We start from the raw sequence: 57671 nt of genomic DNA on the forward strand, positions 1-57671 counted from the left end.
ATGCGCGAGCGCATCGCGCAGTTTCACCCCGCGTGCGTGGTGGACGTGGTCGACGACTTCGTCACACCGGACAACTGGCCTGGTCTGCTGGATGCCTTGCGCGACACGGCCGGCCAGTTGCCTTCGGCACTCATCGATGCGTGTGACCAGGTGCGCGCCAAGACGGCGTTGGCCGCGTGGGCGACGGCGCAAGGTGTTCCATTTGTCACCGTGGGTGCGGCGGGTGGCAAGCGCATGGCCCAGGCAGTTGAAGTGGCGGATCTGTCGGAGACGACACACGACCCACTGCTCGCGCAACTCCGTTATCGCCTGCGCAAACACCACGCCGGCGCGCGCAACGGCCGTCTGGGAGTGGCCTGCGTCTTCAGCCGGGAAGCCGTTGCGCCACCCGATGCGTCCTGTGGAATTGACGCAGGCGACGGCACGCTCAATTGCCACGGCTACGGCTCAGTCGTGAGCGTGACGGCGACCTTCGGCCTGTGTGCGGCTGGTTGGGTGATGAACACGCTGGCCGCTGGCGCCGGAAAAAAGAAGGATGCTCTTCAAAGCCCTGACACAATGACGCTATAATTTGAGGCTTCGCGCAGCAGTCCAAAAGACTCGAGGCCGAACCCGAGCGGGTCGGTTTTCACGCAGATCCCCTCGGGGGCGTTAGCTCAGTTGGTAGAGCAGCGGACTCTTAATCCGTAGGTCGAGTGTTCGAGTCACTCACGCCCCACCACCTTTTTCGGGTTGCCATCAGGCAGCCACCCCGTTTTGATGGGACGTTAGCTCAGTTGGTAGAGCAGCGGACTTTTAATCCGTTGGTCGGCAGTTCGAGCCTGCCACGTCCTACCATCAAGCAAGAGGGGTCCGACCGCAAGGTCGGACCCCTTCTTCGTTCATGGGGCCGCCCAAAGCGGCTTATCGGGTGCCGCTGAAAATCAGGCCTTCCGTCAGGCCGGGATTCATCACGATCGAATGCAGCACGTTGCCGTTGAGGTAAGCGTGACCCGTGAAGACAGTTCCCGGCGGGAGAGAAGGAATGCATCCCGCTCCGACAGTGATGGTGACGTCGTAGACATTGCCGGATGCGTGCAGAGTGGTGGTGCCGGACAGATTGCAGCCATTGTCGGATAGCGCGGTAACCGTGCCGTCAGGCGCAACAACAACGTCGGCACCTTCGCTACCTGTACCGGTAATCCCGACGTCACCGGCGTAGGTGCCTGCAAGCGCCGCCAGCGAGGGCGCATTTTCGTAGGCGGGTGAGTACGTGCCCGTGAAGGCCACGGAAGGCACGCTTCCGCTCACCGTGCCGCTGATGGAGGATCGGGGTGTGAAAGAGGCGGACAGCGATCCGATGGTCACGGACGCAGGCGCTTCAAAATTGAAGTCGCGGGTGGGCGACGCGGTAAAGGTGTTGCCGGTGGTGACCCCATTCCCGACCACCGCGCCGGCAATGCCGGTGGCGGGGCCGCCCGCAGGACCGGAATACAAGGAATACACGCGACCATTGTCCAGAATCAAGGTGGAAACGTCGCGAAGCGTCGGTCCTGCGCCCATGGTGCCGACGTAGAAACCAGCCGGGCTGGCCGGTGGGTTGGGGGCGGGCGGAGCACCACCATCACCACCGCACGATGCCAGCACGGAAACAGATGCCAGCGCACACAATTTCAAGAGGGTTTTATCCACGGGATGGCCTTTGTAACGAATGGTGACCGACTATAAGCCCCCGCTCTCGTGGATCAACGACGGCGAAGCTGCACAGGAGGAAATGGATCACGCAAACCGGACTTTTGCGCATCCAGCGTTCATGCCTCCGGTGCTATCGCACGCGGTCAGATCATTTCTTTTTCACAAAACCGTAGATCACCAGCAGGATAATGGCGCCGATCACCGAAGCAATGAAGCCCACAGGCTCGCCCTGCTGGTAAAAGCCCAGTGCCACGCCCAGGTAGCCGGCCAGGAAGGCGCCGGCCACGCCGAGGATGGCGGTCATGATCCAGCCCATGCCGTCGTCGCCTGGCTTGATGGCCCGGGCGATGAAGCCCGCGATGAGACCAATAAAGAGGGTTCCAAGAATGGACATCATGGTGAAGGCCTTCCGTTGAAGTGAGGGGATTGAACAGGATACCTCAGGCTCCCACCGCGTCGATGGCCTCTTGCAATTCCAGCCATCGGGCTTCCAGGGTCTCGTTTTCGTCGTTCACGGCTTTGAGGCGTTTGCCGGCATCGGCGATGTCGGCCGGGCTGAGCGGCTGGCCCATGGCGGCTTCCAGACGCTCTTTCTCCAGTGCGAGAGCGGCCATTCTTTTCTCGGTCTGCTCCAGTTCCTTCTTCAGGGGCTTGGTTTTTTCCGCAAGTAGCTGCCGGCGCTGTTTCTGCTCGGCCGCTGGCGCCACGACGGGAGCGCGTTGCTGCTCACGCTGTTCCTGGCGTTGGGCTTCGCGCGATTGTTTGGCCATGTCCAGCAGGTAGCGCTGGTAGTCGTCAAGATCGCCATCGAAGGGTTCGATGCCGCCGCGCGAGACCAGCCAGAACTCGTCGCACACCGCGCGCAACAAGGCGCGGTCGTGACTGACCAGCATCACGGTGCCTTCGAACTCGTTGAGCGCGACCGACAGTGCTTCGCGTGTGGCGAGATCCAGGTGGTTGGTGGGTTCGTCCAGCAGCAGCAGGTTGGGGCGCTGCCACACGATCATGCAGAGCACGAGGCGAGCCTTCTCGCCGCCGCTCATGCTGCCCACGGTCTGCTTCACCTGATCGCCGGTGAAGTTGAAGTTGCCCAGGAAGCTGCGCAGGTCCTGCTCGCGCGTGGGCTGGCCGCTCAGGCGGCCTTCGGCGGTGCATTCGCGCACCAGCCGGATCATGTGCTCCAGCGGCGTGTCGGCGGGGCGCAGCACGTCGAGTTCCTGCTGAGCGAAGTAACCGATGTTCAGGCCTTTGCCTTCGGTGATCTGCCCGGCCAGCGGCTGCAGGTCGCGCGCGATGGTCTTGACGACGGTGGACTTGCCCTGGCCGTTGGCGCCCAGGATGCCGATGCGCTGGCCAGCCAGCACCGAGCGGCTGATGTGGCGGACGATGACGGTGGGCTCGCTGCCTTCGTCGGGCGGCGGGTAACCAAAGCTGGCATCCGCCATGGCCAGCATGGGGTTGGGCAGGTTCTGCGGCTCGGCGAATTCAAACGTGAACTCCGCATCGGCCAGCACCGGGCCGATCTTCTCCATGCGCTCCAGCGCCTTCACGCGGCTCTGCGCCTGTTTGGCCTTGCTCGCCTTGGCCTTGAAGCGATCGATGAACTTCTGCAGGTGCGCCATCTTGTCCTGCTGGCGCGCGTAGGCCGATTGCTGCAGCGCCAGCTGTTCGGCTCGCATGTCCTCGAAGCGGCTGTAGTTGCCGCCGTAGCGGGTGAGCTGCGCGGCGTGGATGTGGATGGTGACGTCGGTGACGGCGTCGAGGAACTCGCGGTCGTGGCTGATCACGAGCATGGTGCCCTCATAGCGCTTGAGCCAGGCTTCCAGCCAGACCAGGGCGTCCAGGTCCAGGTGGTTGGTGGGCTCGTCGAGCAGCAGCAGGTCGCTCGGGCACATGAGCGCGCGCGCCAGTTGCAGACGCATGCGCCAGCCGCCCGAGAAGCTGTCCACCGGACGCTCGAGTTCGTCGGTGCGGAAGCCCAGGCCGAGAATGAGGGCCTGCGCGCGCGCGGCGGCGTCGTGCTCGCCGGCATCGTGCAGCGCCATGTAGGCGTGGGCCATGCGCTCACCGTCGCCGCTGTCCTCGGCGGCACTTACTTCTTCACGGGCCAGCTGCAGCGTCACGTCGCCTTCGATGACGAACTGCGTGGCCGGCATGTCGGTCTCTGGCATGTCCTGCGCCACCTGCGCCATGCGCCATTGCGGTGGCACGTAGAAGTCACCCTTGTCTTCGTGCAGGGTGTGGTTGAGCAGGCCGAACAGGCTCGATTTGCCCGCACCATTGCGGCCGACCAGGCCGACTTTTTCGCCGGGGTTGATGGTGCAGGACGCGCCATCGAGCAGCACCTTCGCCCCGCGGCGAAGGACCAGATTTTTCAGGGTGATCATGGGGAGGGCGCCTGCGAAAGGGGCAGCGCCAGAAGCGATTCGTGGGTGAGCAGAAGAACCTGGTCGTCGCCGGCGCTGGTGGCCAGCCAGAGCGCTTCCAGGTCAGGAAAGGCGGCCTCGAAGTGCTCGCGTTCGTTGCCGATCTCGAGCACGAGCACGCCGTGGGGTTTGAGGTGTGACGGCGCATCGCGCAACAGGGTGCGAACGAAGTCCATGCCGTCGGTGCCGCCCGCGAGCGCGAGGCCTGGCTCGGCACGGTACTCCGGCGGAAGCTCGGCCATGCTCTGCGCATTCACGTAAGGTGGGTTGCACAGGATCAGGTCCCAGGGACCGGGGCAGGCAGCCAGGCCGTCTGACATCAGCAGCCGGATACGGTCCTGCAGTCCATGGCGTTCCACGTTGATGCGGGCCACAGCCAATGCGTCAGTGGAAATGTCGGCACCCGTGACGCGCACGTCCGGGTAGGCCATGGCTGCAAGCACGGCCAGGCTCCCGTTGCCGGTGCACAGATCCAGCACCTCGCGACTGGCTTCGTCGAGCCAGGGGTCGATCGACCCCTCGGCCAGCAGCTCGGCGATGAAGCTTCTCGGCACGATGGCACGTCGATCGACGTAGAAGGGAACGCCCTGCAACCAGGCCTCCTGGGTCAGGTAGGCGGCGGGTTCGCGCGTATCGATGCGGCGCTGGATGAGGGCCGCCACGCTCGCCTGTTCCTCGACCGTGACGAGTCGCCCGGCGAGGACATCCACGTCGCTGTCCAGAGGCAGGCCGAGCTGCCACAGCACCAGCCAGATGGCTTCATCGCGGGCGTTGGTGGTGCCATGGCCGTAGGCCAGTTGTGCCGATTCAAGGCGCAGGCGCGACTGGTCGAGGAGTTCAGCGAGGTTCACGCCCACCACCTCACGCACCGCCGCCAGCCAGGCGCGACAGGTGCTCCAGCGTGCGCCGGTAGACGTTTTTCACGGGCTCGATGTCGGCGAGTGCCACGTGTTCGTCGATCTTGTGAATGGTGGCGTTGGGTGGACCGAATTCGATGACCTGTTCGCAAACCTGTGCGATGAAGCGCCCGTCGCTCGTGCCGCCCGTGGTCGAGAGCGTGGTCTGCACGCCCAGTTCGTCCACGATGGCCTGGCGCACCGCGTCCACCAGCGTGCCGGGTGGCGTGAGGAACGGCCTCCCGCCCAGCGTCCAGGCCAGGTCGTAGTCGGCGCCTTCGGCCATGCCGTGGCGTTGCAGGATCTCACGCACGCGCTGCTGCAGCCCTTCGGGCGTGGACTCGGTGGAAAAGCGGAAATTGAAGTCGATCACCACGGTGCCAGGGATCACGTTGCTCGCGCCGGTGCCGCCGTGGATGTTGCTGATCTGCCAACTGGTGGGGGGGAAAAAAGCATTGCCTTCGTCCCACGTGGTCGCCACCAGCTCGGCCAGCGCGGGCGAGACCAGGTGAATGGGATTCTTCGCGAGGTGCGGGTAGGCGATGTGCCCCTGCACACCCTTGACGGTGAGTTTGCCGCTCATCGTGCCGCGCCGGCCGTTCTTGATCATGTCGCCGGTGCGCTCGACCGAGGTGGGCTCGCCAACGATACACCAGTCCAACCGCTCGCCACGTTGCTTGAGCGTTTGACAGACGACCACGGTGCCGTCCACCGCAGGGCCTTCCTCGTCGCTGGTGAGCAGGAAGGCGATGTCGATGGCGGGCCGCGGGTGGGCTGCCAGGAATTCTTCGCAAGCCACCACCATGGCCGCCAGCGAGGTCTTCATGTCGGCGGCACCACGGCCGTACAACTTGCCATCGCGGTGGCTGGGCACGAAAGGGTCGCTGGCCCAGGCATCGAGCGGGCCGGTAGGTACCACGTCGGTGTGGCCGGCGAACACGAGGGTCGGGCGCTGGCCCGTGCCAAGGCGAGCCCAGAAGTTGGTAACGCGGAAGTCCGCCGGGCCGCTTTCCAGCGTTTCGCAATTGAAACCCAGGGGGGCGAGCCGCGCAGCGATCAGCGCCTGGCAGCCTTCGTCGTTGGGCGTGACGGAGGCACGTGCAATCAGTTGCTCGGTGAGTCTCAGGGTGGCGGACATGGAGGAAGGCGTCAGAACTTCACGTCCAGCGTGAACTCGGTGAAGGTCGCCATGTCGGTGTTCTCTTCTTCGCCCGGCGCAGCGGCGTCGGCGGCCTTGGAAGAGTTGAAGTCGTTCTGCAGGCGCCAGAGCAGGTTGTTGGGCGAGTCGGCGTGGGCCAGACCTTCGTTGCGGGATACCAGGCCATCGCTGATGAGGCGGGAAAGATCTTGCTCGAAGGTCTGCGAGCCCTCGGCCAGAGATTTCTCCATGGCCTCGCGCACGCCGGAAAAGTCGGCCTTCTGGATCAGGTCGGCAATCAGCGACGTGTTCAGCATCACCTCCATGGCCGGCACGCGTCCGCCGGTGTGGGTGCGCAGCAGGCGCTGCGAGACGATGGCGCGCAGTGCGGCGGCCAGGTCGCCCAGCATGGTGGGGCGCACCTCCACCGGGTAGAAGCTCAGGATGCGGTTGAGCGCCTGGTAGCTGTTGTTGGCATGCAGCGTGGCCAGGCAGAGGTGGCCCGACTGTGCATAGGCGATGGCCGCCGACATGGTTTCTCGGTCGCGGATCTCGCCGATCAGGATCACGTCGGGCGCCTGGCGCAGCGCGTTCTTCAACGCGATCTGGAGCGACGCCGTGTCGGGCCCGATCTCGCGCTGGTTCACCACCGACTTCTTGTTGCGGTAGACGTACTCGATCGGATCTTCGACCGTGAGCACATGACCGGTGGTGCGTTCGTTGCGGTGGTCGATCATGGCCGCGAGGGTGGTGCTCTTGCCTGCACCCGTGGCACCCACCATCAGGACCAGGCCACGCTTCTCCATGATCAACTCGGCGAGCACCGGCGCCACGTTGAGCGTGTCCAGTGCCGGGATGTCGCCCGGCACGAATCGGATCACCACCGCAATGTGACCACGCTGCCGGAACGCGCTCACGCGAAAGTTGCCCAGGCCGTCCAGCGGTACGGCCATGTTCAGCTCGCCGGTCTCGTGCAGTTCCTCCATGCGGGTGGCTGCCACGATTTCGGAGAGCAGGTTGCGGGGTGCCTCGGGCGGCAGCACCTGGCTGTTGATCGGGATGGTCTGCCCGTTGATCTTGATCATGGCCGGCGCATGCGCCGTCAGGTACACGTCCGAGGCCTTCTTGTCGGCCATCAGGCGCAGGATGCGTTCCATGGTTCCGCTGCTCATGCCGTGTTCCTTTTGTTCAATCAAGATTGCAGACGCACCTTGCCTCAGTCTCGGAGCAGGTCGTTCAGGCTGGTTTTCGAACGCGTCTGTGCATCCACGCGCTTGACGATGATGGCCGCGTACAGGCTGTATTTGCCGCCGTCCTTGGGCAGGCTGCCGCTGATCACCACCGAGCCCGAGGGCACGCGGCCATAGCTCACCTCGCCCGTGGCGCGGTCGTAGATGGGGGTGCTCTGGCCGATGTACACGCCCATGGAGATGACCGAGTTCTCTTCGATCACCACACCCTCGACCACTTCGGAGCGCGCGCCGATGAAGCAGTTGTCTTCGATGATGGTCGGGCCGGCCTGCAGGGGTTCGAGCACGCCGCCGATGCCGACGCCGCCGGAGAGGTGCACGTTCTTGCCGATCTGGGCGCATGAGCCCACGGTGGCCCAGGTATCGACCATGGTGTTTTCGTCCACATAGGCGCCGATGTTGACGTAGCTGGGCATGAGGATCGCACCCTTGGCGATGTAGCTGCCGCGCCGCGCGACGGCCGGCGGCACCACGCGCACGCCAGTGGCTTTCATCTCGCTTTCGCTCAAATGAGCGAACTTGGTCTTGACCTTGTCGAAGAAGGCCAGGTCGCCGCTGCGCATGACTTCGTTGTCCTTCAGGCGGAACGAGAGCAGCACGGCCTTCTTGATCCATTGGTGCACCGTCCACTGGCCCACGCCCTCGCGCGTGGCCACGCGCAGCTTGCCGCTGTTGAGTTCGGAAATCACGTGCTCGACAGCTTCCAGCACCTCCTTGGGGGCGGAGGTGGGGGAGAGGTCGGCGCGGTTGTCCCAGGCGTTGTCGATGAGGGTTTGCAATTGTTGGGTCATGGAACTCGAGGCAGAAGTGAACAAGGGGAGCGTGCGCTTCAGGTGCGACGCGAAACGAACTCGGCGATGCGGGTGGCGGCTTCGAAACACTCGGCGGGCTCCGCCACCAGTGCCATGCGAATCCGGCCGGCACCGGGGTTGACACCGCCGGTCTCGCGGGCGAGGTAGCTGCCGGGCAAGACCGTCACATTGTATTGAGCCAGCAGTTCACGCGCGAAGGCTTCATCGGCGCTCAGGCCCGGGCTGGCCTGGGCAAAGGCAGCGGGCACGCCGGCCCAGAGGTAGAAAGCCGCATCGGGCAGTGCCACATCGAGCACGCCCGCCAGCAGGGGTGTGACCTGGGCAAACTTCTCGCGGTACTGCCGCCGGTTGTCCACCACATGGGCCTCGTCGTTCCAGGCGGCGGTACTGGCCGCCTGCACCGCCGGGCTCATGGCGCCGCCGTGGTAGGTGCGGTAGAGCAGGAAGGCCTTGATCAGCGCTGCGTCGCCTGCCACAAAACCGCTGCGCAGGCCTGGCACGTTGCTGCGTTTGGAGAGGCTGGTGAAACTGATGAGCCGCGGAAAGCCTGCGCGACCCAGGCGCTGGGCAGCTTCCAGCCCGCCCAGAGGCGGTTCGTCGCGGAAATAGATCTCGCTGTAGCACTCGTCCGAGGCGATGACGAACCCGTGGCGGTCGCTCAGTTCGAACAGGCGGCGCCATTCCTCCAGCGGCATCACCGCGCCTGTGGGATTGCCTGGCGAGCACACATAGACCAATTGGGTGCGAGCCCACACCGCTTCGGGCACGCTGTCCCATTCGGTGGCGAAATTGCGCGCCGGGTCGCTGGCCACGTAGTGCGGCTCGGCGCCGCCGAGCAGGGCGGCGCCTTCGTAGATTTGATAGAACGGGTTGGGCATCACCACTGTGGCACCCTCACGCGTGGGGTCGATCACTGTCTGCGCGAAGGCAAACAGGGCTTCGCGCGAACCGTTGATGGGCAGCACCTGGGTGGCCGGGTCCAGCGCAATGCCGTAGCGCCTTTGCACCCAGCCGGCGCAGGCTTGCCGCATGGCGGGCTCGCCGGCGGTGGCCGGGTAGCCGGCCAGGCCGGTGTCCAGCGACGCGGCCAGTGCCTGCTTCAGAAAATCGGGGGTGGCATGGCGGGGCTCGCCAATGCCCAGGCTGATCGGGCGCAGGGCCGGGTTGGGGGTCACGTCGGCAAAAAGCCGTCGCAGCCGCTCGAAAGGGTAGGGCTGCAGGCGTGCTAGCAAAGGATTCATGGCTGGGGATTATCGGGGCTGGCGCCCACGGTATCATCGACCACCGCGGCAGCGCAGCCGCTGCGGTGAAAATGCCTTTGAATTCAATCACTTGGCTTTGCCACGGGGCCTTCCAGCGTGCGTCTCAACTCGATCAAGCTCTCCGGCTTCAAGTCCTTCGCCGAACCGACCAACTTCATGCTGCCCGGGCAACTGGTGGGTGTGGTCGGGCCCAACGGCTGCGGCAAGTCCAACATCATGGACGCGGTGCGCTGGGTGCTGGGCGAGTCCAAGGCCTCGGAACTGCGCGGCGAGTCCATGCAGGACGTGATCTTCAACGGCACCAACACGCGCAAGCCTGCCAGCCGCTCCAGCGTGGAGCTGGTGTTCGACAACAGCGACCACCGTGCCGGCGGCCAGTGGGGCCAGTTCGGTGAAATTGCCGTCAAGCGCGTGCTCACGCGCGACGGCACCAGCAGCTACTACATCAACAACCAGCCCGTGCGCCGCCGCGACGTGCAGGACGTGTTCCTGGGCACCGGCCTGGGTCCACGCGCTTACGCCATCATCGGCCAGGGCACCATCAGCCGCATCATCGAGAGCAAGCCCGAAGAGCTGCGCCTGTTCCTCGAGGAAGCCGCTGGTGTCTCCAAGTACAAGGAACGTCGCCGCGAGACCGCGCACCGCCTGGCCGACACGCGCGAAAACCTCACGCGGGTAGAAGACATCCTGCGCGAACTCAACGCCAACCTGGACAAGCTGGAGAAACAGGCTGAGGTGGCTGCGCGCTACAACGCCTTGCAGACGGGCGCCACGCTCAAGCAGCACCAGTTGTGGTTCCTCAAACGCAGCGAGGCCGAGTCCGACCAGGTGAAGGTAAAGACCGACGCCGCGCAAGCGGTGAATGACCTGGAGTCGCGCACCGCCGACCTGCGCCGCATCGAATCCGAACTGGAAACCATCCGCCAGGCTCACTACGCCGCGGGTGACCAGGTCAACCAGGCGCAAGGCCGGCTGTACGAGGCCAGCGCCGAGGTGGGCAAGCTCGAGGCCGAGATCCGCTTCGTGGTGGAAGGCCGCCAGCGTGTGGAGCAGCGCCTGCAGCAGTTGAAGGAACAGATGGGCTCCTGGGCCACGCGCAGCCAGGACGCGGGCGTGGAGCTGGAGCAGATTGCCGAGTCGCTCGTGCAGGCCGAGGACCAGTCGGTGGTGCTGGCCGCGCAGGGTGAAGAGCAATCCGTGGCGCTGCCCGCGCTCGAAGACAACCTGCGCCAGGCGCAGGCGCGCGCCAACGAGCAGCGCACCAGTGTGACGCAGGTGCAGCAGCAGATTCAGGTGCTGGCCGCCGAACAGCGCAACGTGGAGGAGCAGAGCCGCGCGCTCAACCAGCGCCGCGAGCGTCTGGTGACCGACCGCAATGCCCTGGCCGCGCCGGACGAAGCGCGTCTGCTGAACGCGCAGACGCAACTGGCCAGCGCGCAGGAAACCGCCGAAATGGCCGACGCCGTGTTGCACGAGCTGCAGGACAGCGTGCCCCAACTCGACGAGGCGCGCCGTGCGGCTCAGCAGGCGGTGAACCAGGAATCAGCGCGGCAGGCCGACCTGTCGGCGCGCATGGAAGCGCTCAAGGCGCTGCAGGACAAGGTCAAGACCGACGGCAAACTCACGCCTTGGCTGGCCAAGCACGGGCTCGATGGCCTGCAAGGCCTGTGGAGCCGCATCCACATCGAGACTGGCTGGGAAAACGCACTGGAGGCGGCGCTGCGCGAGCGCATGGGTGCGCTGGAGGTGTCGCGCCTGGACATGGTGCGCGCCTTCGGCAGCGACGCGCCACCGGCCAAGCTGGCTTTCTACAGCCCGCCTGCGGGTGCGGCGGCTGCAGCCAGCACCAGTGGGCTCAAGCCCCTGGCGGCCTGGCTGCGGCTGAACGACGCTGCCCAGCAGACCCTGCTGTCCGAATGGCTGCACGGTTGCCTGACCGCCGCCAGCCTGGAAGAGGCGCTGGCCCAGCGCGAACGCCTGCAGCCCGGCGAGGTGATCTTCGTCGCCAGTGGCCACGCCGTCACCGCGCACAGCGTGAGTTTCTATGCGCCCGACAGCGAGCAGGCCGGCCTGCTGGCGCGTGCGCAGGAAATCGAGAACATCGACAAGCAGCTCAAGGCGCAGGTGCTGATTGCCGAGCAGGCGCGCGCTGTCCTGATCCGCGCCGAGGCGGCGTACACCGACGCCTCGCAACGCCTGGTGAGCGCGCGGCGCGAAGCCGCCGACACGCGGGGCCGTGCTCACGAACTGCAGGTGGAGGCGCTGCGCCTGACCCAACTGGCCGAGCAGACCCGTGCGCGCAGCGAACAGATCGCCGGCGATCTGGCCGAGGTGGATGCGCAACTGGAAGAACTGCAGGAACGCCGCGTGACGGCCGAAGCACGGTTTGAAGAACTGGACATGCAGCTCGCCGACAGCCAGGAGCGCCATGCCCAGCTGGACGACCACGTGATCGAGGCCGAGCGTGCCTTGAACCAGGCGCGCGAACAGCAGCGCGGGCTGGAGCGCAGCGCCCAGGAGGCCACCTTTGCGCTGCGCAGCCTGCAGGCGCGCCAGGGTGAATTGCAACGCGCCATGGAAACGGCGGCCACGCAGGAAAAAGCGCTGGCCGAAGAGCAGCAACGCGCCAGCGATGAACTGGGCCGGCTGAACGACGCTGCCGCCCAGGCCGGCCTGCAGGACGCGCTGGCCATGAAGCTCGAGCGCGAGCAGGCACTGGGCGCGCTGCGCAGCCAGTACGACGATCTCACGGCCAAGTTGCGCGCCAGCGACGAGCGCCGCCTGCAACTGGAACGCGAACTGGAGCCGCTGCGCAACCGCATCACCGATTTCCAGCTCAAGGAACAGGCCGCACGCCTGGGCGTGGAGCAGTACAGCCAGCTGCTCGAAGAAGCGCAGGCCGATCTGGCCGCTCTGGCACAGAGCATCACCGAAGGCAACGTTCGCCTCTCGGGCCTGCAAGGAGAGATCGACCGCCTGCACCGCGAGATCCAGGCGCTGGGGGCGGTGAACCTGGCTGCGCTGGACGAGCTTACGGCCGCCAGCGAGCGCAAGACCTTCCTGGACGCGCAGTCGGCCGATCTGGTGGAGGCCATGAACACCCTGGAGGACGCGATCAAGAAGATCGACAACGAGACGCGCGACCTGCTGGGCAGCACGTTCGAGACCGTCAACACGCACTTCGGCAAGATGTTCCCCGAGCTGTTTGGGGGCGGCAACGCGAAGCTGGTGATGACCGGCGAGGAAATCCTGGATGCGGGCGTGCAGGTGATGGCGCAGCCGCCGGGCAAGAAGAACCAGACCATCCACCTGCTTTCGGGTGGCGAGAAAGCGCTGACCGCCATCGCCCTCGTGTTCGCCATCTTCCAGCTCAATCCCGCGCCGTTCTGTCTGCTGGACGAAGTGGACGCGCCGCTGGACGACGCCAACACCGAGCGTTACGCCAAGCTGGTGACGACCATGGCGAGGGAAACGCAGTTCCTCTTCATCAGCCACAACAAGATTGCCATGGAAATGGCCGAGCAACTGATCGGCGTGACCATGCAGGAGCAGGGCGTTTCGCGCATCGTGGCGGTGGACATGGAGTCTGCGGCCGGCATGCTCGAATCCACCTGACACCACCACCCAGCGGAACCGCACCACACCATGAGCACGCTGCAAATCGGCCTGGCCATCATCGGAGGACTCGTGCTGGCGGGCGTGGTCGCCTACAACGCCTGGGTGACCGGCAGGAGCGTGCCACGCACCGCACGCGAACGCGGCTCGCACGCTGCAGATGAAGCCGCTGGCGAGGAAACGCTGCCGTACTCACCCGCTGACCTCTCTGAACACGAGATCCAGCGCATCGACCCGGTGCTGGGCGACATGCCAGGCGCGCCCGCACCGCCCGAGCCGGCGGTGGTGGCCGCGGCCATCGCGTCGGTGAGTGTGAACCCGCTGATGGCGCAACCCGATAAGAAACCCGGCCTGGACGCGCTGATCGACGTCATCGCACCGCTGCAACTCGAACACGAAGTCTCGGGCGATGCGGTGCTGGCCGCCTTGCCGGGCACGCGCCGCGTGGGCAGCAAGCCGTTTGCCGTGGAAGGCCTTTGCGAGGCGACAAGCGAATGGGAAACCCCACGCCTCGGCCAGCGCTACCGCAGCTTGCAAGCCGGCGTGCAACTGGCCAACCGCTCCGGTCCGCTGAACGACATCGAATTTTCGGAGTTCGTGGTCAAGGCCCAGGCGTTTGCCGATCTTCTGGCCGCCTCACCTGATTTCCCCGACATGCGCGCCGAGGTGGCGCGGGCGCGCGAGCTCGACGCCTTCGCCAGCGGCCACGATGCCCAACTGGGCTTCACCTTGCGCGCGCGCCGCACCGCCTGGAGCCCCGGCTACGTGGCGCAGCACGCCGGGCGCCTGGGCTTCATTGCCGGTGCGCTGCCCGGGCGCATGGTGCTACCGGGCAGCTCGAGTGGCCACGCCGCCATCCTGAGCCTGGTGTTCGATTCACAGGCCGCCATGGCTGAAGACCCCGAGCAGACCGCGTTGCGCGAGATCGCGCTGTCGCTGGAAGTCACGCACGTGCCACGCAGCGAACAACCTTTCGTGCGCATGCGCCAGGCGGCCATGGCACTGGCCGAAGCCATGGATGGCGTGGTCACCGACGACGCGGGCCAGCCGCTCTCCACCGACACCATGGACCGCATCGGTGCCGACCTGGAAAGCCTGTACGACGCGCTCGACAGTCGCGACCTGTCCGCTGGCTCCGCTCAGGCCCGCAGACTTTTCTCCTGATGGCCAACGATCTCTTCGCCGAGCCGCCTTCGCCGGCCGCGCGAGCCGCCGAGTTGCGCGCGCAACTGAACCACCACGCTCACCGCTACTACACGCTCGACGAGCCGGAGATTCCCGACGCCGAGTACGACCGGCTGTTCAAGGAATTGCAGGCCATCGAGGCGGCCCACCCCGAGCTGCTCACGCCGGATTCGCCGACCCAGCGCGTGGGCGGCGCCATTCTCAAGGAACTCGTGCCTGTGCGCCATGCCGTGCCGATGCTCAGCATCCGCACGGAAACCGACACCGAGGCCACGGGGGCAGCGGCGTTCGACGCGCGCGTGCGGCGCGAGCTCAAGCTGAGCGAGACCGATCCGCCCGTGGACTACCTGGCCGAACTCAAGTTCGACGGCTTGGCCATGAGCCTGCGCTACGAGCAAGGCGTGCTGGTGCGAGCGGCGACGCGCGGCGACGGCGAAACCGGCGAGGACGTGACCCACAATGTGCGCACGATCCGCCAGATTCCATTGCGACTGCCTGCCGGGGTGCCCGAGGTGCTCGAGGTGCGCGGTGAGGTCTACATGCGACGCGATCAGTTCGATGCGCTCAACGAGCGCCAGCGCGGGAAGATCGCGGGAGGTGCCAAGGGCGAGAAGACCTTTGTGAATCCGCGCAACGCGGCAGCCGGTGCCGTGCGCCAGCTTGATTCGAAGATCACCCGCGAGCGCCCCCTGAGTTTCTATGCCTACTCCTGGGGCGAAGTGCAGGGCGACGCCCATCCGCCGGCCACGCAGTTCGACTGGCTGATGCGCCTGAAGGCCTGGGGTTTCCCGGTGGCGGAACAGACCACGCGTTGCCGGGGTGCCGATGAACTCGTGGCCTTCCACCGCCGCATCGGTGAATTGCGCGACACCCTGCCGTTCGACATCGACGGTGTGGTCTACAAGGTCGACTCTCTGGAGGTGCAGAAGCAACTCGGATTCGTCACCCGCGAGCCGCGCTGGGCGGTGGCGCACAAGTACCCGGCGCAGGAGCAACTCACCACCGTGCAGGCCATCGACGTGCAGGTGGGCCGCACCGGCAAGCTGACCCCGGTGGCCAAGCTCGCGCCGGTGTTCGTGGGCGGCGTGACCGTGACCAACGCGACCCTGCACAACGAACTGGAAGCGCGCCGCAAGGACGTTCGCGTGGGGGATACGGTGATCGTGCGCCGTGCGGGGGACGTGATTCCGGAGGTGGTCTCGGTGCTGGTGGACAAGCGCGTGGGTGACCCGCCTGTTTTCACCATGCCCTCGAAATGCCCCGTGTGTGGCAGCGATGCGGTGCGGGAAGAAGGCGAAGCCGATCACCGCTGCACCGGAGGCCTGTTCTGCGGTGCGCAGCGCAAGGAGGCCATCCTGCACTTTGCGCATCGCCGTGCGGTGGAAATCGAAGGCCTGGGCGACAAGCTGGTTGAACAACTGGTGGACACAGGGGCGGTCAAGACCCTGCCCGACCTGTACCGACTCGGCCTCACCTCGCTGCTGGCGCTGGAGCGCATGGCGGAGAAGTCGGCACAGAACATCCTGGCCGCTCTGGAAAAGTCCAAGCACACCACGCTGCCGCGCTTTCTCTTCGGTCTGGGCATTCGCCACGTGGGCGAAGCCACGGCCAAGGAACTCGCACGCCACTTCGGTCAACTCGACCGCATCATGGACGCGAGCGTGGAGGCCCTGTCGGAAGTGAACGACGTGGGCCCGGTGGTGGCCCAGAGCATCCACACCTTCTTCGAGCAGCCGCACAACCGCGAGGTGGTGGAGCAGCTCCGCGCGTGTGGCCTGCAGTGGGAAGAGGGCGAACCCGCCGCGCGCGCTCCGCAGCCGCTGGCAGGCAAGACCTTCGTGCTCACGGGCACCTTTCCCACCCTGAGTCGCGATCAGGCCAAGGACCTGCTGGAAGCCGCTGGCGCCAAGGTGGCTGGGTCGGTGAGCAAGAAGACCGACTACGTGGTCGCTGGTACTGAGGCCGGCAGCAAGCTGGAGAAGGCGCTGGCCCTGGGTGTGGCGGTGATCGACGAACCGGCCATGCTGGCCATGCTCGTCTCCGGCGACGCGTAGGCAGGGCTCATTCGCCCAACTGGTAGCTCAGCGTCACGTTCGCGCGCCACTGACGATCGGGATCGGCCACCGGCGCGTCGCCGGTCGGTTTCGAGACGGCGAAATCCAGGTTGTAGTGCTTGTGGTTGGTCAGCCGCAGCCCCAGACTCACCGACCGCAGATCCGCAGGAACCGGGGTGGCGAGACGTCCGTCAACGCGAGCCCATTCCATCAGCACGTAGGGCTGCCATTGCCGCAACCAGCGGTTGTCCAGTGCAAACGCGCGGTTGAGTTCCAGGCCCAGGCCCCAGCCCGAATCACCCACCGCTTCACCCGCTCCGTAGCCGCGCGCAAAGCGGTTGCCGCCGAACGACACCTTCTCGCTGCCCGGCAGGTTGTGCGGGCTGTGCTGCATGGCGAAGGACACGGCCGTGCCCAGGCCGTTGTTGTAACGGTGTTGATGGCTGGCTTCGAGCTGCAGGCGCACAAAGGCCAGCTTGACCGGGCTGGGCCCGGACAGGCCCGGCACGTTGCTGGTGACGCCGGCAGATGCGCCCAGCGCGGAAAGACCGTGCGATAGCTTCAGGCTGACCTGTGCGCCGTCGTTGGGCCGGTTCGACGTGTAGCTCAGTTGCCCGAACACCGCACGCACCTGGGTTTCGTCGACGAGTTGAGCGCCGTTGGCGGGGTTGCTGATGCCATCGCGCGTGTTCACGCCATACACGCCCCCACTGGCCACCCAGCTGGTTTCGCGTGAGAGGCGCAGGGGAATACTGGCCACGACCTCGGCGCGCTCGACCTCGCTGCGGCGTTGCAACGCGCTCTGCACGCCCAGTTGCTCGGCGGGGTCGCCGCGGTACTGCGACAGCGTGCCTTTGAGGGACAGGCCCTCGCTGCCGATGAACTGCTCGTAGTGCAGGGCGTTGTAGTGGTCGTTGCGGGCCGTGGACAGCAGTGTCGAGACGCCCAGCTGGCTGCCCGGGACCAGGGGGTCGTTCACCGCGCCGGTGACCACGGCGCGCGGGTGGGGCTGGCGCGTTTCCAGTCCCACAGCGAGGTCGTAAGGTTTGTGACGTGCCTGGATCACCAGGGTGCTGGCGCCATCGGTGCTCGTGGGCAATTGCACCTGGGCTTGAATGCCGATGCCCGGCAGGCGGCCGAGGAGGGCGGTGACGTGCTCGAAGGTGGCGGTTCGCAGGGGTTTTTCGCGCTGGATGTGTTCGGCGATCTCGCGCAGCCTGGCCTCGGCCTTGCCGGGGTCGCCCTCGATGCGCACCGTCTGCACGTGACCTTCCACCGCCACGATGCGCACCACCCCGTTCTCGAAGTTCTGCACCGGCACGAAAAAGAACGACAGCGCGTAACCCTGCTGTTGGTAGAGGCCGCTGGCCTGCTGGCTGCGCTCCACGATTTCACCCACGGTGACCGCCTGGCCAACCAGCGGCGTGAACAAGGCGGCCACTTCCGCAAATGGGATGGACTGCACGCCCTCGATGTCGAACTTGCGCGGCGTGATCCTGGTATTGAGCAGGTCAGCAGGCGGTGGCGCGGGCCGCTGGACATCCACCTGCACATCCGCCCCCGGCTGCGGGGGAATGACGGGACGAGGCAGCGTGTCCAGCGGGCTGCCAACGGGTGCCACGCCTTGCGCGCCCACACCCATGGCCACCCACCAGGACACACCGACCAGCAGAAGTTGCCTGGTGCGGTGTGTTGGCATGGGCTTCTTCTCCTGGCGCTTCAGCGGCCCAGTGCGCCGAGCAGGCCACCGGTGATGCCGCCCACCGCGTTGGTCACCGTGTTCGTGACGGTGGTGGTCACCGTGGTCGTCAACGGCGCGCTGCCGCCAGCAACCGGAGCGGTGATGCCGCCTGTGAGCGCGCCTACCGTGTTGACCACGGGCGCCAGAACACCTGTGCCGGCGCCGCCACTGGTGCCACCCAAGGTCGTACCCACGCTGGTGACCAGGCCACCAGCCTGGTTGACCACGCCGCCCAGGCTCTGCGTGACAGGCTGGTTGCCGTTGCCCTGTACGGCGGTGCCGAGCTGCTGAACAGCGCCACCCGTGGCCACCACCACGTTGCCCAATGGCGTGCCGATGCCGGTGGAGTCGTTCACGCGGCTCGCCACCTGTGTGATGGCGGCGTTGATGGGCACGATCGCGGTGCTGGCTGTGCGCCCCACCTGTTCGACGGGGCTGGCAGAACCGCCGCCAGAAGGTGTGTTCACCATGTCGCCGGTGTGGCCGAGCGTGCGAGCGGTGTTGCTGACGATGTCACCGACTTCACGGGCGACAGGCGCGTTGCTGCCCGACAGCGTGCCGCCCGCCTGGCCAAGCGCTTGTGCGAGAGGGTCGACAACCCGGTCTGCCACCGGCGCACCCAGGCCCGTCGCCGAGCCCACCATCTGGGTGACACCCACGCCGGTGGTCACGACTTGCTCGACCCCATCGCTTGCGCGGCCCAGCAACTGATCGGCCGGGCCGGTGCTCATCTGGGTTTCCCAGCTCTGACCCACGCGGCTGACGGCGTTGCCCGCCTGATCCACCACCTGGCCGGCCACGCTGGTTACCGGATTCAGGAAGGACGTGGCGGGGTTCTGGCCTATGCCGCTGACCGCGTCACCGGCGCTGGACACCGTGCGTCCTGCCTGGTCCACTGCCCCGCCCAGACCGGCTGCGGTGGTGCCCAGGGGGTTGTCAATGCTGCCCAACTGGCCGAGGCCTCCGGCCACGGCCTGGCCCAGCGCGCTGACGGTACCGCCCGCATGGGTCACCACGCCATCGAGACCCTGCGCCGCCTGCCTACCCACCAGCGGCGCCGCCACATTGGCCACGGTACCGCCCAGGCCAGACACCGCCTGCCCCACGTCGGTGACGGTGTTGCCTTGCTCGCGCACGACGGCCGCCAGCGGAGAAGGGGTGCCCGAAACCTGGTCACCGGAAGGCGTGCCACCAGCGTCTGCGGAATTGAGCGAACCGGTGCCCGAACAACCGCCCAGTGCCAGCAGGGCGAGCGCAAGAACCGTCAGGCCGGCGCGGGCCGGGCGTTGGGAACGATTGACAATCCTGTTCATGGATAACCTCCTGATGTAGAAAAAATGCCACTGCAACTGCCCCGGATTTGGGGCGCGGTCGGCATTTCAGCAATCTGCAATTGAAAGCTCACCAATTGCATGCTTCTCACGAATCTGCTAAATCCGAATCGTGGGTTTTTCTGAAAAAATCCAACCGCTGAGGCCAGTCTATTCTTCTGGGCATCAATAGAAAACAGTCTCTGCGAGCACGTAAAATGGTCACTCTCACCTCCTGTGGCATCAGGAAGTGGGGCTCTTCGATGCAGGGAAAACTGGATTGAAATGGAAAATTGAAAACTTTACTCACCCTCGCATTTGGCCTTTCAGTCGTAAGGAATTTCCCGTCAATGCAATGGTGCTGGTGGCATTAATTCAAATTCAATTATCAAGATGATGAGACATTCATCACGTCACCCTTCGCGCACCATCCCCCATTTCCCTTCAAAAGCCAACTCCCATGACCATCCACACCATCCTGAAGATGGGCGACCCGCGTCTGCTGCGCGTGGCCCAAGCCGTGAAGCACTTCGACACGCCCGAGCTGCACCAGCTGGTGGCCGACCTGCAGGACACCATGAAGGCGGCCAATGGCGCAGGCCTGGCAGCTCCGCAGATCGGGGTGGATCTGCAGGTGGTGATCTTCGGCAGCGGCCTGCCGAACCCGCGCTATCCCACAGCCCCGGTGGTGCCGCGAACCGTGCTGGTCAACCCCGTGATCACCCCGTTGGGCGATGAAGAAGAGGAGGACTGGGAGGGCTGCCTTTCGGTGCCGGGCATGCGGGGTGTGGTGCCGCGCTGGCGCCGCATTCGTTACCAGGGATTCGACGAACGTGGACAGGCAATCGACCGCGAGGCTGAGGGCTTTCATGCTCGCGTGGTGCAACACGAATGCGATCACCTCTGGGGCAAGCTCTACCCCATGCGGGTGCGCGATTTCACCCGATTCGGTTTCACCGAAGTGCTGTTTCCGGGGCTGGACGCGCTGGACGACGACTGACCGCGTACAGGCTGGCGCCTCCGTTACAAAACGAGAAGCGTTTGAAATATTCGGACGCTGAAATCGAATAGAGTCAAGCCCGATCAAAACGCAACAGGGAATCACCTTTCATGAAGCGCAAGCTTGTCGTGCTGGCAGGTGCTGCGATCCTCAGCGCCTGCAGCCTTACCAAGCCACCGGCCGACCTGGCCGTCCCTCTGCCACCGTCCTGGTACGCACCGCCCCTGGCACACCAGGGCAGCGTCCAGGAACTGGACGCCTGGTGGAGCCGGTTCAACGACCCGGTGCTTGCCGACTGGATCGCCCGTGCACAGACGCAGAGCCCCACCGTGGCTCAGGCGCGCGCGCAGGTGTTTGCCGCCCGCGCGGCCCGCCTGGGCGTGGAGGCCGAGACGGGCCCCCAAGCCTCCCTGGTGGCCAACGCCACCCGCGGCATCACCGATCCCGCCATTCCGCTGGGCACGCAATTGAGCGCGGGTTTGCAGGCTTCATGGGCGATCGGCCTTTGGGGCCAGACCGAGGCGCGCCGCAGTGGCGCAGAGGCGCGGCAGGACGCATCAGGTGCCGCCTGGCACGAGGCCCGCGTGCTGGTGGCGGCCGAACTCGCCGAACTGTATTTCGCCCAGCGCCTGTGCCGCGAGCAGCTCGGTGTGGCCACGCGCGACCGCGACTCGCGCGCCGTGACGGCCGAGAACAACGCGGTGTCCGAACGCGCAGGGCTCACGGCGCCCGCAGTGGCTGCGCTGGCGCGCGCGAGTGGCGCCGAGGGTGTGGCGCGCGAGCGGGCACAAGCGGAACTTTGCGAGCGGCAGGTGAAGTCGCTGGTCGCACTCACGGGTGTGCCCGAACCCGAACTGCGCCAGCAACTGGCGAGCGCTCCGGCACTGCCGACCCTGCTGGCATCGGACCGCCTTGACAACATGCTTTCGGTCAACGCGGTACCGGCCGAGGTGTTGCGCCAGCGACCCGATGTGTACCGGGCACAACGCGAACTGGTGGCCGCGAGTGAAGACGTGGGCGTCGCGCAGGCCGCGCTGTACCCAGGGCTTTCGCTTTCGGGCAGCCTGTTGCGCAACCGCATTTCTGGTGCCGGCACGCAGGCCACGTTCAACACCTGGGCCATCGGCCCCATCACGCTGAGCCTGCCGCTGCTGGGCCGCGATGCGCTGCGCGCCAACACCGACAGCGCCCAGGCCCGCTACGAGGCCGCTGCGCTGGCCTATGCCGGCACCTTGCGCCAGGCCGTGGCCGAAGTGGAGCAGTCGCTGGTGTTGATTGCGAGCCTGCGCGAGCGCCTGGCCTCCACCGACATCGCAGTCGCGGGCTACGGGCAATCCTTTCAGGCCACGGAAGCCCGTTACCGCGTGGGCCTGGCCAGCCTCAACGAGCTGGAAGAAGCGCGTCGCCTCAAGCTGGCTGCCGACAGCAGTGCGGTGGCGCTGCAGCAGGAGCGCATCAACGCCTGGATCCGCCTCTACGTCGCCCTGGGTGGCGGCTTCGATCCCGTGAACCATCCCGACGCTTTCAAAAACCCATCATGAACGCCGTTTCTCCTCCTTCGCGCAAACGCTGGCTCTGGCTGGCCATCGCCCTGGCCCTGGTGCTTCTGGTGGTGTTCGTCTTCTTCATCCGCAAACCCGCAGAGCCCGAGACGCCCGCGGCTGAGGCTGCGCCACGCCCATCGCTCACGGTCACCCTGGCCAAGCCGGAGCGCGGCAACCTGCCGATCCGGTTGCAGGCCAACGGCAACATCACCGCCTGGCAGGAAGCCAGCGTGGGCGCCGAGGTGAATGGCCTGCGACTGGCCTCCGTCAACGTGAATGTGGGCGACGTGGTGCGCAAAGGCCAGGTGCTGGCCGTGTTCGCCAGCGAAACCACCAAGGCCGACAGCCTGCAGAGTCAGGCCAGCCTGATGCAGGCCGAGGCCAGTTTCGAGAATGCCAAGGCCGATGCCGACCGCGCGCGCTCGATCCAGGACACGGGCGCGCTGTCACGCGCACAGGTGGCACAGTACCTGACGCAGGAGAAGGTGACACGCGCCCAGCTCGAGGCCGCCAAGGCCGCTTTTGGCGCGACAGAGGTGCGCCTGGGCAACACCCGCGTGCTCGCGCCCGACGATGGCGTGATCTCCGCCCGTGCTGCCACCGTCGGGGCGGTGGTGGGCGCTGGACAGGAGTTGTTCCGCATGGTGCGCCAGAGCCGGATGGAGTGGCGCGGCGAGGTCACGCCCAACGAGGTCGGGCGCATCCGCATCGGCCAGAAAGTGCAGATCACGGCGGCCACGGGGCTGGAAATCGGCGGGCAGGTGCGTGCCGTCGCGCCAGTGGCCGACCCGCAGACCCGCAACATCCTGGTGTTCGTCGACCTGCCGCGCCATCCCGAACTCAAGGCCGGTACCTTTGCCCGCGGCCAGTTCGACCTGGGACAGAGCGAGGCGCTGACCGTGCCGAGCCAGGCCATCGTGGTGCGTGACGGCAGCAACTACGTGTTCGTGGTCGACGACCAGAGCAAGGCCAACCAGCGCAAGGTGCAGACCGGGCGCCGGGTGGAAGAGCGCGTCGAGGTGCTTGAAGGGCTGAAGCCGGAGGAAGCGGTGGCGGTGCAAGGGGCCGGTTTCCTCAACGAGGGCGACCTCGTGAAGGTCGTTCAGTGAGGTCGCGGCCATGAATGTCTCCGCCTGGTCCATCCGCAACCCCATACCGGCGGCGATGCTGTTCGTCATGCTGACGCTGGCGGGCCTGTTCTCCTTTAAGCAGATGAAGGTGCAGAATTTCCCGGACCTGGACCTGCCCACCATCACGGTGGTGGCGGCCCTGCCGGGTGCCTCGCCGAACCAGCTCGAGAACGATGTCGCGCGCATCATCGAGAACAGCCTGGCCTCGCTGCAGGGGCTCAAGCACATCTACACCAAGGTTCAGGACGGTACGGTCACGCTCACGGCCGAGTTCCGCATCGAGAAGAACACGCAAGAGGCGCTGGACGACGTGCGCTCGGCCGTGACCAAGGTGCGCAGCGAGCTGCCCACCGACCTGCGCGACCCCATCGTCAGCAAGGTGGAACTGGCCGGCGGCGCGGTACTGGCTTTCACCGTGGCTTCAGACAAGATGGACGCCGAGGCCCTCTCATGGTTCGTCGATGACGAGGTGTCCAAGCGGCTGCTGTCCGTCTCCGGTGTGGGTGCGGTCAACCGCGTCGGCGGTGTGGACCGCGAGGTGCAGGTGCTGCTGGACCCGCTCAAGCTGCAGGCCCTGGGCGCCACCGCCACGGATGTCTCGCGCCAGCTGGCCAAGGTGCAGATCGAGAGTGCCGGCGGGCGTGTGGACCTTGGTGGCAGCCAGCAACCCCTGCGCACGCTGTCACAGCTCGCCTCGGCCGAGGCGCTGGCGGGCATGGAGATCTCGCTCACCGATGGCCGGCGCGTGCGCCTGGACCAGGTGGCCGAGGTGCGCGACACCGTGGCCGAACCCACGGCGGCCGCCTTCCTCGATGGCAAGCCCGTGGTGGGCTTCGAGGTGGCGCGCAGCCGGGGTGCCAGCGAAATCGAGGTGGGCAACGGTGTGCGCGCAAAGCTGGACGAACTGCGCGCCCAGCGCACCGACCTGCACATCACGGAGTCGTTCGACTTCGTGACGCCGGTGAAGGAAGAGTTCGACGCTTCCATGACCCTGCTGTACGAAGGCGCCTTGCTCGCCGTGCTGGTGGTCTGGCTGTTTCTGCGCGACATCCGCGCCACCTTCGTGTCTGCCGTGGCGCTGCCCCTGTCGGCCATTCCGGCCTTCATTGGCATGTACTACCTCGGGTTCACCATCAACGTGGTGACGCTGCTCGCGCTCTCGCTGGTGATCGGCATCCTGGTGGACGATGCGATCGTGGAAGTGGAGAACATCGTGCGCCACATGCGCATGGGCAAGACGCCATACCAGGCTGCCATGGAGGCGGCCGACGAGATCGGCCTGGCCGTGATCGCCACCACCTTCACGCTGATCGCGGTGTTCCTGCCCACCGCCTTCATGGCGGGCATCCCGGGCAAGTTCTTCAAGCAGTTCGGCTGGACGGCTTCGCTCGCGGTGTTCGCCTCCCTGGTGGTGGCGCGCGCGCTCACGCCCATGATGGCGGCCTACATCCTCAAGCCCTTCATCAAGAAGGACATGCCCCGCTGGGTCGACTCCAACCCGGTCTCGCGCGGCTTCTGGCGCTGGTCGCAGAACCAGGAAGAACCTGCCTGGCTGAACACCTACCAGAACTGGGCGCGCTGGTGCATCAAGCACCGCTGGATCACCAGCCTGGGGGCGGGCCTGTTCTTCATCGGCTCGCTGATGCTCATTCCGCTGCTGCCGCAGGGCTTCATCCCGCCCGATGACAACTCGCAGACGCAGGTGTTCCTCGAGCTCTCACCCGGCGCCACGCTGGAGCAGACCGTGGCCACGGCCGAACGCGCGCGCCTGCTGGTGGCCGCGGTGCCGCATGTGCGCTCCGTCTACACCACCATCGGCTCGGGCACCGCAGGCTCCGATCCGTTCGCGCCTCAGGGCGCGGCCGAATCGCGCAAGGCGGCGCTGACCATCCAGCTCGACCCGCGCGGCGAACGTCCACGCAAGCAGGGCATCGAGAACCAGATCCGCGACGCGATGTCGAACCTGCCCGGCGTGCGCAGCAAGGTGGGGCTGGGCGGTTCGGGTGAGAAATACATCCTCACGCTCACCGGCAGCGACGCGCACGCCCTGAGCACCGCGGCGCGTGCCATCGAGCGCGACCTGCGCACCATCCAGGGCGTGGGCAGCATCCAGTCCACGGCAGCGCTGGTGCGCACCGAGATCATCGTCACGCCCGATCTGGCGCGCGCGGCCGAACTCGGCGTCACCAGCTCGGCCATCGCCGAGACGCTGCGCATCGCCACGGTGGGCGACTACGACAACCTGCTGCCCAAGATGAACCTGCCGCAACGGCAGATTCCCATCGTGGTCAAGCTCGACGTCGGCGCGCGCCACGACCTGGACGTGCTGCGCCGCCTGGCCGTGCCGGGCGCGCGCGGTCCCGTGATGCTGGAGCACGTGGCACATCTCGATTTCGGCGGCGGCCCGGCCGTGATCGACCGCTACGACCGTTCGCGCAACATCAACTTCGAGGTCGAGCTGGCGGGCATCGCACTGGGCGACATGAAAAACGCCGTGATGCGCCTGCCCAGCATGAGCCAGTTGCCACCGGGTGTGTCGGTGCTGGAGATTGGCGACGCCGAAGTGCAGGGCGAGCTGTTCGCCAGCTTCGGCCTGGCGATGCTCACCGGTGTGCTGTGCATCTACATCGTGCTGGTGCTGCTGTTCAAGGCCTTCCTGCACCCGTTCACCATCCTGGCGGCGCTGCCCCTGTCGCTGGGTGGCGCATTCGTGGGCCTGCTGCTGGCCAACAAGAGTTTCTCCATGCCTTCGCTGATCGGCCTGATCATGCTGATGGGGGTGGCGACGAAGAACTCCATCCTGCTGGTGGAGTACGCCATCGAGGCGCGCCGCCTGCACGGCATGTCGCGCCTGGACGCCATCCTCGACGCCTGCCACAAGCGGGCCCGGCCGATCGTGATGACGACCATCGCAATGGGCGCGGGCATGATGCCGATCGCGATCGGCTGGGGTGCGGCCGACGGAAGCTTCCGTTCACCGATGGCGGTGGCGGTGATCGGCGGCCTGATCACGTCGACCTTCCTGAGCCTGCTGGTGATTCCGGCGGTGTTCACCATCGTGGACGACGTGTCGAACTGGTTCTCCGGTCTTTTCCGGCGCAAGTCGGACGCGCCTCCGTCCACGGAAACCGTTCGCGCCTAGCCGGTTCACCCTTCCAAGGTCTCCAGCAACTCGGTCTCGATCTCGATCTGCCGCTTGTTCATCTGCAGTTGCGCGCCGCTGATGAGGAAGGTGTCTTCCACGCGCTCACCCAGTGTGGTGATCTTGGCCAGCTGCACGCTGATGTCGTTGCGCGCCAGTACCCGCGTGATGCCGTAGAGCAGGCCGGCGCGGTCGCTCGCCGAGACCGACAGCAGCCAGCGCTGCGCCTTCTCGTCCGGCCGCAGATCCACGCGCGGCGTCACCGGAAAACTCCTGACCCGGCGCGAAATGCGGCCCTTGGTGGGTGGGGGCAGCGGGCCGCGCTCGTCGATGGTGCGGGCCAGGTTGTTTTCCACCATGGCGATCAGTTCCCGGTAGTGCTCCGACAACGACGGCGCCACCACCTGGAAGGTGTCCAGCGCATGGCCATCGCGCGTGGTGTGCACACGCGCGTCCAGAATGCTGAAGTGCGAGCTGTCGAAATAGCCGCAGATGCGGGCGAACAGATCGTGCTGGTCGGGCGCGTACACCAGCACCTGCAGGCCTTCACCCTCGGGCGAGAGGCGGGCACGCACGATGCATTTGTCGATCGTCGCGGGTGCGCCCTCGACCGTTGCGGGCGCTGGATTTTTCGCCTGCTGAGCGGCGCTCTGCGCGATCTGGCGCGTGAGCACGCGCGTGTGCCAGGCGATCTCGTCCGCCTGGTGGCGCATGAAATAGCTCACGTCCAGCGTGTCCCACAGCGCCTTGTGCGCCTGGTGGGGCAGGGCATGCAGGGCCAGCATGGACAGTGCTTCGCGCTTGCGGCCTTCGATCACGGCGCCGGGGTCGGGCGCGCGGCCGCCGAGGGCGCGCAGCGTGTAGCGGTACAGGTCTTCCAGCAGCTTGCCCTTCCAGGCGTTCCAAACCTTGGGGCTGGTGCCGCGAATGTCGGCCACCGTCAGCAGGTACAGGGCCGTGAGGTAGCGCTCGTTCCCCACGCGTTTCGCAAAGGCCGAGATCACGTCCGGATCGCTCAGGTCTTCCTTCTGCGCCATGCGGCTCATGGTCAGGTGTTCGGCCACCAGAAACTCGATGAGCCTGCAGTCTTCACGCGCGATGCCGTGCTGGCGGCAGAACGTGCGCACGTCGCGCGCACCCAGTTCGGAATGGTCGCCGCCGCGTCCTTTGGCGATGTCGTGGAAGATCGCCGCGATGTAGAAGATCCACGGCTTGTCCCAGCCGGCTGCGAGCTGCGAGCAGAACGGGTATTCGTGCGAGTGTTCGGCGATGAAGAAACGGCGCACGTTGCGCAGCACCATCAGGATGTGCTGGTCCACGGTGTAGACGTGGAACAGGTCGTGCTGCATCTGGCCGACGATGTGGCGGAACACCCAGAGGTAGCGCCCGAGCACCGAGGTCTGGTTCATCAGCCGGATGGCATGCGTGATGCCCTCGGGTTCCTGCAGGATCTTCAGGAACAGCGCGCGGTTGACCGGGTCGGCGCGAAAGCGCGCGTTCATCACCGGGCGGGCGTTGTACAGCGCGCGCAGGGTGCGCGCCGACAGGCCCTTGATGCCCACGGTGGTCTGGTAGAGGTGGAAGGTCTCCAGAATGGCATGCGGCTGCTGCACATACAGGTTGTCGCTCGCCACCTCGAGCATGCCGGCCTTGTCGAAGAAGCGCTCGTTGAGCGGGCGCAGGCGGTCCACGCCGGCCACGTCGCTGCGCAGGCGCTCCTGGATGTTGAGCAGCAGGATCTGGTTGAGCTGCGTCACCGCCTTCGCGGCCCAGTAATAGCGCTTCATCAGCGCTTCGCTGGCCCGGCGCGTGCCGCGCGCGGTGCCGGGCACCTGCGCCTTGAAGCCGAACGACTCGGCCACCGCGGTCTGCAGGTCAAACACCAGCCGGTCCTCGCGGCGGTTGGCCAGCAGGTGCAGGCGTGCGCGGATCAGGCTGAGCAGGGCCTCGTTGGCCTTGATCTGGCGCGCTTCCAGCGGCGTGGCCAGACCCTTGCGGGCCAGCTCGTCCCAGCTGCGGCCCAGGCCCGCGGCCTTGGACACCCACAGGATGATCTGCAGGTCGCGCAGGCCGCCGGGCGACTCCTTGCAATTCGGTTCGAGCGAGTAGGGCGTGTTCTCGAACTTGGTGTGGCGCTGGCGCATCTCCAGAGTCTTGGCGACGAAGAAGGCCTTGGGGTCCATGGCTTCGCCGAGATCGCTGACCAGGCGCGCAAAGGCATTCTTGCTGCCGGCGATCAGCCGGCATTCCAGCAGCGAGGTCTGCACGGTCACGTCCTTGGACGCCTCGGACACGCAGTCGCCAATGGTGCGCACGCTGGAGCCGATCTCCAGCCCCAGGTCCCAGCAGGCGCCGATGAACGACTCCAGCCGGGCCTTGAGCGCCGCGTCCGTGTCGGGCTGGCTGCCATCGGGCAGCAGCACCAGCACGTCGACATCGGAAAACGGAAACAGCTCGCCGCGCCCGTAGCCGCCCACCGCCACCAGCGAGAAACCGGGACCGAAGTCCGCGAGCGCCCAGAGTTCACGCAGGGTCTGGTCGGTCAGGCGGGAAAGGTCCTGCAGGGCCTTGCGCACGCCGCGGGTGGAGGAGCCCTGGACACCGAGCCGGGTCAGCAGGGCAGCCTTGTTGCTGCGGTACTCGAGCCGCAGCGTGCCGAGGTCGCCCAGGCTCGAGGGCGTGGCGGCGACGGTCATGAAGTCAGGCGACCGCGACCGCGGCCGGGGGCGTCACGAAGTCGGGCACGGCAGGGCTGCCGGCGGACAGGGTGAGCACCTCGTAGCCGGTGTCGGTGACCAGCACCGTGTGTTCCCATTGCGCGGAGAGGGAACGGTCGCGCGTGACGATGGTCCAACCGTCGCCCTGTTCCTTGATGTCGCGCTTGCCGGCGTTGATCATGGGCTCGATGGTGAAGGTCATGCCGGGCTTGAGTTCCTCGAGCGTGCCCGGGCGGCCGTAGTGCAGGACCTGGGGATCTTCATGGAACTTCTGGCCGATGCCGTGGCCGCAGAACTCGCGCACCACCGAGAAGCCGTTGCCTTCGGCAAAGGTCTGGATGGCATGGCCGATGTCGCCCAGGCGGATGCCGGGTCGCACCATGACGATGCCCTTCCACATGGCCTCGAAAGTCACCTGGCTGAGGCGGCGCGCCTGCACCGAGCAGGCCGCCGGACCACCGATCAGGAACATGCGGCTGTTGTCGCCAAACCAGCCGTCCTTGATGACGGTCACGTCCACATTGAGGATGTCGCCCTTCTTGAGCGGCTTCTCGTTCGGGATGCCGTGGCAGACCACGTGGTTGACGGAGGTGCAAAGGTGGCCCGGGTAGGGCGGGTAGCCCTGTGGCTGGTAGCCGATGGTGGCCGACACGGTGCCCTGCTGTTTCATGAATTCGGCCGCCAGGCGGTCGATCTCGAGCGTGGTCACACCCGGCTGGATCAGCGGTGTGAGGTAGTCCAGCACTTCGGAAGCCAGCCGGCAGGCCGTGCGCATGCCCGCGATGCCGGCCTCGTCTTTGTAGGTGATGCTCATGGGGCGCGATTATCCCATCTGCCCTGCCGCGACGGCACCTCTGGCGGGCAAGCCCATGGGGGCGGCCGGGTAAAATGCCGGGTTTTCCACCCGGGCCCACCGGGTCAACGCACCTCAGGCTCCCAACGTGTCCCTGCACCTGCGCACTTTCGACGGCGGCGTCGCCATCAGCGGCTTCAAAGTCCAGCAAATCCTGCCCCGACTCGCGGGCATTTCCGACAAGATCACCAGCCTCTCGGCCCGCTTCGTGCATATCGCTGCCTTCGATGGCGAGCCCGACGCGGCCACGGTGCAGCGCCTGGGTGAATTGCTCACCTACGGCGAACCCTGCACCGAAGCCCATCTGGCGCTGGAGAAAGCCGCGGCGCCGGCCCTGCTGGTCATGCCCCGCCTGGGCACGGTGTCGCCCTGGGCTTCCAAGGCCACCGACATCGCCCACAACTGCGGCTTCGCCCTGCGACGGGTGGAGCGTCTGGTGGAGTACCGCATCGGCCTCAAGTCCGGCCTGCTGGGCAAGGCCAGCCTCTCTCAGCACCAGCTGCGCGCCGTGGCCGATCTGCTGCACGACCGCATGACGGAAAACGTCTCGCTCGACCGCGGGCAGGCAGAAGCGCTGTTCACCGAGCTGCACCCCTCGGCCATGGAGCAGGTGGACGTGCTGGGCGGAGGCCGTTCGGCGCTGGAGCGGGCCAACACCGACTGGGGCCTGGCACTGGCCGATGACGAGATCGACTACCTGGTGACCGCCTTCAACGGCTTGAAGCGCAACCCGACCGACGTCGAGCTGATGATGTTCGCGCAGGCCAACAGCGAGCATTGCCGCCACAAGATCTTCAATGCCCAGTTCACCATCGACGGTGTGGCGCAGGACAAGAGCCTGTTCGGCATGATCCGCCACACCCACCAGCTGGCGCCGCAGCACACCGTGGTGGCCTATTCGGACAACGCCTCCATCATGGAAGGCAGCCAGGTCGAACGCTTCGTGGCGCGTGCCGGTGGCAGTGCTTCGCCGGCCTACGCAGCAGAAACGGCGACGCACCACGTGCTGATGAAGGTGGAAACCCACAACCACCCGACCGCGATCTCCCCGTTCCCCGGCGCTTCCACCGGCGCGGGCGGCGAGATCCGCGACGAGGGCGCGACCGGACGTGGCTCCAAGCCCAAGGCTGGTCTCACCGGCTTTACCGTGGGCAAGCTCTGGGGCGGCCTGAGCGACCAGCCGGGCGGCAAGCCCGAGCACATCGCCAGCCCGCTGCAGATCATGACCGAGGGACCTCTCGGCGGTGCGGCCTTCAACAACGAGTTCGGCCGGCCCAACCTGCTGGGCTACTTCCGCGAATACGAACTGGCGGTGGATGGCGTGCAGCGTGGCTACCACAAGCCCATCATGATCGCCGGCGGTGTCGGCGTGATCGACGCGACCCAGACCAGGAAGATCGAGTTCCCCGCCGGCTCGCTGCTCATCCAGCTTGGCGGCCCGGGCATGAAGATCGGCATGGGCGGCAGTGCGGCCAGCTCCATGGCCACCGGCACCAACGCGGCCTCGCTGGATTTCGACTCGGTGCAGCGAGGCAATCCCGAGATCGAGCGCCGCGCGCAGGAGGTCATCAACCACTGCTGGCAGCAGGGCGCGAACAACCCCATCCTGGCGATCCATGATGTGGGTGCGGGCGGCCTCTCGAACGCCTTCCCCGAACTCACCAACGACGCCGGACGCGGCGCGCGCTTCGACCTGCGCGCCGTGCCGCTGGAAGAAAGTGGCCTGGCGCCCAAGGAGATCTGGTGCAACGAAAGCCAGGAACGCTACGTGCTGGCGATCGCTCCCGAGTCGCTGGATATCTTCAAGGCCTTCTGCGAGCGCGAGCGCTGCCCGTTCGCCGTGATCGGCGTGGCGACGGAAGAACGCCGGCTGATGCTCGAAGACAAGGGCGCACAAAGCCCGGTCGACATGCCGATGAACGTGCTGCTGGGCAAGCCGCCCAAGATGCACCGCGACGTGAAGGCCGTCGTGCGCACACCCGCGCCGCTGGACCTCACGGGCGTCGACCTGCAGAAGGCGGTGATCGACGTGCTCAGCCACCCGACCGTGGCCTCCAAGCGCTTCCTCGTCACCATCGGCGACCGCACCGTGGGTGGCCTCTCGCACCGCGACCAGATGGTCGGTCCCTGGCAGGTGCCGGTGGCCGACTGCGCTGTGACGCTCGCCGATTTCAAGGGCTTCGCGGGCGAGGCCATGAGCATGGGCGAGCGCACGCCGCTGGCCGCACTCGATGCCGCCGCCTCGGGCCGCATGGCGGTGGCTGAGGCCATCACCAACCTGCTGGCCGCACCCATCGAACTGCCGCGCGTGAAGCTCTCGGCCAACTGGATGGCCGCCTGCGGTGAACCGGGCGAAGACGCCGCGCTGTATGAAACGGTGAAAGCCGTCGGCATGGAACTCTGCCCGGCACTGGGTATTTCCATCCCTGTGGGCAAGGACAGCCTGTCCATGCGCACGCAGTGGAAAGAGGGCGGCGAGACGAAGAAGGTCACCTCGCCGGTGAGCCTGATCGTCAGCGCCTTCGCCACGCTGGCCGACGTGCGCGGCACGCTGACGCCGCAACTCGATGCCACGCTGGAAGACACCACGCTGGTGCTGATCGACCTCGGCAAAGGCCTGCACCGCATGGGTGGCAGCGTGCTGGCCCAGGCGCTGGGGCAGGGCGGCGGCGAGGTGCCCGATCTGGACGACCCGCAGGACCTGATCAGCCTGGTCAATGCCGTGAACGCCCTGCGCGCCAGCGGCCAGATCCTGGCGTACCACGACCGCAGCGACGGTGGCCTGCTGGCCGCCGCCGCCGAGATGGCCTTCGCGGGCCATGTGGGCGTGGCACTCAACGTCGACCTGCTCGTCACCGAAGGCGATGGCATCAGCGACAGCCGCGCCGAAATGGGCGACGCCAAGAACTGGGCCGGCCAGGTCAGCGCGCGGCGCGAGGAGCTCACGCTCAAGGCGCTGTTCAGCGAAGAACTGGGCGTGCTGCTGCAGGTGAAGACCGAAGACCGCAACGCGGTGATGCAGACCCTGCGCGAGCACGGGCTTTCCAAACACAGCCACTTCGTGGGCAAGACCCGCCCGGCCAGGTCCACCATGGACGCGGGCAAGGGCCAGTTGCAGGTCTGGCGCGACACCAAGGCCGTGTTCTCGGCCAGCCTGTTCGACCTGCAGCAGGTGTGGGACAGCGTGAGCTGGAAGATCAACCAGCAGCGCGACAACCCCGCCTGCGCCGATGCCGAACACGCCACCGCCGGTCAACCCGCCGATCCCGGCCTGCACACGAAGTTGAGCTTCGATGCCAGCGACAACGTGGCCGCGCCGTTCCTGAACCTCGCGCGCCCCCGGGTGGCCATCCTGCGCGAGCAGGGGGTGAACTCCCATGTGGAGATGGCCTACGCCTTCACCCAGGCGGGTTTCGAGGCCTTCGACGTGCACATGACCGACCTGCAGACCGGCCGCGCGAAGCTGGCCGACTTCAAGGGCGTGGTGGCGTGCGGCGGTTTCAGCTACGGCGACACGCTGGGCGCGGGCATCGGCTGGGCGCGCAGCATCACTTTCAACGCGGGCCTGTCCGAACAGTTCCAGGCCTTCTTCGCCCGCACCGACACCTTCGGCCTGGGCGTCTGCAACGGCTGCCAGATGTTCGCCGAACTGGCCGACATCATTCCCGGCGCCGAAGCCTGGCCGCGATTCACCACCAACCAGAGCGAGCGCTTCGAGGCGCGCCTCTCGCTGGTGGAAGTGCTGGAATCGCCCAGCCTCTTTTTCCAGGGCATGGCGGGCACGCGCATGCCCATCGCCGTGGCACACGGCGAGGGCTACGCCAACTTCCGCCACCGGGGCGATGCGTCGAAGGTGATCGCCGCCATGCGCTTCACCGACAACACCGGCGCCGCCACCGAGGCCTACCCGTTCAACCCCAACGGCAGCCCGGGCGGCCTCACCGCGGTCACCACGGCCGACGGTCGTTTCACGGCCCTGATGCCACACCCCGAGCGCGTGTTCCGCAACATCCAGATGAGCTGGACCGACCAGGACCGGTCGGCCCACAGCGGCTGGATGCGGCTGTGGCACAACGCCCGCCAGTGGGTGGGTTGAACCCGGACGACAACGCCGAGCCGTTCCCCCACGGGGTTGAGTTCAGCCTGGCGTCGGCAATTCGTCGATGACCGGGTTGCGCAGAATCCCCACGCCCTCGAGTTCGACCTCGAACACATCGCCGGCCTTCATCCACAGCGGCGGCTTGCGCGCGAAGCCCACGCCCGCGGGCGTGCCGGTGATGATCAGGTCGCCCGGCTGCAGTGCCATCGCCTCGGAACAGGCGGCCACCAGCGTGGCCACGTCGAAGATCATGTCGCGCGTGTTGGCCTGTTGCACCACCTGGCCGTTCAGGCGCCCGGTGAGCTGCAAAGACGTGGCGCCGGGCGGCAGTTCATCGGCGCTCACGAAGGCGGGACCAAAGCCACCGGTCGCATCGAAGTTCTTGCCCATCAACCATTGCGTCGAGCGGAACTGGTGGTCGCGTATCGACCCGTCATTGAACAACGAATAGCCGGCCACGTGATCAAGTGCCCGTTCGCGGGAGATGGCGCGACCTGGCTTGCCGATGACCGCGACCAACTCGGCCTCGAAATCGAAATGTGTCGACACCCGCGGACGAACGATCGGGGCTTCGTGCGCGACCCAGGAGCTGGGGAAGCGGTGAAAAATCACCGGGTGTTGGGGAGGGCTGAAATTGCTCTCGGCCGCATGGTCCAGGTAGTTGAGGCCGATCGCAAAGGCCTTGGCCGGCAGGGTCACGGGTGGCAAGTGGCGCACCGTGGCCAGTGACACGCGCGGTGCCTTGCCTGCGGCCTCACGCGCCGCGTCGAGTGCGCCTGTGCGCAGCACCTCGTCCAGGGTGTCGGGCAAGCCGATGGCCGTGAGATCGGCGACCTCATCGCCGAGCTGCGCGCCCAGGCGGCGACGGCCTTGTGCATCCAGAAAAGAGATCAGTCGCATGCCATCCTCACTGGGGCTTGATGCCGGCATCGCGAACGATGCGGGCGTACTTGTCGAAGTCCTGCCGCAGCACCTTGCCGAACTCGGCGGCCGACTTGGGCGTGACGTCAATGTAACTTTCGCTGATGCGCGAGCGCACGTCGGCGTCGGCCAGCGCCCGGGCGAAAGCCGCGTTCAGGCGTTCGATGCGCTCAGGGGGCGTGCCGGCTGGCGCCATGATGCCGTGCCACCCTTCCAGAACGAAGCCAGGCAGGGTTTCCGAAAACACTTCCAGATCCGGCAGCGGCTGGCCGCGCTCGCCTCGCGTGAGGGCGATGGGCCGAACGGCGCCCGAGCGGATCTGCGGCAGCGCGGTGTTGAAGAGATCGATCATGGTGTCCACATGACCACCCATCAGGTCCGTCAGGGCCTGCGTGCCCTTGTAGCGCACATGCACCACGTCCTTGCCCGAGATCGAGCGCAGCCAGTCGCAGCCAAAGGACGGCAGCGCGCCGCCCGACGCGCAAGTCACCGGACGGCGACCCGCCTCGGCCAGCAATTCGGCCAGCGTGCGTGGCTTGAACGATGGATGCGCCAGCAGCACGTAGGACTGCGTGGTGAGCTGCGCCACCGGTGCGAGCTCCTTGAACGGGTCGACCATCGGCCCTGAAAACAGCGACGGGTTCGTGACGATGCCGGCCGCCACATAGACCAGTGTGTGACCGTCGGCCGGCGCGCGCGCCACCATCGCATGGGCGATGTTGCCGTTGCCTCCGCCACGGTTGTCGATGACGATGGGCTGGCCCAACTCCTGCTGAAGCCTGGGCGCGATGGTGCGCGCAATGATGTCCGCCGGCCCACCGGCCGAGAACGGGATCACCAGCGTCACGGGCTTGGAGGGAAATGTCGCCTGTGCTGGCACGGCGGCAGCGAAGCTGGCGGCCAGCAGCGCGATGGTGAACTTCTTCATGCGGACTCCGGGAATGTTTCGTTGATGGGAACATGGCGCTGCAGGAACTGCAGCAGGCGTGGCGTGAACACAGCCGTGTTCTCCGCCCAGGGATAGTGGCCGCTGCCCGGGATGACCGAGAACTCGGACTTCTCGATCATGGCGGCCACGCGGCGCATGCCTTCGGGATGGCCGACCATGTCGACCTCGCCAGCCACCAACAGCGTGGGTACGCGGACGGCCCGCAGCGCGGCCACTGCGTCCTCGTCGGCATAAGCCTGCACCGCGCGCACGGAAGCCTGCACGGTGGCGGGCGCGGTCTGCATCGCCACGTCGCGCACCAGGTCGACCTCGGGTCCGGCCGCACCTGGGCCGAACATGCCGTTGACCACCGCCAGCGTGGCTTCGCGCGGGTCGGTGCCTGGCGGCAGTGGCCTGGAGCGGGTGCGCACGAATTCGGCCTGCTCTTCGGGCGTTCGGTTGCCGAAATAGCCGATGGTTGCGGTGATGACGGCGGCCTGCACCTGGTCACCGACCTTCAACAGCACGCGCGGCGTGATCTGACCGCCCATGCTGTGGCCGAACACCACGTTGCGCTCGCGCGCAGTCGCCCGGATCAGGCGTGCGCCGGCTTCGGCCACGACGTCGAAGCTTTGCGCTTCGGGCAGCGCCGACAGGCCGTACCCGGGCGCATCCCAGGCGATCACACGGTACCCGGCATCGACCAGCTGCCGCGTGAGCGGTCGCCAATAGTCCTTCGACCCGTAGATGCCGTGCAGCAGGTAGACGGTGACGGCACCGCCGTCGTTGGTGATCTGGTGATCCGGCAATGCCGTCGGATCGAAGCGGGACATGAGGACTCCTTGGTTTTGTTGCAATCAGTTCCAGGCCACGCCGCCCATGCTGCAGCGAAGGCCGACGGTGGGTTCGTAGCAGACGATCTCGGCCGCAGCGCCCTGCGCAGCACCCCAGGCGATGAACCAGGCGATGAGTTCGGGCGTACCACCGGCACCGGCTTCGCGCATGCGCTCGAGCGTGCATTCGGCGAAGGCGCGCTCGGTGGCACCGGTTTCCAGCAGCGACAGAAACCAGCGGTCGAAGGCCTCGTCGATCTCGAAGTAGCGCGGGCCGCCAGGGTCGTGCGAAAGGCCGCCGGTGGACATCAACGCCACGCGCAGGCCCGCGGGCAGATCTTCGCGGATCGCGCTCGCGAGCGTCTTGCCGACTTCGAAGCAGCGCTGGGGCGTGGCCACGGGCGGCACCAGGCAATTCATGTGCACGGGCACGAACGGAATGTCGAACTCAGGCATCAGCACCTTGAGCGGCACAGAGAAGTTGTCGTCCATCAAGAGGTCGCTGCGAAAGGCCATCGATACACCGCGCCGGTCCATCGCCGTGACCAGCGCTTCGGCGACGTCGGGGCGGCCGTCGACACGAAAGGGCTCGATCGCGAGCCAGTCCTCGAACCATGGCGCCGGGCCGCGCCACTCGGCGGCGGTGCCGATGCACAGATCGGGCGGGTTGTCGAAAGGCAGGTTGAGCAGGTGGTCGTTGCCGAAGCCCAGGATCACGTCGGGTTTCGCGGCGCGCAGCCGGCGGGCCAGCTCGGCGTAGCCCGCGGTCAGGCGTTCGCGCTGGCCGGGCTCGGCTTTTTCAAACCAGCCGGTCATGCCGGGCGCATGGGCCAGCGCCATGGTGCAGACGAGTTCAGCCATGGTGTTCGTTCACTTCTTGTGGTTTTCAACCAGGGCTTCGCGGTACGCCTGGATGGCCGCGCTGCCCTGGTGGTTGTGGGCCGAGCCGTGGAACAGCCGGGTGATCTGCGTGAGGAAATACGGGTGCACGCCCAGCGTCAGCATGCGCTGCAGGTCGCGCGTGCGAAAGGCTTCGCGTTCGTCGGGCGTCAGCGCGTAGTCCTGCATCAGCGCTTCGAGATCGCTGCGAAAGCGTTCGATCAGTTGCGGATCGCGGCGCACCTCGAACACCATGCGGTTGGCCGCCAGCGTGCGGCGGAAATAGGGCAGGCTCATGGAATCGACTCCGTGGTGACGTCCGGTGCGGCCAGGCGCGCGATCACGGCGTCGGCCGCACGTCTGGCGAGGCGCTCGAGGCTGGCACGACCTTCATCGGCATTGGCCGAAGCCGGATCGCCCAGGTAGCCAAGCGGTGTGGTCCGGCGCGCGTCGTCGAGGCCGCGGCGCCAGACCGCGAGTTCTTCCGTCCCCAGGTCGGTGGATGGCAGGCGGCGGCGCAAGTCGTCGCGCACGAGACCCGTGCAGCTCGCGAGCATTTGTGAAGATTCGCCGCGACCCGCGTGCACGTCCACGTAGCGCGGTGCGCGTTCTGGCGCGCCGGGGGACGCTGGCGTGGCGCCGGCCTGGAAGAAGCGCACACCCGAAGCCGGCGCATCGGCGGCCACATCGTCGGGTGGCAGCGCGAGATGCGGGTCGGACAGGCTGATGCCGACGCGCGAGGCGAGGGCGGCATCGGCCACGAAGCTGATCTGCAGGGATGTGCGGCTCGCGCCCAGGCGCACGCCTTCATGGATGGTGCGGTTGTGCGCGGCCTCGCCGTGGCCCGAGAAGCAGAACACGTGGCGAAAGCCGTCCTTCTCGAAGTTGCGGAAGACGTCGGACATCAGCTCCTTCGTGATCTCGGGTCGCACGTGGTAGGACGCCGGGAAGGAGCCCGAGGTCTGGTTCACGCCCCAGTAGTAGGGCGGCACGATGAGCGCCCGCACCCCGCGATCGGCCAGCACCTTGCGCACGCCACGCAGCCGCGCCTGGGGAAGGTAGACGTCGGTGCCGGTGGGCAGGTGTGGGCCATGCTGTTCGATCACGCCGAAAGCCCACAGCAGCACGGCACCATCCTTGGCCGCGTGGTCCACCTCCTGCCAGGTCATTTCGGCGATCGTGCCCGCGAAGATGTCGAAGCCTTCACGCACGCCTTCCGGGGCGCTCATGGGTTTGCACTCCATGCCGCGCCGATGTCGGCCGCGCTGCAGACGTCACCGAACAGGAAGCGCACGTTGTTGAGCGTGGCCTCGTGCGCGGTCGGCGTGTGCGAACCCACGGCGTCTTCGGCTGCGACACAGAGCCACCCGTGCGCATGCGCGTCGCGCAGGGTCGATTCAACGCAGATCTGGGTCTGCACGCCAGCGAAGACGACGGTCTGTCGGCCGGTGGCCGAGAGCACGGCCTGCATGTCGGTACCGGTGAAGCCCGAGTAGCTGTGTTTTGTGACGATGGCTTCGCCGGCCGCAGGCATGAGGCCGCCATACCAGTCGGCGCCAGGGGTGTCGGGCTTGCAGCATTCCTGCGTGATCCCGGACGCCGCGAGCTTGACCGCCATCGAATCGGGGATGCGGTCGTGCGAATAGTCGGCGCGCAGCCAGACCACCGGCACACCGGCGCTGCGCGCGGCATCGATCAGGCCTTGCACGCGCGGCAGGATCTCGGCCGCGCTCGCGACGTCCTTCTTCATCACGGCGTCGATGAAGCCGCCGGGCGCGCAGAAATCGTTCTGCATGTCGACGATAAGCAGCACGCAGCGAGCGGGTTGAAGGCGCTCGGCGAGTTTCAGGGGCAGGTTTCGTTCGGTCAAAGTCATGGGGACGCAAATCAGGGGAAGGAGGAGGTTTCAGAACAAGCCGGTGTCGTGCACCGGCACACCACCCAGCAGCGTGGCCAGCACGCGGGTCTCGCGCACGCGGTCGAGCGGTATGGTCAGGATGTCGTCGGACAGGATCGCGAGGTCGGCCAGCTTGCCAGGCTCGATCGAGCCGGTCTCGTGATCCCAGAAGGTGGTCATCGCGCCGTTGAGCGTGCAGCAGCGCAACGCTTGCTGCCGTGTGAGTGCCTGGGCCGGCGTGGTGAGCTCGCGGCCGGTGATCGCGTCTAGCCGGGCGAGCAGTTGCCAGAAGCCGAAGATCGCGTCGTAGGGACGGCCATCGGACGACTGCGACACCGGCACGCCAGCGTCGAGCCAGGCGCGGAATGGAATGGCTTCGGCCGCCAGCTTCTCGCCGAAGGAGCGCAGGTAGATGCTGCCGTAGAGCCAGAGGAAGTTGCCACTGGTGGTGGGGAGCACACCGAGTTCGCGGCAGTCGCGCATGTTCTCGGCCGAGGGGAACTGGCAGTGCTGGATGGTCCAGCGCTGGCCCTTGATCGGGTACTTCGCATCGACCGCCTTGTAGGCGCCCAGGACCTTGTCGATCGCCGCGCCGCCGGCGCACTGCGTCTGAACGCGCAGGCCGGCCTTGGCGCAGCGGCGCACGATGTCTTCGAACACCACGTCGCGCGTGAGCTGCAGGCCCGTCCAGCGCTGCCCCAGTGGGCCCGTGTAGGGCTCGCGCATGCAGCACGCACCGATGGCAGCCGCGCTGTCGAACGAAAAGCCCAGGCCGCCGAACTTGAGGATGTCGTCGCCGAAGCCATTGCCCGCGGCGTAGCGCGCGGTGTCGTCGATCAGCTGCTGGCCTTTTTCCAGGTCGCTGTAGTAGGCCACCGGGTACTGCACCACGAAGTAGGTGCGCACGGTGAGTTCCTTGCTCTGCCAGAGGTCGAGGTAGGCCCGCTGGGGGCCGGCCGGGATGCCATGACCTTCGTAGATCATGGTGATGCCGGCGCGGTTGAAGGCCTTGGCGCCTTCATGCACCGCGCGCCGCACGTCTTCGCGGCTGAAGGCGGGCAGGGCTGGGAAGAGGGCGCTGCCCTTGAAACCGCCGTCGACCAGCGGCATTCGCTTGGGGAAGTTGATGTCCAGGAAGAGGCCGGTGGGCTCGCCGTCGGCATCGGTCACCATGGTCACGCCTTCCGGCATGGCCGAGTCGCGTGTGATGCCGTTGGCCTTGAGGCCCGCGGTGTTCAGCATGGCGGCACCGGGTGCGGCGAGCGATGGGGCCTCGATGTACACAGGATGTTCGGGACAGGCCTTGTCGAGATCGTGACGATCGGGCCAGCGGCCTTCTCGCAGGCGGCCAGGGTACTCGAGCATGTCGGGCTCGATGGCGAGCGGGTTGCACAGGATCCAGCTGCCCGCCGGCCGCTTTGCAGCCTCCTGACGCAGCGTTTCCAGGACCGCATCGATGCTGGCCGGGTTGCCGAAAGAAGGCTTGATGGCTCTCGTGCCGACCATGTCCATGTGCGGATGCGCATCGACAAAACCCGGCACGACGGTGCGGCCCGCGAGGTCTACCACACGGGTGACAGGACTGGCGAGCGCGAGGATGCGCTTCGATGAGCCGACAGCGACGATGCGCCCGTCCGCAATGGCCACGGCTTCGGCCACGGAGTCATGAGGGTCCACCGTGTGGACGGTGCCACCGTGAAGGACCAGATCGATCGCAGAGCCGCTCATTTGGGCAGCATGCCGGTGACCGTCATGATCGATTTCCAGTCGTCGTGTGTACGGCGAATCGCGGTGCGCATCTCTTGCGATGTACTGCCGAGCGGCGCGAGGCCGAGCGCGTTCAGGCGCGCGCTGACATCGGGGTCGTTCACCGCGTTGATGGCGGCCTTCGAAAGGCGCTCGACGATGGGCTGCGGCGTGCCGCGCGGCGCCAGCATGCCATACCAGCCCACGGCGTCGAACTGCGTGTGGCCGAGCTCGCGGAAGGTCGGCAGGTCGGGCAGCAGCGGCGTGCGCGTCGGACCAGTTGCTGCCAGCGCGCGCAGCTTTCCGGCCTGTACATGGGCGCGCGAGGAGGCCACGGTGACGAACATGCCCGAGATGTGGCCCGCGATGATCGCGTTGACCGACAGCAACTCGCCCTGGAACGGCACATGCGTCATTTCCAGGCCAGCCGCCTTGTTCAGCAGTTCACCAAACAGGTGCAGCGTCTGCGCAATGCCGCCCGAGCCAAAGGAATGTTTCCCGGGTTCGCGCTTGACCAGGGCGATGAACTCGGCGAGAGTTTTGGCCGGCAGTTCGGGATTGATCACGAAGATCGTCGGTGCGGCGTTGTGCTGGCTGATCGGCTCGAAATCGTTCTGGGGGTCGTAGGTCGGCCGGGTGGCCATCAACGGACCCTGGATGAAGCCGGTGTTGGTGACCAGCAGCGTGTAACCGTCGGCGGGTGAACGCTGCACCACTTCGGTGCCGATCTGACCGCCAGCGCCACCGCGGTTCTCGACCACAAAAGGCTGCCCCAGTTCAGCCGACATCTTCGCCGCCACCATGCGCGCGACCACATCGTTGGCACCGCCGGCCGGGAAGGGCACAAGGATCTTGACGGGCCGCTGCGGGTAGTCTTGTGCAAGGGCCGGGACAGTGGCGCCAAGCAGGCTGCACGCCATGGCCAGAAGGAGGTTGCGTCGTGGAAGGTCGTGCATGGCGTCTTTCTGTTGGAGGTCCGGGTGCGGGTCATCTTATGGAGTGAGAAGCCGCTGCTCAATAGAAATGCCCGGAACTCAGTGTTCGCTTTCGCGAACAGTCAGCCCCGCTGATGGCTTGACGCGAGCGGCCCGCAGGTTATCGTCGGAGCCTTTCGTTTTCGAGTCCGATTGATTGACGATGGCGAATCCCGGCGCCCCCAAAATGTCGCGTACCCAACGTGTCGAAGACCTGTGGGGTCATCTGCACTACCTGGTCGTTCTGGCCGAAAAGGGCAGCTTCTCGCGCGCCGCCGACTCACTGGGCGTGAGCAAGGCAGGCATGAGCCAGCGCATTACCGACCTGGAGCGCGCGGTCGGTGTGCCGCTGGTGCGGCGCACCACACGGAGCGTGAGCCTGACCGAGGAAGGCCTTGCCCTGGTGGGCCAGACCCAGCAGCCCTTCGCACAGATCGCGCAGGCCTTTTCAGCCGCACGCGATGCCGAGGGCCCGCCGCGCGGGCTCGTTCGGGTGACGGCGCCGGTGGCTTTCGCCAGGCTGCGCATGCTGCCGCTGATGCCGGCATTTCTCGAAGCTTTTCCCGGCATCAAGGTCGAAATCGATCTGAGCGACGGCATCCGCTCCCTGGCCCTCGAAGGCTACGACGTGGCCATCCGTCACACCGACAACCCGCCACAGACGCATGTGGCCCTCCGACTGTGCGAGATCGAGTTCTATCTGGTCGCGAGCGCCGATTACCTGCGTCAGCGTGGCACGCCCGAACACCCGAGCAGCCTGGCAAACCACAACTGCCTCAACTACACGCGCGGCCGCGACCGTGTGGTCTGGCAGTTCGAATGCATGCGGGGTGACATGCTGGAGCAGGTTGGCGTGCAGGTGACGGGCTCCTTCGCGTCCAACAGCAGCGAGGCGCAACGCGATGCCGCGATGGCGGGCCTGGGCATTGCGCGCCTGCCCGACTTCAACGCCGGAGAAGGCCTGCGCTCGGGCCGGCTGGTTCGCGTGCTGCCGGAATGGAAAGCGACCAGTGGCATGGGCGACCACCTGATCGTGCTGCGCTCCTACACCTCGCACGTGCCCAAAGCCTCCGCCGCCTTTGTCAACTGGCTGCGCGCGGCACTGCGGAGCTGAGCTTTTGGGCGTCGCCTGCTGCTGACGCGGCGCTGCAAGGCAAAATCGGGCGTATTCACCCACCCCGTTGCAGCAGAAGGATGCTCTTGACCACGAACACTTTTCCCGTGGAACCCACCACCTTGCGGGATTTCAAGCTGGATGCAGCAACGGTGGGCGACTATGCCCGCGATGGCGCCGTGGTGCTGCGCGGCGTGCTCGATGCGCGTGAACTGGCCCGGCTGGAAGAGGGCATCGAACACAACCTGGCCCACCTGAGCCCGCTCGCGCTGGTGGCCAGCGAGCCCGACGACCCGGGCCGCTTTGTCGAGGACTTCTGCACCTGGCAGGACAACCCTGCCTATCGGGACATCCTGCAACATTCGGCACTGCCCCACATCGCCGCGCAGCTCATGCAGAGCCGCGAAGCGCGCCTTTACCACGACCACCTGCTGGTCAAGGAACCCGGCACGCGCCAGCCCACGCCCTGGCACCAGGACCAGCCCTACTACAACGTGAGCGGCCGCCAGAACGTGAGCTTCTGGATTCCGGTGGATCCGGTGGTGCTCGAGAGCACGCTGCGTTTCGTGGCCGGTTCGCATGCCGGCACCTGGTACATGCCGCGCACCTTCCGCGATCAGCAGGCGAAGTGGTTTCCTGAAGGCGCGCTGGTCGAACTGCCCGCCATCGATGCGCGTCCAGATGAATTCCGCCAACTGGCGTGGGCGCTGGAGCCGGGCGACTGCGTGGCCTTTCACATGCTCGCGCTGCACGCCTCCAGTGGCGTGGGACCGGCGCGTCGACGGCGCGTGTTCTCGGCCCGATACCTGGGCGACGACGCCCGCCATGCGCCGCGCCCCTGGCGCACATCGCCGCCATTCGCTGGCCTGGCCGATCGCCTGGTTGACGGCGCGCCACTCGACGATCCGCTTTTCCCTCTGGTCTGGCCTGTGCGCTGACCGCCACCTCACCAGGACCCTCACCATGGCCGGAACCAGTCTGCTTGCCCTGATCGACGACATCGCCACGTTGCTCGATGACATCGCCCTGATGACCAAGGTGGCGGCCCGAAAGAGCGCGGCGGTGGCAGATGATGTGGCCGCGATGACCAAGCTGGCAACCAAGAAGACCGCTGGTGTTCTGGGCGACGACCTGGCGCTCAACGCTCAGCAGGTCACCGGTGTGAAGGCTGAACGCGAGTTGCCTGTCGTCTGGGCGGTGGCCAAGGGGTCGATGATCAACAAGGCCATTCTCGTGCCCAGCGCGCTGCTCATCAGTGTGGTCGCGCCCTGGGCCATCACGCCGCTTCTCATGCTCGGCGGCCTGTTTCTCTGCTACGAGGGGGCCGAAAAACTCTGGCATGCGTTCGGTCCGCACAAGACCGATGAAGAGGTGCAGCGGCAAGAGCGCGTTGCGGCGGTGGCGGATCAGCGCGTCGACCTCATTGCTTTCGAGAAGGAGAAGATCAAGGGCGCGGTGCGCACCGACTTCATCCTCTCCGCCGAAATCATCGTGATCACGCTCGGCACGGTCGCGGCCGCCAGCATGGGCCAGCGCGTGGCGGTGCTGGTGGGGATTTCGCTGATCATGACTGTCGGCGTGTACGGGCTCGTCGCCGGCATCGTCAAGCTCGACGACCTGGGCCTGTACCTCAACCAGCAGGCCGCCAAATGGAAACAGTCACTCGGGCGCGGCATCCTCGTGGCAGCGCCGTGGCTCATGAAGACGCTGTCGGTGCTCGGCACGGCGGCGATGTTCCTGGTCGGCGGCGGCATCCTGGTGCACGGCATTCCGGCGCTGGGCCATGGCATCGAGGCCTTCGCCGCCACGCTGGGCTGGATCGGCTCGCTCGCGGCGAGCCTGGCGGGCGGCCTCGCCGGCCTGGTGGCGGGCGCAGTGGTGGTGGCGGTGGTCACCCTCGTCAAACGCCTGCGCGGCAGCGCCGGAGCATCGCCTTGACCGATCAACACCCACCGACGGAAACCGCTTTCGTGCTCGTGCACGGTGCCTGGCATGGTGCCTGGTGCTGGCAACGCGTGCTGCCCCTGTTGCGCGATGCGGGCGTGCCAGCCCATGCCGTCACGCTCACCGGCCTGGGCGAGCGGGCCCATCTCATGTCGCCCGGCATCGATCTGCACACCCACATCCAGGACGTGATGGGCCTGATCGAGGCCGAGGAACTGCAGCGCCTCGTGTTGGTGGGCCACAGCTACGCCGGCATGGTGGTCACCGGCGTGGCCGACCGTCTGCAACGCGAGCGCCCCGGCGCCCTGGCTCACCTGGTCTACCTCGACGCCGCCGTGCCGTACCCCGGGGACAGCTGGAGCAGTCACCACTCCGCCGAAACGAAGCAGGCCCGAATCGATGCGTCGAAGCCCAGCGGCGGCTTGAGCTTTCCGCCGCCCGACGCCCAGGTCTTCGGCCTCGACGGCGCCGACCGCGACTGGGTGAACCGGCGCCAGACACCTCAGCCATTCCGCCTGTACCAGCAGCCGCTGGATTTCGACGGCGCGCGTGTGGCCGCCGTGCCGCGCACCTTCATCGACTGCACCTCGCCCGCCCTGGCCACCATTGCACCCGCGCGCAAGCGTGTGCGCCAGGAGCCAGGCTGGCAAGTGATCGAAATGGCCACGGGGCACGATCCCATGGTGAGCGAGCCCCAGGCGCTGGCCGAGCTGTTGCTGCGCATCCAGCGCACCCGCGCCTGACCCATGACGCAGCGCCTGGACCGGATCGACCTGCTGCGCGCGGCGGCGATGCTGTGGATGACGGCCTACCACTTCTGTTTCGACCTGAACTTCTTCGGCCTGATCCGCGAGGACTTCTACCGCGACCCGTTCTGGACCTGGCAGCGCAACGCGATCGTGAGCCTGTTCCTCTTCACCGCCGGGCTTTCCCAGGCGGTGGCGCTGTACCAGGGGCAGCCCTGGTCACGCTTCTGGCGGCGCTGGCTGCAAGTGGCCGCTGCCGCGCTGCTGGTGACGGCGGGTTCGGTGCTGGTCTTCCCAAAGAGCTTCATCTACTTCGGCGTGTTGCACGGCATTGCCGTCATGCTGATCCTGGCCCGCCTCACGGCCGGGTGGGGCGCCTGGCGCTGGCCGCTGGGTGCCGTGGTGATCGCGTTGCCCTTCGTGGCGCCGGCAGCCATGGCCGCCTGGCCGGCCCTGGAGGTATTCAATTCCCCCTGGCTCAACTGGCTGGGCTTTGTCAACCGCAAGCCGGTCACCGAAGACTATGTGCCGCTGCTGCCCTGGTTGGGTGTGGTGTGGTGGGGCATGGTGGCCGGGCAATGGGCCCTCGCGCATCGCCCCACCTGGCTGGGCGTGGGCGATGCGGCGGCCACCGGGGTGCGGCGCGGACTTGTCACCCTGGGACGCTGGAGCCTGTCGTATTACCTGCTGCACCAGCCGGTGCTGCTGGGCCTGATCTGGCTGGTCACGCGCGCGTTGTGACAAAAAAAAGCGCGGCCGGGCCGCGCTTTTTTTCCGGCGTAGCGCCTTACTGGATCTTCGCCTTCTCGCGCAGGTTCTTCTGGAATTCCTGCAGCCTCTGCTGCTGCATCTGCTGCGCGATCTGTGGCTTGATGTCCTCGAACCTGGGCAGCTCGGCCTGGCGGACGTCATCCACACGGATGACGTGCCAGCCGAACTGGCTTTTCACCGGTTCCTGGGTGAGCTGGCCTTTTTCCAGCTTGATCATGGCCTCCGAGAACTCGGGCACGTAGCTGGAAGCGGCGGCCCAGTCCAGGTCGCCGCCGTTGGCGCCGGAGCCGGCGTCCTTGGACTGCTTTTTGGCGATGTCCTCGAACTTGGCGCCGCCCTTGAGCGATTTGATGATGGCCCTGGCCTCGTCTTCCTTCTCGACCAGGATGTGGCGGGCGCGGTATTCCTTGCCGCTGTTGGCCGCCACGAGCTGGTCGTACTCGGCCTTGAGGTCGGCGTCGGTGACGGGGTTCTTCTTCTGGAAGTCCGTGAACAGCGCGCGGATCATGATGGTCTCGCGGGCCAGCGCCATCTGGTTCTTGTACTCCTGGCTGGATGCCACGCCGCGCTTCTGCGCTTCCTGCATGAAGACTTCGCGCAGCACCACTTCTTCCTTGAGTTGCTCTCGGATCGATTCATCCACCGGCCGCCCGGTGGCGGCGATCTGCTCGGCCAGCACGTTCAGGCGCGCGACGGGCACCGGCTTGCCGTTGACGATGGCCACGTTCTGGGCCGATGCCAGGGTGGCGGTCGTGATCAACACGGCCGCGGTCAGGGCCGACAGGGAGAATTTCATGGTGTTCCTCGGATGAAAAAAGATTGGAGCTGCCCCGCGCAGTGGGGTTCAGCGAACAGGTATCAGAACGTAGCGTCAGCCTGGGCCGTTTCCGGGTTCAGCCCTGATCTCGATGGCCAGGGCGTGCAGGCCGGCGTCAGTGAATTTTTGCAGCGCATCATACACAAGGCGGTGCTGCGCAACCCGGCTCTGCCCAGCGAAAGCGGGTCCGCCGATGCGCACCCGGAAATGGGTGCCATACCCCAGGCCGTTGGCCCCCGAATGCCCCGCGTGGGCGGCGCTTTCATCGATGACTTCGAGCTGGGTTGGCGACAGCGCTTCGCGCAGACGCGACTCGATGGCCGATGCGGTGGGCACGGTGGCTTCGGTCATGATTTCTCTTCCACCGCGTCTTCCTTGAGGTAACGCGAGATGTAGAGGCCCTGGCCGAGGATGAAGACCACCGGGAAGACGTAGCCCCAGAGCTTGAAGTCGACCCAGAACTCGGTGGAGAAATAGGCCGCCACGTAGCCGTTGATCGCCGCCATGAACAGGAAATAAGCGATCCAGGCCACGGTGAGCCGCGCCCACACCGGCTCGGGCAGCTTGAGCTGGCTGCCCAGCAGAAGCTGCAGGAAATTCTTCTTCCAGATCCACAGGGCGGCGGCCAGCACGATGGCCATGCTGGCGTACAGCACCGTGGGCTTCCATTTGATGAAACGCTCGTCCTGCAGGAAGAGGGTGAGGGCACCAAACACCAGAACCAGCGCCAATGTGACTTTGTGCAAGGTCTGCAAGCGACGGTCAATGGCGTAGATCAGGCCGGTCTGCACGACGGTGGCGGCCATCAGCACGCCTGTGGCGGTGTAGATGTCGGCCATCTTGTAGGCCGCCACGAACAGCGCGATGGGGAAGAAGTCGATGAGGAAACGCATGCGTGGATTATCGGGGGTTGGCTTTGGCGCAGACTTAAGCAGGGATTGGGCTGGAACTCCCTTGCACCGGCCAGACTCCTTCAATCGCCCTGATCACATCGATCAACATCTTCAAGGAACGCCTCCGACATGTCCCCTCAGGAACAACAATCCATCCTCTCCATTGCTCTGCTGGCGGCGTTCGCCGACGGCAACAAGGCCGATGCCGAGCGCGAGTCGATCCGGCAGATCGCCGACACGCTCGGCCAGGAGCCCGGTGGAGCGGGCCTGACCCGGCTCTACCAGGACGTGCTGCTCAAGCGCGTGTCGCTGAACGACGCCGTCTCTGGCCTGCAGGATGCCGGGCAGCGTCAACTGGCCTACGAAATGGCGGTGTGCGTGTGCGACGCAGATGGCCGGCAGAGCCCGGCCGAGACGGCATTCCTCAACGACCTCAAATCGCGTTTGAAGCTCAATGCAGTCGAGACTGCCGCCTTCGAGCGCGAGGCCGATGCGGTGGTGGAGGCAGCCGAGGTGGCCGTGCCACGCGCTGCACCTGCCGCTGCAGCCGCCGCGGCGGTGCCTGCGCCGGCGCGAGACGCCGAGCTGGACAAGTCCATCCTGAACTACTCGCTGCTCAACGGTGCGCTCGAACTGTTGCCCCAGTCCTGGGCGTCCATGGCCATCATCCCGCTGCAGGTGAAGATGGTCTACGCCATTGGCAAGGCCCATGGCGTGGAGCTCGACCAGGGGCACATCCGCGAATTCATCGCGGCCGCGGGCGTGGGCCTGACGTCGCAATACCTGGAGCAGTTCGGTCGCAAGCTGCTGGGTGGCCTGCTGGGCAAGGCGGCGGGGCGCACGGTGGGCGGCATCGGCCGTGCGGCCACCGGCATGGCGTTTTCGTTCGCCACCACCTATGCGCTGGGCCAGGTGGCCAAGCGCTACTACGCCGGTGGGCGCGTGATGAGCACCGATCTCCTCAAGCAAAGCTTCCAGGACCTGCTCGGCCCGGCCAAGCAGATGCAGGCGCAATACCTGCCTCAGATCCAGCAGAAGGCCGCGACGCTGGACGCCGGCCAGATCATGAACATGGTTCGGGGCGGCGGGGTGGTCTGATTCAGGCGAGTTGCGCGGTCGCCTGCGCGGCCATGGCCTCGGCCGTGATGGTCAGCGAGCGCAGGCGCAGCGCCGGGTCGTACAGGTCGCTCACGATCATGAACTCGTCGGCTTCGGTGGCTTCGGCCAGCGAGGCGAAGCCTTCGCGCACGGTCTGCGGCCCGCCGATGACGGCCATGGCTAGGAAATCGGCGATGCCGGCACGCTCCTGTGGGTGCAGGCGCTCCATGAAGTGCTCTACCGGCGGGGGCAGCAGGCCGCGCCGGCCGGTGAGGATGCCCAGCACGCGCTGGTAGGTGCTACTGGCCAGGAATTCCGCTTCGGCATCGGTGGGCGCGGCAATCACGGGTACGCCGACGATGGCGTAGGGTTTGTCCAGTGTGGCGGAGGGCTGGAACTGGCGGCGGTACACGTCCAGGGCCTGCATCAGCAGGCGCGGAGCGAAGTGCGAGGCGAAGGCGTAAGGCAGGCCGCGCTCGGCCGCCAGCTGCGCTGAGAAAAGGCTCGAGCCGAGCAGCCAGATCGGCACGTTGGTGCCGGCACCCGGGTTGGCGATCAGGCGCTGTCCCGGCTGAGCCGGGCCCAGCAGGTGCTGCAGCTCGGCCACGTCGCGCGGAAAATCAGCCTCGGTCTCGACGCGGTCGCGGCGCAGCGCGCGCATGGTGTGCGGGTCGGTGCCGGGGGCACGGCCCAGGCCGAGGTCGATGCGGCCCGGATAGAGCTCGGCCAGGGTGCCGAAGGCTTCGGCGACCACCAGGGGTGCGTGATTGGGCAGCATCACGCCACCCGAGCCCACGCGCATGTGCTTCGTGCCACCCGCGATGTGGCCCACCAGCACGGCGGTGGCCGAGCAGGCGATGCCGCTCATGTTGTGGTGCTCGGCGAGCCAGTAGCGGGTGAAGCCAAGCGATTCGGCGTGTTGCGCGGTGCGCAGCGCCACGGCCAGCGCGTCGGCCACGGTGCCGCCCTCGCGCACGGCGACCAGGTCGAGCATGGAGAGGCGGATGTCTTGCAAGGTTTTCATGGCATCAGGCGGGAAGGAAACCGTCCACGGACAGGTAGCGTTCCCCGGTGTCGTAGTTGAAGCCCAGCACCACGGCGTTGGCCGGCAGCTCGGGCAGTTTCTGGGCGATGGCGGCGAGGGTGGCGCCCGAAGAAATGCCGACCAGCATGCCTTCTTCGCGCGCGCAACGGCGTGCCATCTCGCGCGCAGGTTCGGCCTCGACCTGGATCACGCCGTCGAGCAGGCTCTTGTCGAGGTTGTTGGGAATGAAGCCCGCGCCGATGCCTTGAATGGGGTGGGGCGAAGGGGCGCCGCCGGAAATGACGGGTGAGGCCGCCGGCTCCACCGCGAACACTTGCAGCTTCGGCCAGCGCGCCTTGAGCACGCGAGCCACGCCCGTGATGTGGCCGCCGGTACCCACGCCGGTGATGAGGGCGTCGATGCCATCGGGGAAATCCGCGGCAATCTCTTCGGCCGTGGTGCGCACGTGCACCTCCACGTTGGCCGGGTTGTTGAACTGCTGCGGCATCCAGGCACCGGGCGTGCTGGCCACGATTTCTTCGGCCCGCGCGATCGAACCTTTCATGCCCTTCTCGCGCGGGGTCAGGTCGAAACTCGCACCGTAGGCCAGCATGAGCCGGCGGCGCTCGACGGACATGCTGTCGGGCATGACCAGGATCAGCTTGTAGCCCTTGACCGCGGCCACCATGGCCAGGCCAATGCCCGTGTTGCCCGACGTCGGTTCGACGATGGTGCCACCGGGTTGCAATGCGCCGCTTTTCTCGGCGTCTTCCACCATGGACAGGGCAATGCGGTCCTTGATGGAGCCGCCGGGGTTGCTGCGCTCGGACTTGATCCAGACCTGCTGGCTGGCGTTGCCGAACAGGCGCTGGACGCGGATGTGCGGCGTGCGACCGATGGTCTGCAGGATGTTCTGGGCTTTCATGGGATGTCCTTGATGGGCTGGTGTTCCAGCGATGCGGAATTCATGCAGTAGCGCAGGCCGGTGGGTGTGGGGCCATCGGGAAAGACGTGGCCCAGGTGCGCGCCACACTGGCTGCACACGGTTTCCACCCGCACCATGCCGTGGCTGCGGTCGGTGATCTCGGTGATGGCGCCGGGCACGGCCTGCGAGAAGCTCGGCCAACCGCAGCCGGCATCGAATTTGGTGCTGGCATCGAACAGGGTGTTGCCACAACAGATGCAGTGGTAGCTGCCGTCGGCCCAGACCTGTTCGTATTTGCCGCTGTAGGGTCGCTCGGTGGCGGCGTGGCGCGTCACTTCGAACGCGCGCGATTCGGCGCCCTTGCTGGCCAGCAGCTCACGCCACTCGGTTTCGGTCTTCTGGACGGGGAAGGTCATGCGGGTCTCCTGGTGGGTGAGGTCACGATGAACAGCTGATCTCGATCTGTCCGGCCCAGGCGGGCGGGAAACCGGCCAGGTCTTCCTGGCCGGGAAGCTCTTCATATGGATGCTCCAGCGCATTCTGCAACCGGGCGAGTTCGCTGAAGTCACCGGCTTTGGCGCGCTGGATGGCCAGTTCGCCCAGATGGTTGCGCAGCACCACCTGCGGATTGGTGCGCAGCATCTGTGCGTGGGTGGTGGCGGCGTCGAAACCGGGCTGGTCTTCCAGGCGCGCGCGCCAGCGCTCGATCCAGGTGTCGATGGCGTCGCGTTGCAGGAACAGGTCGCGCACGGGCTCCAGGTTCCCGATCACGGCGTGGCTCAGCCGCCGCCAGAAGATGGTGAAGTCCACAGCGTCCTGCGCCATCAGCTTCATGAGCTCCTCGGTCAACGCGGCGTCGCCTTCCTGCACCTCGGTGAGGCCCAGCTTGGCGTTCATGCGGCGCTGCAGCGCGGCGGGCATCAGGGCCTTGTAGGGCTCCAGCGCATCCATCGCCTGCTGCTGGTCGTCCATCAGCGGCAGCAGGGCCTGTGCCAGCGCGAACAGATTCCAGTAGGCGATGTTGGGCTGGCGGTTGTAGGCGTAGCGCCCGCCCGTGTCCGAGTGGTTGCAGACGTGGCCGGGATTGAAGGCGTCGAGGAACTGGAACGGGCCGTAATCGATGGTGAGGCCGAGGATGCTCATGTTGTCGGTGTTCATCACACCGTGGCAGAAGCCGACGGCCTGCCACTGCGCCACCATCTCGGCGGTGCGCTCGCTCACAGCCTCGAGCAGGGCGGCGTAGGGGTTGCCGCCCACCTCGCGGCACACGGGGTAGAACCGGTCGATGACGAAGTCCGCCAGCGTGCGCAGATGGTCGTGCTGGCCGGTGTGCGAGAAATGTTCGAAGTGCCCGAAGCGGATGAAGCTCGGCGCCACCCGCGTGACGACCGCTGCCGTCTCGATCTCCTCACGGCGCACGGGCGCGGGTGAGCCGATGACGCAAAGTGCCCGACTGGTGGGAATGCCCAGCGCATGCATGGCTTCGCTGCACAGGAACTCGCGGATCGAACTGCGCAGCACGGCGCGGCCGTCGCCCATGCGCGAATAGGGAGTCAGGCCTGCGCCCTTGAGCTGCACCTCCTGTGGGCCCAAGGGGGTGTCGACCTCCCCCAGCAGGATGGCTCGACCATCGCCCAACTGACCGGCCCAGTGGCCGAACTGGTGGCCGCTGTACACGCTGGCCAGTGGCTGCGTCCCGGCAATCGGCAGGTTGCCGGTGAAGGCGTCGAGCGCGGCAGGAGAGGACAGCCAGGCGCGGTCCAGGCCGATGAGGTCGGCCACCGCAGGGCTCGTGCCCACCCAGTGCGGCGAGGGCAAGGGCGTCGGAGAGCGAAGGGAATGGAAGGCTTCGCCCAGGCCGGCGAAGCGGTTGTTCCAAGGCAGGCCGAGATCGAGGCTGGCGGTCATGTCGGCGGGGCGGTTCATGTCGCGATTGTCCCCATCGGCGCTGACGGGGTTGGTCGCAGGGGCAATGAGCCAGCGCGAACACCCTCTGATCGGATCAAAAAATCAATCATTAAATCCTATATTAGTCGATGTAATTTTCTAATAAATACATCAAAAGATGTATTTATCGATAAGAGTCTGGCACTGCCTTACACGCATGCGTGCGGGGCTGAATTCTTCCGCCACCAGGAGATTTCCAGATGAACCTGCCCAGCGTGCGAGGTCTCTTTGCCCACTACGTCGACTACCACCGGCATGGACCGCTCATGTTCCGCTACGTGAGTGTTCTGGGTTTCACGGCCATTCCGCTTTTTTACCTGCTGCGCTTCACGAAAGCGGACCCGGGGTATGACGACTGGTGGATTCGCGCCATCTTCGCTGTTCTTTCCGTCGCGGCTTTCCTGCAGCACCGATGGCCAGATCAATTGAAGCCGTTCTATTACCCGTACTCCTACGTTCTCTTGATCATCGGTATGCCCGGCACGCTCACTTTTCTGTCACTGCACCATGGGGGAGGGCCCATTGCGGTGGGCAATACCATGATGGCCGCAGCGTTCATCATGCTGTTGGCAGACTGGCGCAACATGATTGTGATCATGCTGAGCGGCATGGCGCTGGGCACGCTGATGTATGTTGCCACCGCAACTTCTCCTCAGATGCCGGCTGACTACATCGCCAGGCTGCCGATTCTTCTGGTCACATTGCTCGGAGGTAGCCTGATCAAGCACGCTCTGGAGTCGGCCACCGCCGAACGCGTGCATCAGGCTTATGCATCGCTCGCCGGCTCCATCGCCCACGAGATGCGCCATCCGCTGGGCCAACTGAAGCACAGCCTGGAAGGCATCCAGCAGGAACTGCCAACACCCACGACCCGGACGCACCTGCAAGCGCTGATGACGGAGCGCCTGGATGAGATCTATCGCCATGTCGCCCAGGGCGAGTTGGCGGTGCAGCGCGGCCTGCAAGTCATTTCCATGACGCTGGAAGAGGTTCACGCCAGGCCCATGAAACCCGAAGGCTTCACGTTCTTGCGAGCAGGGGAAAGCTGCGCCAAGGCGATGCAGGAGTATGGCTATGAAGATGCCACGCACCGTGCAAACGTGACCCTGCGAGTCGATTGCGACTTTGTTTTTCGCGCAGACGAAACCGCGTTCCTTTTCGTGCTGTTCAACCTGATCAGGAACGCGCTGGCGAATCCCGGTGTGCAGGTGCTGATGGTGGTCAGCGCGGGTCGGGTGGAGGTGCATGACAACGGGCCCGGCATGTCGCCCGATGTTCAAGCGCACCTGTTCAAGCCATTTCACAGTCAGGGCAAGGTTGGCGGCACTGGTCTGGGACTTGCCTATTGCTGGCGCGTGATGAAGGCGTTCGGTGGAACCATCGAGTGTTCATCGGTGCCGGGCAAATCCACCTGCTTCAGCCTTGTGCTCCCATCGGCGACCCTGGCCGAACGTGAAATGGAGCGCGTGGCGACGCTGGCAAGAGCGCGAGCGCTGTTCGATGGCCGGCGCATTCTGGTCGTGGACGACGAAGCGGCCGTGCGCTTTCTGACCCGCCACAAGCTCGCTTCCATTGGCGCCGTGGTGGACGAATGTGCCGACGCGGAAAAGGCACTGCAAATGCTCGCCCAGCAGCGCTACGACTTGATCGTCCTCGACCTCAACCTCCCGGGCCTGGACGGGTATGCGCTGGCCAAGCGCGTTCGAGCGGGTGAGGCGGGAATGGATCGAAAAATCTGCATCGTCGCGCACTCGAGCGAGCCTTCGGCGGTGACTCGGATCAAAACGCGCAAATCCACCATGGATGGTTTTGTCGCCAAGCCGAGCGCTCAAGGTGTTCTGTTGCAAGCGCTGTGTCAGGCGATGGAGGCGTCTTTGGAGCGCGACGCGGAGCAGCATTCGCCGTCTCCGGCCGGGCGCGTTGTGCTGCTGGCGGACGACAACGCCTGCATTCGAAAGACCGTGGCGACCTCTTTGCGGCACTCGGGCTTTGGGGTGGTGGAGGCAGGCAATGGGCACCAGGTGCTGTCCATGCTTGCCACCATGGATCGCTGCGATGTCATCTTGCTGGATATCGAAATGCCCGGCATGAACGGCCTGGAAGCGGCGCGCGCCATACGAGCAAGCGCCTTGCCATGCCGGCAAGCGCCCATCCTGATGCTGTCGGCGCATGCCGGGCCGCGCGTGCTGGAAGAGGCCAGGCGTTCGGGCGTGGACGATTTTCTGACCAAGCCTTTCAACATGGCTGCGCTGGAAGCCAAGCTGCGAGCGTTGCCCATGAACAGCCCGCCGATTTCCTATGAACTCGAGGAGAACAACCAGATGGAGACCGGTATGGACAGCCTGCTCGACAAGACCCGGATCGACAACTACCGTCGAATCGGCGTGCTGGAGGAACTGGTGGTCGACTACCTTCCCGCCATCGACGGGCTTCTGGCCAGCGTGGAGTCGGCAGCGAAGGCCAAGGATGCAAAAACTTGCTGCGAGGCGCTCCATTCGTTGTTGGGCATGAGTGGTGAGGTGGGTGCCATTGCGTTGTATCGGTTCGTGCGCAAGTGCTATACGCCACTGGTCGACGAAGGGCGCTGGCCGGAGCATGACGACTGGACGGCCTCACTGCGGACACTGGTGGAGAGAACCAGGCAGGCGCTGGGAAAATCTGTCATGCCAGCCATGAGGGTCTGAACACGCCGAGCTGCCCCGCTTGAGGCGCGTCCGGGACAACCCGCCCCATGTCGCGGGGGCCAGCGGGCTACCATGGACCCATCGTTACAACCCCTACGGAGACCTCCATGCTGGGCCAGATGCAGAGCCAACCGTTGCTCATTTCTTCCTTGATCGCGCACGCCGAGCGGCACCACGCTGCGGGCGAGATCGTTTCGCGCCGTGTCGAGGGCGACATTCACCGCAGCACCTGGGGCGAGGTGGCCCGCCGATCCCGGCAGGTCGCCAACGCGCTGGGTGGCCTGGACCTGCCCATGGGGGAGCGGGTGGCCACGCTGGCCTGGAACGGCTACCGCCATCTGGAACTGTATTTTGGCGTCAGTGGCACGGGTCGCGTGCTGCACACGCTCAACCCGCGCCTGCACCCCGACCAGCTGGTCTGGATCGTCAACCACGCCGAAGACCGCGCCATGTGTTTCGACATGAGCTTCCTGCCGCTGGTCAAGGCTGTGGCAGCGCGATGCCCCACGGTGAAGCACTGGGTGGCGCTGTGCGACGCGGACGCGCTGCCAACCGACAGCGGCATCCCCGGCCTGCAGAGCTATGAGGCATGGATCGGCGCGCAGCCCGACACCTTCACCTGGCCCACGTTCGACGAGAACAGCGCGTCCAGCATGTGCTACACGAGCGGCACGACTGGCAACCCCAAGGCGGCGCTGTACTCGCACCGCTCCACGCTGCTGCACGCCTTTGGTGCGGCGCTGCCCGATGCCATGTGCCTCTCGGCGCGCGACAGCGTGCTGCCCGTGGTGCCCATGTTCCACGTCAATGCCTGGGGGCTGCCTTACTCGGCTGCGGCCGTGGGATGCAAACTGGTCTTTCCGGGGCCGGCGCTCGATGGCAAGTCGGTCTATGAACTCATCGAGGCCGAGAAGGTCACGATGGCCGCCGGCGTGCCGACGGTGTGGCAGATGCTGCTGGGCCACCTGCAGGCCGGCGGCCTGAAGTTCAGCACCCTGAAGCGCACGGTCATTGGCGGCTCTGCCTGTCCGCCCGCCATGATCAAGGCCTTCAACGACCAGTACGGCGTGGAGGTGCTGCACGCCTGGGGCATGACGGAGATGTCGCCGCTGGGCACGGTCTGCACGCTCAAGAACGCGCAGCTCGCGCTGCCGGCAGAAGAGCAGCTCAAGGTTCGCCTGAAGCAGGGTCGCGCCATCTTCGGTGCCGACATGAAGATCGTCGATGAGGCGGGCCAGGAACTGCCCTGGGATGGCAAGACCTATGGCGACCTGCTGGTGCGTGGGCCATGGATCATTGCCAGCTACTTCAAGGGCGAGGGCGGCGACCCGCTTCGCGATGGCTGGTTCCCCACCGGCGACGTGGCCACCATCGACGCCGACGGCTTCATGCAGATCACCGACCGCAGCAAGGACGTGATCAAGTCGGGTGGCGAATGGATCAGTTCCATCGACGTGGAGAACATCGCCATGGCGCACCCAGCCGTGGCCATGGCCGCGTGTGTGGGCATGCGCCATCCCAAATGGGACGAACGCCCGATCGTGGTGGTGGTGAAGAAGCCGGGCACCGAGGTGACGCGCGAGGAACTGCTGGCCTTCTACGAGGGCAAGATCGCCAAGTGGCAGATCCCCGACGACGTGGTGTTCGTGGACGCCATCCCGCTGGGGGCCACGGGCAAGATG

The 57671-nt window shown here is 66.3% G+C and carries 45 protein-coding genes and 2 tRNA genes (2 of these 47 cut by a window edge); 19 read left to right on the top strand and 28 right to left on the bottom strand.

Translation table 11 applies throughout. The annotated features are described in order from the left end of the window. The 3 genes from ACTIF6_RS19030 to ACTIF6_RS19040 form a co-directional block, all read left to right on the top strand. Window positions 1-570, top strand: the 3' portion of a protein-coding gene (locus ACTIF6_RS19030; protein ID WP_439589501.1) for a tRNA threonylcarbamoyladenosine dehydratase. The gene continues 267 nt to the left of window position 1, outside the view; 570 of the gene's 837 nt are visible here — the last part of the coding sequence; its start codon lies off the left edge, out of view; the stop codon is at window positions 568-570. 75 nt (window positions 571-645) lie between these two features. After that, window positions 646-721, top strand: a tRNA-Lys gene (locus ACTIF6_RS19035). A 40-nt stretch (window positions 722-761) separates the two neighbouring features. Further along, window positions 762-837: transfer RNA gene (locus tag ACTIF6_RS19040), tRNA-Lys, on the top strand. 66 nt (window positions 838-903) lie between these two features. Here ACTIF6_RS19040 and ACTIF6_RS19045 read toward each other — a convergent pair. From ACTIF6_RS19045 to dapC, 8 genes are all read right to left on the bottom strand, one after another. Then, window positions 904-1671, bottom strand: coding sequence for a hypothetical protein (locus tag ACTIF6_RS19045; protein ID WP_439589502.1), 768 nt, complete (start codon window positions 1669-1671; stop codon window positions 904-906). Window positions 1672-1822: 151 nt separating this feature from the next. Next, window positions 1823-2071, bottom strand: coding sequence for a GlsB/YeaQ/YmgE family stress response membrane protein (locus tag ACTIF6_RS19050; protein WP_439589503.1), 249 nt, complete (start codon window positions 2069-2071; stop codon window positions 1823-1825). Window positions 2072-2114: 43 nt separating this feature from the next. Then, window positions 2115-4061 (bottom strand): ABC-F family ATP-binding cassette domain-containing protein, encoded by a 1947-nt coding sequence (locus ACTIF6_RS19055; RefSeq protein ID WP_439589504.1) that lies wholly within the window; start codon window positions 4059-4061, stop codon window positions 2115-2117. Next, window positions 4058-4951: a 50S ribosomal protein L3 N(5)-glutamine methyltransferase gene (gene prmB, locus ACTIF6_RS19060; protein ID WP_439589505.1), complete on the bottom strand. Its 894-nt coding sequence runs from the start codon at window positions 4949-4951 to the stop codon at window positions 4058-4060. Before prmB ends, ACTIF6_RS19055 begins: the two co-directional genes overlap by 4 nt. Before the next feature lie 10 nt (window positions 4952-4961). Continuing rightward, the gene (dapE, locus tag ACTIF6_RS19065; protein WP_439589506.1) at window positions 4962-6134 is read right to left on the bottom strand and encodes a succinyl-diaminopimelate desuccinylase; all 1173 of its coding nucleotides are present in this window, start codon (window positions 6132-6134) and stop codon (window positions 4962-4964) included. A gap of 11 nt (window positions 6135-6145) precedes the next feature. Then, complete coding sequence (locus ACTIF6_RS19070; RefSeq protein ID WP_439589507.1) at window positions 6146-7306, bottom strand: PilT/PilU family type 4a pilus ATPase; 1161 nt, start codon at window positions 7304-7306, stop codon at window positions 6146-6148. A 44-nt stretch (window positions 7307-7350) separates the two neighbouring features. After that, window positions 7351-8175 carry a 2,3,4,5-tetrahydropyridine-2,6-dicarboxylate N-succinyltransferase gene (dapD, locus tag ACTIF6_RS19075; RefSeq protein WP_439589508.1) on the bottom strand — a complete coding sequence of 275 codons (825 nt, stop codon included), beginning with the start codon at window positions 8173-8175 and terminating at the stop codon, window positions 7351-7353. A 38-nt stretch (window positions 8176-8213) separates the two neighbouring features. Next, the gene (dapC, locus tag ACTIF6_RS19080) at window positions 8214-9437 is read right to left on the bottom strand and encodes a succinyldiaminopimelate transaminase (protein WP_439589509.1); all 1224 of its coding nucleotides are present in this window, start codon (window positions 9435-9437) and stop codon (window positions 8214-8216) included. A 117-nt stretch (window positions 9438-9554) separates the two neighbouring features. Between dapC and smc the strand changes: the two genes are divergently transcribed. From smc to ligA, 3 genes are read left to right on the top strand one after another with little or no spacing between them, the layout of a single operon-like run. Beyond that, on the top strand, window positions 9555-13073 hold the full coding sequence (gene smc, locus ACTIF6_RS19085) for a chromosome segregation protein SMC (RefSeq protein ID WP_439589510.1): 3519 nt from the start codon (window positions 9555-9557) through the stop codon (window positions 13071-13073). 30 nt (window positions 13074-13103) lie between these two features. Further along, a complete protein-coding gene (locus ACTIF6_RS19090; RefSeq protein WP_439589511.1) occupies window positions 13104-14237 on the top strand; it encodes a cell division protein ZipA C-terminal FtsZ-binding domain-containing protein in 1134 nt (377 codons plus the stop codon). Beyond that, window positions 14237-16312, top strand: a complete 2076-nt coding sequence (ligA, locus tag ACTIF6_RS19095) for an NAD-dependent DNA ligase LigA (protein WP_439589512.1) — start codon at window positions 14237-14239, stop codon at window positions 16310-16312. Before ACTIF6_RS19090 ends, ligA begins: the two co-directional genes overlap by 1 nt. A 7-nt stretch (window positions 16313-16319) precedes the next feature. On the opposite strand, the gene ACTIF6_RS19100 is transcribed toward ligA, so the two are convergent. Beyond that, window positions 16320-18011, bottom strand: a complete 1692-nt coding sequence (locus ACTIF6_RS19100) for a ShlB/FhaC/HecB family hemolysin secretion/activation protein (protein ID WP_439589513.1) — start codon at window positions 18009-18011, stop codon at window positions 16320-16322. 20 nt (window positions 18012-18031) lie between these two features. Continuing rightward, complete coding sequence (locus ACTIF6_RS19105) at window positions 18032-19366, bottom strand: collagen-like triple helix repeat-containing protein (RefSeq protein ID WP_439589514.1); 1335 nt, start codon at window positions 19364-19366, stop codon at window positions 18032-18034. 457 nt (window positions 19367-19823) lie between these two features. Between ACTIF6_RS19105 and def the strand changes: the two genes are divergently transcribed. The 4 genes from def (at window position 19824) to ACTIF6_RS19125 (ending at window position 26179) form a co-directional block, all read left to right on the top strand. After that, entirely contained in the window at window positions 19824-20363 is a 540-nt protein-coding gene (gene def / locus ACTIF6_RS19110; RefSeq protein ID WP_439589515.1) for a peptide deformylase, read from the top strand. Window positions 20364-20473: 110 nt separating this feature from the next. Further along, window positions 20474-21904: an efflux transporter outer membrane subunit gene (locus ACTIF6_RS19115; protein ID WP_439589516.1), complete on the top strand. Its 1431-nt coding sequence runs from the start codon at window positions 20474-20476 to the stop codon at window positions 21902-21904. After that, window positions 21901-23016, top strand: a complete 1116-nt coding sequence (locus ACTIF6_RS19120) for an efflux RND transporter periplasmic adaptor subunit (protein WP_439589517.1) — start codon at window positions 21901-21903, stop codon at window positions 23014-23016. Before ACTIF6_RS19115 ends, ACTIF6_RS19120 begins: the two co-directional genes overlap by 4 nt. 10 nt (window positions 23017-23026) lie before the next feature. Beyond that, complete coding sequence (locus ACTIF6_RS19125; protein WP_439589518.1) at window positions 23027-26179, top strand: efflux RND transporter permease subunit; 3153 nt, start codon at window positions 23027-23029, stop codon at window positions 26177-26179. A 5-nt stretch (window positions 26180-26184) separates the two neighbouring features. On the opposite strand, the gene ACTIF6_RS19130 is transcribed toward ACTIF6_RS19125, so the two are convergent. Then, on the bottom strand, window positions 26185-28875 hold the full coding sequence (locus tag ACTIF6_RS19130; RefSeq protein ID WP_439589519.1) for a [protein-PII] uridylyltransferase: 2691 nt from the start codon (window positions 28873-28875) through the stop codon (window positions 26185-26187). A gap of 4 nt (window positions 28876-28879) precedes the next feature. Next, on the bottom strand, window positions 28880-29710 hold the full coding sequence (gene map, locus ACTIF6_RS19135) for a type I methionyl aminopeptidase (RefSeq protein ID WP_439589520.1): 831 nt from the start codon (window positions 29708-29710) through the stop codon (window positions 28880-28882). A 127-nt stretch (window positions 29711-29837) separates the two neighbouring features. On the opposite strand from map, the gene purL reads away from it, so the two are divergent. Then, complete coding sequence (purL, locus tag ACTIF6_RS19140; protein ID WP_439589521.1) at window positions 29838-33845, top strand: phosphoribosylformylglycinamidine synthase; 4008 nt, start codon at window positions 29838-29840, stop codon at window positions 33843-33845. Window positions 33846-33887: 42 nt separating this feature from the next. On the opposite strand, the gene ACTIF6_RS19145 is transcribed toward purL, so the two are convergent. From ACTIF6_RS19145 to ACTIF6_RS19185, 9 genes are read right to left on the bottom strand one after another with little or no spacing between them, the layout of a single operon-like run. Then, window positions 33888-34748: a fumarylacetoacetate hydrolase family protein gene (locus ACTIF6_RS19145; protein ID WP_439589522.1), complete on the bottom strand. Its 861-nt coding sequence runs from the start codon at window positions 34746-34748 to the stop codon at window positions 33888-33890. 7 nt (window positions 34749-34755) lie between these two features. Further along, window positions 34756-35697, bottom strand: a complete 942-nt coding sequence (locus tag ACTIF6_RS19150; RefSeq protein WP_439589523.1) for a Bug family tripartite tricarboxylate transporter substrate binding protein — start codon at window positions 35695-35697, stop codon at window positions 34756-34758. Beyond that, window positions 35694-36530: an alpha/beta fold hydrolase gene (locus ACTIF6_RS19155; protein ID WP_439589524.1), complete on the bottom strand. Its 837-nt coding sequence runs from the start codon at window positions 36528-36530 to the stop codon at window positions 35694-35696. Before ACTIF6_RS19155 ends, ACTIF6_RS19150 begins: the two co-directional genes overlap by 4 nt. 24 nt (window positions 36531-36554) lie before the next feature. After that, entirely contained in the window at window positions 36555-37391 is an 837-nt protein-coding gene (locus ACTIF6_RS19160) for a hypothetical protein (protein WP_439589525.1), read from the bottom strand. A 9-nt stretch (window positions 37392-37400) separates the two neighbouring features. After that, a complete protein-coding gene (locus tag ACTIF6_RS19165; protein WP_439589526.1) occupies window positions 37401-37706 on the bottom strand; it encodes a hypothetical protein in 306 nt (101 codons plus the stop codon). After that, complete coding sequence (locus ACTIF6_RS19170) at window positions 37703-38638, bottom strand: creatininase family protein (protein ID WP_439589527.1); 936 nt, start codon at window positions 38636-38638, stop codon at window positions 37703-37705. Before ACTIF6_RS19170 ends, ACTIF6_RS19165 begins: the two co-directional genes overlap by 4 nt. Next, window positions 38635-39285 carry a cysteine hydrolase family protein gene (locus tag ACTIF6_RS19175; RefSeq protein ID WP_439589528.1) on the bottom strand — a complete coding sequence of 217 codons (651 nt, stop codon included), beginning with the start codon at window positions 39283-39285 and terminating at the stop codon, window positions 38635-38637. The genes ACTIF6_RS19170 and ACTIF6_RS19175 overlap by 4 nt, the downstream gene beginning before the upstream one ends. A gap of 30 nt (window positions 39286-39315) precedes the next feature. After that, window positions 39316-41034, bottom strand: a complete 1719-nt coding sequence (locus tag ACTIF6_RS19180) for an amidohydrolase (protein ID WP_439589529.1) — start codon at window positions 41032-41034, stop codon at window positions 39316-39318. Further along, a complete protein-coding gene (locus ACTIF6_RS19185; protein ID WP_439589530.1) occupies window positions 41031-42008 on the bottom strand; it encodes a Bug family tripartite tricarboxylate transporter substrate binding protein in 978 nt (325 codons plus the stop codon). The genes ACTIF6_RS19180 and ACTIF6_RS19185 overlap by 4 nt, the downstream gene beginning before the upstream one ends. A gap of 205 nt (window positions 42009-42213) precedes the next feature. On the opposite strand from ACTIF6_RS19185, the gene ACTIF6_RS19190 reads away from it, so the two are divergent. From ACTIF6_RS19190 to ACTIF6_RS19210, 5 genes are all read left to right on the top strand, one after another. Further along, entirely contained in the window at window positions 42214-43140 is a 927-nt protein-coding gene (locus ACTIF6_RS19190) for a LysR family transcriptional regulator (RefSeq protein ID WP_439589531.1), read from the top strand. Window positions 43141-43226: 86 nt separating this feature from the next. Beyond that, window positions 43227-44078 (top strand): phytanoyl-CoA dioxygenase family protein, encoded by an 852-nt coding sequence (locus ACTIF6_RS19195; protein WP_439589532.1) that lies wholly within the window; start codon window positions 43227-43229, stop codon window positions 44076-44078. A gap of 25 nt (window positions 44079-44103) precedes the next feature. Further along, window positions 44104-45078, top strand: a complete 975-nt coding sequence (locus ACTIF6_RS19200) for a DUF808 domain-containing protein (RefSeq protein ID WP_439589533.1) — start codon at window positions 44104-44106, stop codon at window positions 45076-45078. After that, window positions 45075-45827 (top strand): alpha/beta fold hydrolase, encoded by a 753-nt coding sequence (locus ACTIF6_RS19205; protein ID WP_439589534.1) that lies wholly within the window; start codon window positions 45075-45077, stop codon window positions 45825-45827. The genes ACTIF6_RS19200 and ACTIF6_RS19205 overlap by 4 nt, the downstream gene beginning before the upstream one ends. Before the next feature lie 3 nt (window positions 45828-45830). Continuing rightward, complete coding sequence (locus ACTIF6_RS19210) at window positions 45831-46571, top strand: heparan-alpha-glucosaminide N-acetyltransferase (RefSeq protein ID WP_439589535.1); 741 nt, start codon at window positions 45831-45833, stop codon at window positions 46569-46571. Between the two features lie 46 nt (window positions 46572-46617). Here ACTIF6_RS19210 and ACTIF6_RS19215 read toward each other — a convergent pair whose 3' ends face one another. The 3 genes from ACTIF6_RS19215 to ACTIF6_RS19225 form a co-directional block, all read right to left on the bottom strand. Continuing rightward, complete coding sequence (locus tag ACTIF6_RS19215; protein ID WP_439589536.1) at window positions 46618-47397, bottom strand: foldase protein PrsA; 780 nt, start codon at window positions 47395-47397, stop codon at window positions 46618-46620. Window positions 47398-47472: 75 nt separating this feature from the next. Further along, the gene (locus tag ACTIF6_RS19220) at window positions 47473-47769 is read right to left on the bottom strand and encodes a BolA family protein (protein ID WP_439589537.1); all 297 of its coding nucleotides are present in this window, start codon (window positions 47767-47769) and stop codon (window positions 47473-47475) included. After that, on the bottom strand, window positions 47766-48311 hold the full coding sequence (locus tag ACTIF6_RS19225; RefSeq protein ID WP_439589538.1) for a septation protein A: 546 nt from the start codon (window positions 48309-48311) through the stop codon (window positions 47766-47768). Before ACTIF6_RS19225 ends, ACTIF6_RS19220 begins: the two co-directional genes overlap by 4 nt. A gap of 129 nt (window positions 48312-48440) precedes the next feature. On the opposite strand from ACTIF6_RS19225, the gene ACTIF6_RS19230 reads away from it, so the two are divergent. Next, window positions 48441-49409, top strand: a complete 969-nt coding sequence (locus tag ACTIF6_RS19230) for a DUF533 domain-containing protein (RefSeq protein ID WP_439589539.1) — start codon at window positions 48441-48443, stop codon at window positions 49407-49409. A 1-nt stretch (window position 49410) separates the two neighbouring features. Here ACTIF6_RS19230 and ACTIF6_RS19235 read toward each other — a convergent pair whose 3' ends face one another. From ACTIF6_RS19235 to ACTIF6_RS19250, 4 genes are read right to left on the bottom strand one after another with little or no spacing between them, the layout of a single operon-like run. Next, window positions 49411-50433 (bottom strand): LLM class flavin-dependent oxidoreductase, encoded by a 1023-nt coding sequence (locus ACTIF6_RS19235; RefSeq protein ID WP_439589540.1) that lies wholly within the window; start codon window positions 50431-50433, stop codon window positions 49411-49413. Window positions 50434-50437: 4 nt separating this feature from the next. Further along, window positions 50438-51358, bottom strand: coding sequence for a cysteine synthase A (gene cysK / locus ACTIF6_RS19240; RefSeq protein ID WP_439589541.1), 921 nt, complete (start codon window positions 51356-51358; stop codon window positions 50438-50440). Then, window positions 51355-51774, bottom strand: coding sequence for a peptide-methionine (R)-S-oxide reductase MsrB (msrB, locus tag ACTIF6_RS19245; protein WP_439589542.1), 420 nt, complete (start codon window positions 51772-51774; stop codon window positions 51355-51357). Before msrB ends, cysK begins: the two co-directional genes overlap by 4 nt. Window positions 51775-51796: 22 nt before the next feature. Beyond that, window positions 51797-53284 carry a protein adenylyltransferase SelO gene (locus ACTIF6_RS19250; RefSeq protein ID WP_439589543.1) on the bottom strand — a complete coding sequence of 496 codons (1488 nt, stop codon included), beginning with the start codon at window positions 53282-53284 and terminating at the stop codon, window positions 51797-51799. A 221-nt stretch (window positions 53285-53505) separates the two neighbouring features. On the opposite strand from ACTIF6_RS19250, the gene ACTIF6_RS19255 reads away from it, so the two are divergent. Together ACTIF6_RS19255 and ACTIF6_RS19260 are read left to right on the top strand one after the other, a co-directional pair. After that, window positions 53506-55989: an ATP-binding response regulator gene (locus ACTIF6_RS19255; protein ID WP_439589544.1), complete on the top strand. Its 2484-nt coding sequence runs from the start codon at window positions 53506-53508 to the stop codon at window positions 55987-55989. 107 nt (window positions 55990-56096) lie between these two features. Further along, window positions 56097-57671, top strand: the 5' portion of a protein-coding gene (locus ACTIF6_RS19260) for a 3-(methylthio)propionyl-CoA ligase (RefSeq protein ID WP_439589545.1). 54 nt of this gene lie beyond the right edge of the window; 1575 of the gene's 1629 nt are visible here — the first part of the coding sequence; its start codon is at window positions 56097-56099; its stop codon lies beyond the right edge, outside the window.

The organism is Hydrogenophaga sp. (assembly GCF_051860785.1).
GTDB lineage: Bacteria > Pseudomonadota > Gammaproteobacteria > Burkholderiales > Burkholderiaceae_C > Hydrogenophaga.

Coding starts and splice junctions, on each gene's coding strand:
- ACTIF6_RS19185 (WP_439589530.1), bottom strand. CDS start 42,008: ATGCACGACCTTCCACGACGCAACCTCCTTCTGGCCATGGCGTGCAGC.
- ACTIF6_RS19200 (WP_439589533.1), top strand. CDS start 44,104: ATGGCCGGAACCAGTCTGCTTGCCCTGATCGACGACATCGCCACGTTG.
- ACTIF6_RS19155 (WP_439589524.1), bottom strand. CDS start 36,530: ATGTCCCGCTTCGATCCGACGGCATTGCCGGATCACCAGATCACCAAC.
- ACTIF6_RS19160 (WP_439589525.1), bottom strand. CDS start 37,391: ATGGCTGAACTCGTCTGCACCATGGCGCTGGCCCATGCGCCCGGCATG.
- ACTIF6_RS19100 (WP_439589513.1), bottom strand. CDS start 18,011: ATGCCAACACACCGCACCAGGCAACTTCTGCTGGTCGGTGTGTCCTGG.
- cysK (WP_439589541.1), bottom strand. CDS start 51,358: ATGAAAGCCCAGAACATCCTGCAGACCATCGGTCGCACGCCGCACATC.
- ACTIF6_RS19120 (WP_439589517.1), top strand. CDS start 21,901: ATGAACGCCGTTTCTCCTCCTTCGCGCAAACGCTGGCTCTGGCTGGCC.
- ACTIF6_RS19090 (WP_439589511.1), top strand. CDS start 13,104: ATGAGCACGCTGCAAATCGGCCTGGCCATCATCGGAGGACTCGTGCTG.
- ACTIF6_RS19055 (WP_439589504.1), bottom strand. CDS start 4,061: ATGATCACCCTGAAAAATCTGGTCCTTCGCCGCGGGGCGAAGGTGCTG.
- dapD (WP_439589508.1), bottom strand. CDS start 8,175: ATGACCCAACAATTGCAAACCCTCATCGACAACGCCTGGGACAACCGC.
- ACTIF6_RS19165 (WP_439589526.1), bottom strand. CDS start 37,706: ATGAGCCTGCCCTATTTCCGCCGCACGCTGGCGGCCAACCGCATGGTG.
- ACTIF6_RS19210 (WP_439589535.1), top strand. CDS start 45,831: ATGACGCAGCGCCTGGACCGGATCGACCTGCTGCGCGCGGCGGCGATG.
- ACTIF6_RS19235 (WP_439589540.1), bottom strand. CDS start 50,433: ATGAAAACCTTGCAAGACATCCGCCTCTCCATGCTCGACCTGGTCGCC.
- ACTIF6_RS19105 (WP_439589514.1), bottom strand. CDS start 19,366: ATGAACAGGATTGTCAATCGTTCCCAACGCCCGGCCCGCGCCGGCCTG.
- ACTIF6_RS19050 (WP_439589503.1), bottom strand. CDS start 2,071: ATGATGTCCATTCTTGGAACCCTCTTTATTGGTCTCATCGCGGGCTTC.
- ACTIF6_RS19170 (WP_439589527.1), bottom strand. CDS start 38,638: ATGAGCGCCCCGGAAGGCGTGCGTGAAGGCTTCGACATCTTCGCGGGC.
- ACTIF6_RS19070 (WP_439589507.1), bottom strand. CDS start 7,306: ATGAGCAGCGGAACCATGGAACGCATCCTGCGCCTGATGGCCGACAAG.
- ACTIF6_RS19190 (WP_439589531.1), top strand. CDS start 42,214: ATGTCGCGTACCCAACGTGTCGAAGACCTGTGGGGTCATCTGCACTAC.
- ACTIF6_RS19215 (WP_439589536.1), bottom strand. CDS start 47,397: ATGAAATTCTCCCTGTCGGCCCTGACCGCGGCCGTGTTGATCACGACC.
- ACTIF6_RS19180 (WP_439589529.1), bottom strand. CDS start 41,034: ATGAGCGGCTCTGCGATCGATCTGGTCCTTCACGGTGGCACCGTCCAC.
- map (WP_439589520.1), bottom strand. CDS start 29,710: ATGAGCATCACCTACAAAGACGAGGCCGGCATCGCGGGCATGCGCACG.
- def (WP_439589515.1), top strand. CDS start 19,824: ATGACCATCCACACCATCCTGAAGATGGGCGACCCGCGTCTGCTGCGC.
- ACTIF6_RS19150 (WP_439589523.1), bottom strand. CDS start 35,697: ATGAAGAAGTTCACCATCGCGCTGCTGGCCGCCAGCTTCGCTGCCGCC.
- ACTIF6_RS19130 (WP_439589519.1), bottom strand. CDS start 28,875: ATGACCGTCGCCGCCACGCCCTCGAGCCTGGGCGACCTCGGCACGCTG.
- ACTIF6_RS19255 (WP_439589544.1), top strand. CDS start 53,506: ATGAACCTGCCCAGCGTGCGAGGTCTCTTTGCCCACTACGTCGACTAC.
- ACTIF6_RS19115 (WP_439589516.1), top strand. CDS start 20,474: ATGAAGCGCAAGCTTGTCGTGCTGGCAGGTGCTGCGATCCTCAGCGCC.
- msrB (WP_439589542.1), bottom strand. CDS start 51,774: ATGACCTTCCCCGTCCAGAAGACCGAAACCGAGTGGCGTGAGCTGCTG.
- ACTIF6_RS19145 (WP_439589522.1), bottom strand. CDS start 34,748: ATGCGACTGATCTCTTTTCTGGATGCACAAGGCCGTCGCCGCCTGGGC.
- ligA (WP_439589512.1), top strand. CDS start 14,237: ATGGCCAACGATCTCTTCGCCGAGCCGCCTTCGCCGGCCGCGCGAGCC.
- dapE (WP_439589506.1), bottom strand. CDS start 6,134: ATGTCCGCCACCCTGAGACTCACCGAGCAACTGATTGCACGTGCCTCC.
- ACTIF6_RS19230 (WP_439589539.1), top strand. CDS start 48,441: ATGTCCCCTCAGGAACAACAATCCATCCTCTCCATTGCTCTGCTGGCG.
- ACTIF6_RS19175 (WP_439589528.1), bottom strand. CDS start 39,285: ATGACTTTGACCGAACGAAACCTGCCCCTGAAACTCGCCGAGCGCCTT.
- ACTIF6_RS19125 (WP_439589518.1), top strand. CDS start 23,027: ATGAATGTCTCCGCCTGGTCCATCCGCAACCCCATACCGGCGGCGATG.
- ACTIF6_RS19225 (WP_439589538.1), bottom strand. CDS start 48,311: ATGCGTTTCCTCATCGACTTCTTCCCCATCGCGCTGTTCGTGGCGGCC.
- dapC (WP_439589509.1), bottom strand. CDS start 9,437: ATGAATCCTTTGCTAGCACGCCTGCAGCCCTACCCTTTCGAGCGGCTG.
- ACTIF6_RS19220 (WP_439589537.1), bottom strand. CDS start 47,769: ATGACCGAAGCCACCGTGCCCACCGCATCGGCCATCGAGTCGCGTCTG.
- ACTIF6_RS19250 (WP_439589543.1), bottom strand. CDS start 53,284: ATGAACCGCCCCGCCGACATGACCGCCAGCCTCGATCTCGGCCTGCCT.